Origin of the sequence: Lyngbya aestuarii BL J, from assembly GCF_000478195.2 — a bacterium.
Lineage (GTDB): Bacteria > Cyanobacteriota > Cyanobacteriia > Cyanobacteriales > Microcoleaceae > Capilliphycus > Capilliphycus aestuarii.
The window spans coordinates 1-48,287 of sequence record NZ_AUZM01000048.1 but is presented as its reverse complement, the minus strand read 5'-3'; the positions used below and the strand labels follow the sequence as shown (position 1 = coordinate 48,287).

Annotated in this window: 41 protein-coding genes; 14 read left to right on the top strand and 27 right to left on the bottom strand. The window is 42.0% G+C overall.

All coding sequences use genetic code 11. From position 1 onward, the window contains the following. Window positions 1-156: 156 nt before the first annotated feature. The 7 genes from M595_RS18710 to M595_RS18680 all read right to left on the bottom strand — a co-directional run bounded on the left by M595_RS18710 (window position 157) and on the right by M595_RS18680 (window position 6,734). Window positions 157-663 carry a sterol desaturase family protein gene (locus M595_RS18710; protein WP_023067959.1) on the bottom strand — a complete coding sequence of 169 codons (507 nt, stop codon included), beginning with the start codon at window positions 661-663 and terminating at the stop codon, window positions 157-159. Between the two features lie 94 nt (window positions 664-757). Then, entirely contained in the window at window positions 758-1,120 is a 363-nt protein-coding gene (locus M595_RS18705; protein ID WP_023067919.1) for a TSUP family transporter, read from the bottom strand. Window positions 1,121-1,263: 143 nt separating this feature from the next. Beyond that, a complete protein-coding gene (phnE, locus tag M595_RS18700) occupies window positions 1,264-2,112 on the bottom strand; it encodes a phosphonate ABC transporter, permease protein PhnE (RefSeq protein ID WP_023067925.1) in 849 nt (282 codons plus the stop codon). A 119-nt stretch (window positions 2,113-2,231) separates the two neighbouring features. Next, on the bottom strand, window positions 2,232-3,305 hold the full coding sequence (gene phnD / locus M595_RS18695; RefSeq protein WP_023067928.1) for a phosphonate ABC transporter substrate-binding protein: 1,074 nt from the start codon (window positions 3,303-3,305) through the stop codon (window positions 2,232-2,234). 62 nt (window positions 3,306-3,367) lie between these two features. Then, a complete protein-coding gene (phnC, locus tag M595_RS18690; protein ID WP_023067933.1) occupies window positions 3,368-4,156 on the bottom strand; it encodes a phosphonate ABC transporter ATP-binding protein in 789 nt (262 codons plus the stop codon). A gap of 126 nt (window positions 4,157-4,282) precedes the next feature. Then, a complete protein-coding gene (locus M595_RS18685) occupies window positions 4,283-6,340 on the bottom strand; it encodes a potassium channel family protein (RefSeq protein WP_023067951.1) in 2,058 nt (685 codons plus the stop codon). Between the two features lie 133 nt (window positions 6,341-6,473). Then, entirely contained in the window at window positions 6,474-6,734 is a 261-nt protein-coding gene (locus M595_RS18680) for a DUF1830 domain-containing protein (protein ID WP_023067944.1), read from the bottom strand. 390 nt (window positions 6,735-7,124) lie between these two features. Between M595_RS18680 and M595_RS18675 the strand changes: the two genes are divergently transcribed. Together M595_RS18675 and M595_RS18670 are read left to right on the top strand one after the other, a co-directional pair. After that, window positions 7,125-7,646: a P-loop nucleotide/nucleoside kinase family protein gene (locus M595_RS18675; RefSeq protein ID WP_023067934.1), complete on the top strand. Its 522-nt coding sequence runs from the start codon at window positions 7,125-7,127 to the stop codon at window positions 7,644-7,646. 80 nt (window positions 7,647-7,726) lie between these two features. Further along, on the top strand, window positions 7,727-8,800 hold the full coding sequence (locus M595_RS18670; protein WP_023067954.1) for a CHAD domain-containing protein: 1,074 nt from the start codon (window positions 7,727-7,729) through the stop codon (window positions 8,798-8,800). A 349-nt stretch (window positions 8,801-9,149) separates the two neighbouring features. Here the strand turns inward: M595_RS18670 and dnaN are convergent, their stop codons facing one another. After that, window positions 9,150-10,325 carry a DNA polymerase III subunit beta gene (gene dnaN / locus M595_RS18665; RefSeq protein WP_023067920.1) on the bottom strand — a complete coding sequence of 392 codons (1,176 nt, stop codon included), beginning with the start codon at window positions 10,323-10,325 and terminating at the stop codon, window positions 9,150-9,152. Window positions 10,326-10,774: 449 nt separating this feature from the next. On the opposite strand from dnaN, the gene M595_RS18660 reads away from it, so the two are divergent. Then, entirely contained in the window at window positions 10,775-11,110 is a 336-nt protein-coding gene (locus M595_RS18660) for a (2Fe-2S) ferredoxin domain-containing protein (RefSeq protein ID WP_023067922.1), read from the top strand. Here the strand turns inward: M595_RS18660 and M595_RS18655 are convergent. Beyond that, complete coding sequence (locus tag M595_RS18655; RefSeq protein ID WP_023067960.1) at window positions 11,076-12,017, bottom strand: alpha/beta fold hydrolase; 942 nt, start codon at window positions 12,015-12,017, stop codon at window positions 11,076-11,078. The two genes, M595_RS18660 and M595_RS18655, sit on opposite strands and share 35 nt — an antisense overlap. 709 nt (window positions 12,018-12,726) lie before the next feature. On the opposite strand from M595_RS18655, the gene M595_RS18650 reads away from it, so the two are divergent. Further along, window positions 12,727-13,179, top strand: coding sequence for an ATP-binding protein (locus tag M595_RS18650; RefSeq protein WP_023067942.1), 453 nt, complete (start codon window positions 12,727-12,729; stop codon window positions 13,177-13,179). 188 nt (window positions 13,180-13,367) lie between these two features. On the opposite strand, the gene M595_RS18645 is transcribed toward M595_RS18650, so the two are convergent. Beyond that, on the bottom strand, window positions 13,368-13,694 hold the full coding sequence (locus tag M595_RS18645; protein WP_023067941.1) for a DUF6439 family protein: 327 nt from the start codon (window positions 13,692-13,694) through the stop codon (window positions 13,368-13,370). Window positions 13,695-13,829: 135 nt separating this feature from the next. Here M595_RS18645 and M595_RS18640 point away from each other — a divergent pair, with 135 nt between their 5' ends. Then, entirely contained in the window at window positions 13,830-14,168 is a 339-nt protein-coding gene (locus M595_RS18640) for a sll0565 family protein (RefSeq protein WP_023067958.1), read from the top strand. Between the two features lie 88 nt (window positions 14,169-14,256). Here M595_RS18640 and M595_RS29415 read toward each other — a convergent pair whose 3' ends face one another. Continuing rightward, entirely contained in the window at window positions 14,257-14,397 is a 141-nt protein-coding gene (locus M595_RS29415) for a YlcI/YnfO family protein (RefSeq protein ID WP_023067926.1), read from the bottom strand. Window positions 14,398-14,609: 212 nt separating this feature from the next. Between M595_RS29415 and M595_RS31230 the strand changes: the two genes are divergently transcribed. After that, entirely contained in the window at window positions 14,610-14,777 is a 168-nt protein-coding gene (locus tag M595_RS31230; RefSeq protein WP_161809824.1) for a hypothetical protein, read from the top strand. Between the two features lie 144 nt (window positions 14,778-14,921). Here M595_RS31230 and mtnA read toward each other — a convergent pair whose 3' ends face one another. From mtnA to M595_RS18585, 11 genes are all read right to left on the bottom strand, one after another. Then, window positions 14,922-15,968 (bottom strand): S-methyl-5-thioribose-1-phosphate isomerase, encoded by a 1,047-nt coding sequence (gene mtnA / locus M595_RS18635; protein WP_023067924.1) that lies wholly within the window; start codon window positions 15,966-15,968, stop codon window positions 14,922-14,924. A 34-nt stretch (window positions 15,969-16,002) separates the two neighbouring features. Further along, window positions 16,003-17,262, bottom strand: coding sequence for an NAD(P)/FAD-dependent oxidoreductase (locus M595_RS18630; RefSeq protein WP_023067955.1), 1,260 nt, complete (start codon window positions 17,260-17,262; stop codon window positions 16,003-16,005). Between the two features lie 177 nt (window positions 17,263-17,439). After that, window positions 17,440-17,895, bottom strand: coding sequence for a hypothetical protein (locus M595_RS18625; RefSeq protein ID WP_040484334.1), 456 nt, complete (start codon window positions 17,893-17,895; stop codon window positions 17,440-17,442). Window positions 17,896-18,399: 504 nt separating this feature from the next. Further along, on the bottom strand, window positions 18,400-19,527 hold the full coding sequence (locus tag M595_RS18620) for a redoxin domain-containing protein (protein ID WP_023067956.1): 1,128 nt from the start codon (window positions 19,525-19,527) through the stop codon (window positions 18,400-18,402). Between the two features lie 260 nt (window positions 19,528-19,787). After that, window positions 19,788-21,044 carry a methionine adenosyltransferase gene (gene metK, locus M595_RS18615; RefSeq protein ID WP_023067932.1) on the bottom strand — a complete coding sequence of 419 codons (1,257 nt, stop codon included), beginning with the start codon at window positions 21,042-21,044 and terminating at the stop codon, window positions 19,788-19,790. A gap of 172 nt (window positions 21,045-21,216) precedes the next feature. Next, on the bottom strand, window positions 21,217-21,972 hold the full coding sequence (locus tag M595_RS18610) for an HAD family hydrolase (RefSeq protein WP_023067937.1): 756 nt from the start codon (window positions 21,970-21,972) through the stop codon (window positions 21,217-21,219). A gap of 86 nt (window positions 21,973-22,058) precedes the next feature. Next, the gene (locus tag M595_RS18605; protein WP_023067953.1) at window positions 22,059-23,351 is read right to left on the bottom strand and encodes a 30S ribosomal protein S1; all 1,293 of its coding nucleotides are present in this window, start codon (window positions 23,349-23,351) and stop codon (window positions 22,059-22,061) included. Window positions 23,352-24,032: 681 nt separating this feature from the next. After that, window positions 24,033-24,632: a transcriptional regulator NrdR gene (gene nrdR, locus M595_RS18600; protein WP_023067957.1), complete on the bottom strand. Its 600-nt coding sequence runs from the start codon at window positions 24,630-24,632 to the stop codon at window positions 24,033-24,035. 209 nt (window positions 24,633-24,841) lie between these two features. Beyond that, the gene (locus M595_RS18595) at window positions 24,842-24,937 is read right to left on the bottom strand and encodes a photosystem II reaction center protein T (RefSeq protein ID WP_009787282.1); all 96 of its coding nucleotides are present in this window, start codon (window positions 24,935-24,937) and stop codon (window positions 24,842-24,844) included. A gap of 201 nt (window positions 24,938-25,138) precedes the next feature. Continuing rightward, on the bottom strand, window positions 25,139-26,668 hold the full coding sequence (psbB, locus tag M595_RS18590) for a photosystem II chlorophyll-binding protein CP47 (RefSeq protein WP_040484333.1): 1,530 nt from the start codon (window positions 26,666-26,668) through the stop codon (window positions 25,139-25,141). 596 nt (window positions 26,669-27,264) lie between these two features. Further along, window positions 27,265-27,612 (bottom strand): hypothetical protein, encoded by a 348-nt coding sequence (locus tag M595_RS18585; RefSeq protein ID WP_023067961.1) that lies wholly within the window; start codon window positions 27,610-27,612, stop codon window positions 27,265-27,267. 260 nt (window positions 27,613-27,872) lie between these two features. Between M595_RS18585 and M595_RS18580 the strand changes: the two genes are divergently transcribed. Further along, window positions 27,873-29,033, top strand: a complete 1,161-nt coding sequence (locus tag M595_RS18580; RefSeq protein WP_023067921.1) for an AI-2E family transporter — start codon at window positions 27,873-27,875, stop codon at window positions 29,031-29,033. Continuing rightward, window positions 29,030-30,151 carry a tetratricopeptide repeat protein gene (locus tag M595_RS18575; RefSeq protein ID WP_023067945.1) on the top strand — a complete coding sequence of 374 codons (1,122 nt, stop codon included), beginning with the start codon at window positions 29,030-29,032 and terminating at the stop codon, window positions 30,149-30,151. Before M595_RS18580 ends, M595_RS18575 begins: the two co-directional genes overlap by 4 nt. Before the next feature lie 69 nt (window positions 30,152-30,220). Here the strand turns inward: M595_RS18575 and M595_RS18570 are convergent, their stop codons facing one another. Beyond that, window positions 30,221-30,646 carry a hypothetical protein gene (locus tag M595_RS18570; RefSeq protein WP_023067943.1) on the bottom strand — a complete coding sequence of 142 codons (426 nt, stop codon included), beginning with the start codon at window positions 30,644-30,646 and terminating at the stop codon, window positions 30,221-30,223. 383 nt (window positions 30,647-31,029) lie between these two features. Here M595_RS18570 and M595_RS18565 point away from each other — a divergent pair, with 383 nt between their 5' ends. The 3 genes from M595_RS18565 (at window position 31,030) to M595_RS18555 (ending at window position 33,348) form a co-directional block, all read left to right on the top strand. Next, window positions 31,030-31,659: an esterase/lipase family protein gene (locus tag M595_RS18565; protein WP_023067947.1), complete on the top strand. Its 630-nt coding sequence runs from the start codon at window positions 31,030-31,032 to the stop codon at window positions 31,657-31,659. Between the two features lie 18 nt (window positions 31,660-31,677). Next, window positions 31,678-32,490 (top strand): TIGR00297 family protein, encoded by an 813-nt coding sequence (locus M595_RS18560; protein WP_023067935.1) that lies wholly within the window; start codon window positions 31,678-31,680, stop codon window positions 32,488-32,490. Between the two features lie 96 nt (window positions 32,491-32,586). Beyond that, entirely contained in the window at window positions 32,587-33,348 is a 762-nt protein-coding gene (locus M595_RS18555; RefSeq protein WP_023067950.1) for a peptidylprolyl isomerase, read from the top strand. 80 nt (window positions 33,349-33,428) lie between these two features. Here the strand turns inward: M595_RS18555 and hetR are convergent, their stop codons facing one another. The 3 genes from hetR to M595_RS18540 all read right to left on the bottom strand — a co-directional run bounded on the left by hetR (window position 33,429) and on the right by M595_RS18540 (window position 37,385). Continuing rightward, the gene (gene hetR / locus M595_RS18550; RefSeq protein ID WP_040484332.1) at window positions 33,429-34,331 is read right to left on the bottom strand and encodes a heterocyst differentiation master regulator HetR; all 903 of its coding nucleotides are present in this window, start codon (window positions 34,329-34,331) and stop codon (window positions 33,429-33,431) included. A 431-nt stretch (window positions 34,332-34,762) separates the two neighbouring features. Further along, window positions 34,763-35,011, bottom strand: a complete 249-nt coding sequence (gene patX, locus M595_RS18545; RefSeq protein WP_023067949.1) for a heterocyst-inhibiting protein PatX — start codon at window positions 35,009-35,011, stop codon at window positions 34,763-34,765. Between the two features lie 475 nt (window positions 35,012-35,486). Beyond that, window positions 35,487-37,385, bottom strand: a complete 1,899-nt coding sequence (locus M595_RS18540) for an FAD-dependent oxidoreductase (RefSeq protein WP_023067938.1) — start codon at window positions 37,383-37,385, stop codon at window positions 35,487-35,489. A gap of 151 nt (window positions 37,386-37,536) precedes the next feature. Here M595_RS18540 and M595_RS18535 point away from each other — a divergent pair, with 151 nt between their 5' ends. Together M595_RS18535 and M595_RS18530 are read left to right on the top strand one after the other, a co-directional pair. Then, window positions 37,537-39,117, top strand: a complete 1,581-nt coding sequence (locus M595_RS18535; RefSeq protein ID WP_023067929.1) for an SLBB domain-containing protein — start codon at window positions 37,537-37,539, stop codon at window positions 39,115-39,117. A gap of 303 nt (window positions 39,118-39,420) precedes the next feature. Further along, window positions 39,421-41,697: a GumC family protein gene (locus tag M595_RS18530; RefSeq protein WP_023067931.1), complete on the top strand. Its 2,277-nt coding sequence runs from the start codon at window positions 39,421-39,423 to the stop codon at window positions 41,695-41,697. A gap of 92 nt (window positions 41,698-41,789) precedes the next feature. Here M595_RS18530 and M595_RS18525 read toward each other — a convergent pair whose 3' ends face one another. Continuing rightward, a complete protein-coding gene (locus M595_RS18525) occupies window positions 41,790-46,850 on the bottom strand; it encodes a sacsin N-terminal ATP-binding-like domain-containing protein (protein ID WP_023067936.1) in 5,061 nt (1,686 codons plus the stop codon). 558 nt (window positions 46,851-47,408) lie between these two features. Between M595_RS18525 and M595_RS18520 the strand changes: the two genes are divergently transcribed. Next, window positions 47,409-48,287: aldehyde dehydrogenase family protein (locus tag M595_RS18520; RefSeq protein ID WP_023067946.1), on the top strand; the 879-nt coding region annotated here is incomplete at its 3' end.

Here is a 48,287-nt window from a genome sequence, read left to right as displayed (position 1 = left end):
CGATCAAGATGGTCGGATTATCGAATATGGTATCACACGATTTCGGGGAGATCGCATGGAATTGGTGTTTGAAAACGAGTTGTTAGATACTCTCAATTCCAAGCGATCATCTAAATTATAATTTGAGTTTGAATGAATTTGAATCTGAACTAAACTTTAACTGTATCTGGCTCGGAACATCTTTTTCCATCTCAACAAAACCCTAAACCAAGCTTGAGCCGGTTTGTCATAAAAGGTAAAGATATCACCAAAGGCAACCCTAGAATTGAGATGATGTTCCCAATGTCGTTCGGGGGTTGTAATACAGAAAATTTTACAAATCCATTTAACTCGAGTTGGGGTTTGCCAGTGTTGTAGAGAAACGTGTCTCCACTCCACATGACATTCTGCCAAAATTAATCCTAAAATTGTACCAATCGGTGAGATAATCCAAAATAGAGGAATAAACATTAAGTAAGGAAATGCCCCAAAAAAACCCGTGATCAAAGCGACAGGTTTTTTAGTCAAAATAGCATAGCGAACAAAGCTACGGTTTGGACTATGGTGAACAACAGCATGGAACTTACCAAAAATGTGTTCGGGGACGTGGTAGCAAAACGTTGAAATTAAGTCTCCTAACAGGAGTAGGAGAATAGCAACACAGAATATCTTGATAAAAATCACAATAGACTCCTCGCCATCTACTTGTGACCTTAATCAATTTAGGTTAAACTCTATTAATTCCTGGGTTAAATTTTGTTTAATTTTGGATGGGGATTTATTTCGATAAAATCATCTTAAATCCAACGATCAACATTGCGACACCAAATATACGTTTTAAGTACAACTCGGGAATTAAGCCTGCTAGTTTTCCGCCCAAAAATCCGCCCAGAAAAAATCCAATACAGATTAAAAGCGCGACTTTAATGTTAACATAACCTTCTTGATAATAAGTCCAGGCTGCCAAAAGACCAATTGGAGGGACTAATAAGGCTAGCGTTGTTCCTTGTGCATAATGTTGAGAAAATCCAAAGAAATAAACTAGGGCTGGAGTTAATAAAACCCCTCCTCCAATGCCAATTAACCCACTAATGGTTCCGGTGGCTAGTCCTAGCATCAAAAAAGCAATCATCTGTACCATGTCTAATTCCTAAATTTTAAGTGGATATACTGAACTAGATTTTAACACTTGACTAGAAAGTTACCGACGGTGTTCAGAATAACCCATAAAAGCACTCAGAAAGAATTGAGGATTGCTTGATTATTTACTTGTTCACTTTGAGATTAAATTAGCCAATTTCGGAGTTTTGATGACAGAAAATCTATAGTCGATGTCGCCACAATCAAAATAATTAAAATCGCACACACTTTTTGATACTGAAAGGCTTGGAAACTTTGATAAAGCGAAACCCCAATCCCTCCCGCACCCACAATTCCTAATACCGAAGCCGAACGAACATTCGACTCAAATCGATACAAAATATAGGAAGTCCATAACGGCATTACCTGCGGAACAACACCAAAAATAATCTCTTGAATTTTTTGAGCGCCTGTCGCCCGAATTCCTTCCACTGGCCCGGGATCAATAGATTCTACAACTTCAGAAAATAACTTTCCGAGTGTGCCTGTTGTACTCACAAATAACGCTAAAACTCCCGCAAACGGCCCCAAACCAACCGCTACCACAAAAATTAATGCAAACACGATTTCATTAATCGCTCGCATCGCATCTAATAAACGACGAATGGGCTGTACTATCCAAACTGGACATACATTTTCTGATGCTAATAATGAGAGTGGAATAGCAGCAATTGCAGCCATTAACGTTCCCCAAAGTCCCATCGAAATGGTGATGATAGTATCTTCTAAATAAAATCGCCAGTCTGAAAAATCTGGGGGAAAATAAGAGCGAGTATACTCGACCATATTGCCACTATTTCTAAACAATAAGGGAAAATTGAGTTCGCTCTGCACATAGGCAAAAATGAGCAAACAGATTGCTCCGAGTAGAAATAAAATCCGAGTTTTTGTGACTCTTTTTTGTTCTTGAGATAGGGTTTCTAAAACAGCAGGAGATACCAATAATTCAACAGATGAATAGGAAGATTGGAATTTTTGATAATTATTTTTCATGCTTAAAACCTTTCAAAGATTGAATAGATCCCTCTAAATTTACTTTAAAGATCCCCCTAAATCCCCCGCCCCCGTGACCCCCAACATTGGGGGTGATTGGGGATAAACAATAGATAGAATTAACCTTGTAGTGCTGTTAACTGTTGGTTCAACTCATTGAGTTTTTTCTCTTTTTCGGCTGTATCCATATTTTCATCTTCTTGAACTTCCATAATTTGCTTCCCAATTTCTAATTCTCGAATAGCATTCCAATTTTTATCATCTGCAACAATAAAACTCGACCATTCTAACGGCCCTAATACCGTTTCATCGTTGTAATTGTAGAAGAAATCTTTAATTTTTGTTTTCAACTCCTCTGGTAAGTCTCGACGATAGGCAATCGGATCGCTGGGAATTTCAGGAGAAGTCCAAATCACTTGAATTTTTTCACGTGCGGCTGGGTTAGTTTTTTCTAGACGACTTAGGGATTCACTATTATTTGTCGCTACATCAACTTGATTATTCGCTACGGCTAAAGCTGTGGCTTCGTGACTTCCTGAAAAAACCAGTTTGTTAAATGCTTTTTTTGGATTGACATTGTTTTTGGCAAACACATAATAACTCGGAACTAAGAAACCTGAAGTTGAGTTAGGATCATTAAAAGCAAAAGTCAGATCAGGGGCATTTTTAATCACGTATTGATCGCCATCTTCGTTCACAATTTGTGACGCAATTGGGTTGTCTTTATTGGTGATTAAATAAGCGTAATAACCTTTAGAACCATCAAGGCCGACAGTTTGAGCAAAAGCTTCTGCATTAGCAATTTTCGCCGCTTCAATATAGGATTTTCCACCCAACCAAGCCAGATGAACTTGTCCAAAACGCATTGCTTCAATGACTCCGTTATAAGAAGTTGCATAGAAAGCATTAATCGGGATTCCGAGTTCGTCAGACATAGCCTGAATAAACGGTTCCCAAATGGGTTTTTGGTTGGCTTGAGACTCGGTAGAAATAATCCCAAAATTCAGTTCTTTAAGATCTGATAACGGCTGGGTTTTGGCATTAGTATCAGCAACCGCTTCTGCTTCTGCTGTTTCTGAATTGACTGGAGTTTCAGAAGTAGTCGAATTGGGTGAACAACTCGCGAGGAGTTTTGCTCCGCCGAGCGATAAAATAAACCAAGAAGTAGATTTTAAAAAGTTGCGTCTTTCCATTTGTTCCTTTGAGTGATGTATTGACAATTTTTAGGGCTGAAATCGGAAATTGAGATTTAAACTCATTCTCCATGTCCGCTTAAAACTAATTCTTGAGCCGCACTTCCATAGAGTTGATTGAGTCGGTTTTGATTAAGATCAGATGTTGATCCATCAAAAATAACTTCTCCCTGTTTCAGAGCGACTGCACGAGAAAAATAGCGCTGAACCATCTGCACTTGATGTAAAGAACTAATCACGGTAATTCCGTTTTCTTGGTTCAATTCGCCCAACAATTCCATCACTTTCCGAGCCGATTCGGGGTCTAGCGAAGCAATCGGTTCATCTGCTAAAATAATCCGAGCGCCTTGAACTAAACAGCGAGCGATTGCCACCCGTTGTTGCTGCCCTCCTGATAATAGAGAAGCACGTTTGTAGGCTTGATCCAAAATACCGACTCGTTCTAACGCAGATAAAGCCTGTATTTTTTCAGCTTTAGTAAAATAACGAATGGCTGAACGGGCAAGAGAAATTTGACCTAAATTACCAACGAGGACATTTTCGATTACGGTTAAACGTTTCACGAGATTAAACTGCTGAAAAATACAACCCATGTTGCTTCGCAATTGTCGGATTTTCGAGTGAAATTTTCCCTCAGATTGTAGAGAACAATCAAAAACTTTGACGACACCACTCTCGCCCCGTTCTAAACCGTTGAGATGTCGCAGAAGCGTTGACTTCCCTGAACCCGAAGCCCCAACCAACGCGACCATTTCCCCTGCTTTTACGGTAAAGCTGACCTTTTGCAGAGCCGTTTTACCCTTGAAGGTTTTGGTGAGATCAATCACTTCCACCGCAGTTTCTTTGACCACACTTCTAAATTCCCCCTTTACTTTGACTATTCATAGTTTGGAAGCTTAACATTAACAGAGAAATATCTTTAGATTATTATTGGGTTAAATTTTACAAAAAATTTGCGTCGGTGAATCCATAAGTTATTATAAAATATGAGCAAATACCTGGGATTTTATCAGTTCTTGTACCAAACGATGAGCTTGCTGTTTATACAGTGGAATCGGTAAAGTTGCAGGTAGATGATTCATCAAGTTTCGAGCCAGACTGAGTTTACAGCCCGAAATTCTTACGATCACATTTGCTCCTTCAAAAGCAGCATCGGATGTGCGTGCTTTTTTAATATGAACTTTTGTTGTTTTTGGGACAACATTGATCCCTTGTTCAACGGCTCGTAATCCTTCTGTTGTTGCTAAGACGACCATGCGATCGCCATCTGAAAGTAGAATATCATCAGAAGGAATAAACCGAGGTAATTTGTCTCTTGATTGATGTAAAATCGGTACGACACCATAGCCATAAGCCACTTCTGATAATAGTAACCCATTCAACGTATCTCCCGCTTCAATCTGATATTCTGTCACCAAAATCGTATCATTTCCCAGACGAAATAAATTCAGAATATTTTCACCAAATGCGGCTCCGGCAAAGGCTTCAGCAGCTACTTCATAGGCACACAACGCCTGAGTATGAGGTAATAACTGAGTTAAACTGTCACTGAGACTTTGTTCCATTGTCCGAATCACCACATGACAATGAGGATTAATATTGTGTACCATCAAGCCAATTTCTAAGTTTAAAATCTCGTCATCCGTCACAATCACAACACTTCTTGCCGTCGAGAGATTAACTTTATTGAGAGCATCTGCATAATTACTAATAATTAGAGGAATAGAGGGTAATAAAGTCAAGTCAAATTGGGCATTTTCTGTGACTCCGACAATCGCTTGTTTAAACTCTTGTAAAAAAACCGCTATCCGTTGACCAACTCGACCTAAACCAATGATAATTAGATGGTTACTTTGAGGAATGGGTGGACGTTTTCGAGTGAGTTGAAATCTTGCACTTAAAAGGGCTTGAGTTAACAACGCATACAACACCCCAACGAGAGCAGTTCCGGCTAAAGTTAGCCCCAAAGCAAATAACTGTAACCACCCCGGAATGTCAGTAATGGGTTCAAACTTGCCGAAAATATCTGCATAACCACCCAAGAGCAAAATTGCCACACCATAAAAAGCACTCAAATAAGTGGTTTGAGGGTAATAATAACGAAACAAAAGCGTCCCAATGATCGACAAAACAAAAACCAATACACCACAAAAAAGGGCAACTCGTCGCAGGGGTTGTTGTTCACTTTGTTGCCAATATTGAATGATTTGTTGCTGGAGAGACTGCCACCTTAAATGTCGGAATAAGTCTCGTAAGGTGTGTCTAAAAGAGGGTGTTGTTGTTGGTGTTGTAGTTTGAGAGAATCGAGAAAATGATTGTTCAACCACTTCAACATAGATAATCGTATCACCTGCCGAGGGCTGAATATTGGGTTCCCAGGCGTGAACTTTTAAGGGTTGAGATGAACCTTTAGGAAGATGACAAATTAGACGACGACTGCGACTATTGAGATCTTGTAAACTCGAACGATTACACCAAGAATCACTTGGACTTAGTTGGCGTTGAATGATTTGAATGCGGTAGCCCTCTAAGTTAAAAAATCCCAAAACTTCAGTCCCCAAGGCGGCTAAAGCAAAGGCAAAAGCCGGGAGTTGAGTCGGTTCGTAGGCGACTAAGTTGCCTAACAATTTACTAAGAAGTTGATTCAGATTTTCTTTTGAAGAACGGACAACTAAGCGGGAATGAGGGCTGAGTTTGCGAATAATTAGGGCGGTTTCGGCATTAATGCGTTCGTTGGAAGTGACGATTAATACACAGCGAAATTGTTGAATGTTTGCTTGGTTGAGTAGAGTAGAATCACGGCAGTCTCCGATGATTAAATGCTCTAATAAATTGGGGAAATTGGAGATTTCCCATTGTTCAGAATGTACTAATTCAATAGCGCTGACTCTGACTCCATAGGCTTTGAGTGCGGCGACACAATGTTGTCCCATTCCTCCTAAGCCACAGACTAAAAATTGATCAGACAGAGGTTGATAACTGTTGTCTTGCTGATTTTGAGGTCGCTCTTGAGATTTATATTCAGGAGTTGACATAGATGCAACCCATCAAGAAGTTAATTTACAGGAATCAACAGAGAGAAAATTCATCGGACAGTCTATTCTTCAGATGAGAGGATGAATCCCTTTGAATCTTATCTCAAAATTCGCCTTCTTATTGAACTTGATTTCAGGGAATCTCGTTGACTTTGAGGCTAATACAGGGAATCTCCTTCATTTCAATAGAGTCGCAACAAGCAGTATAATACACTTCCAAGTTTGCTTGGTCTTCCGCTTCAAAAAGTAAATGTTGAAATGGAAAAGCGACACACTCAAAGCAGCCTGTTTTTGAATGGGAAATTCGCAACACTTGCAATTGGGAGGTTTGATTTTTGTAGCTACACAGAATGACGTTGTTAGAGGAGGAGTTTGAGAGGTTTGCAAAATTCATAGCAGATGTTTACACATTTTTGTCTATACAAATTTCAGCACCCAAATTGATTAAACGAGCTTTGGTTCGTGACAGAGTTCTGTCTCAGGCTCTAGGGAAAAGATCGGCAGCCCTAGCTAAGAGTCTACGTCCCTAGCTAAGAGTCTACGTCCTTCTATTCTATCCCTAACTCGATCAAAGCACATCTGCTTGACAATTAAGTTAAGATGTGTTTAAGTAGTAGTTCTGAGATCACCTATTGAGTCAATAAAAAAGCCATATCAGTAAACAACCGACAGTATTCCTAGTTACTCAATGAAATAGGCGTTGACTTTTTTAATTTGTTGTAAAACGGGTAACAGATTAAACTTTTTTGATCTTCCAATTGGAAATAAGTCATAGGTCATCGATATGAATCAAAAACCAACATTGCACTTCTTTTGTGGCAAAATGGCGAGTGGAAAATCTACTTTAGCTCAAACTCTTGCTCAAGAAAATAATGCAGTATTGATTTCAGAAGATATTTGGTTATCTAAGCTTTATTCAGAAGAAATCAATGAGTTTTCTGATTATCTCAAATACTCATCCCGATTGAAAACAATCCTATCGCCCCATCTTCAACATCTTCTCTTACAAGGAGTCTCAATTGTTCTTGATTTTCCGGGAAATACTCCATCACAACGGAATTGGTTTCGTTCGATATTTGAGTCAGTAGGAGTCAATCATCTCCTTCACTATATTATTGCATCCAATGAACTTTGTAAACAGCAACTTAAAATAAGAAGTAAAGATCAGCCAGAAGGTTCTGCATTTACAACTGACGAGGAATTTGAAGCGATTACCCAATATTTTCAACCTCCAACACCAGAAGAAGGATTTAAAATCGAGATCTACCAAAAGGATGAAATGGTAAATTTTGTAGACAATAACTAAGCCAACAATTATTCGGTTAAACAAGATAGCGAATACAAATAAAGTTTTGTAAAACAATCCTAAATAGAGTTGTTATAATAATGAGAGTAGAACTGAATCATTTACTCGAAATGATTCGATTTCAAGAGGTAAAAATGACCACAACCACTGTACAGAAAGTTAAAACATTAGGAGACTGGGCTGCACTAGGAATTCAGCAACATTTAGAGAAAGTTCTCAAGCACGAACCCGAAGTTTTAGCAGACAAAGATCCCGAAGAACTTCATCAAATGCGGGTCGGTATGCGGCGTTTACGTTCTGCAATTACAGGATTTGCCCCTGTGTTGGAATTACCCGAAGCAGCAGAAAATAAACAAATTGGAAAAGTCTCTCGCTGTTTAGGACAATTGCGAGATTTAGATGTTTTACTCGAAGCACTTCATCAGCGTTACTATCCAAACTTACCCTCTAAAGAGCAAAAAATACTCAAGCAGGTTGTCTCAGAGTTAGACAAACAACGTCAGCAAACATTCAAGCAGACGAAAAAGACAATTGAAGGCAAGAAATACAAGCAATTAAAACAGGTATTACAACAATGGTTAGACTTGCCAAGTTATACAAAAATTGAACAATTACCCATTGAGGAAGTTTTACCAGATTTATTATTACCCGAAGTCAGCAAACTTTTTTTGCATCCGGGTTGGCAAGTTGGAATAGAACACCTTCAAACCGAATCAAATCCGACGAATGAATCCACTCAAAATGGATCAAATCCGTTTTCTTCAGCCACAGTAGAACTGATTTTACAAGCCGAAGGAGAGAAACTTCATAATCTCCGCAAACAAGTCAAGCGAGTTCGCTATCAGATGAACTTGTTTAGTGATTTTTACGGCGCGACTTATTCCGCTTATTTGCAAGACATGAAAGACATTCAAGAATATTTGGGTGATATTCAAGATAGCGAAGTGTTAGAAACTGTAATGAAGGATGTTTTGAAGTCTGATATTGAGTCCGTCTTGCCAACTTTTGCGGGTGTACTTACAGAAAGTCGTTATCAGGCGTGGCAAAAATGGCAACTGTTTCAACGTCGATATTTGAATAGTGAACTGCGTCTAAATTTCCGTTCAACCCTTCTGCATCCCGTCATAGACTCAAATTCCCATGCCAAAGAATAAACCCTCAAAATTAGTCACAACAATAGGCTAACTCGTTACTCCCTCATCTGGTTTAGGTGAGGGATTGTTTGAGATTTTACTTGATTACTTCATAGCAATCTTTTCTTGTCTTTTAAACGTTGAGAAATCTATAGATTAAAAAAGTTTTGTAAGTGATGCGATCGCGGATTTTGAAGTCGGTCAAGATTGGTTAGTCTTAGAGGATAACTTGAGTTTTGATCGCCTCACTTTAACTTCAGAAAATGGAGACACTATCATTCAATTCGGTAATGAACGTTTAGCAATCCTTCAAGGAATCCCTGTTAACCAAGTTCGGGTAGAGGATTTTATTTCTCTCTAGATTTTTTCTCTAATTTCTCAACTGAACAGGCATCACTAAATAAGTCATTTTTACACCTCCCAAAGGATTTAAAATCACCGGACTGGTCGCCGCATTCAGTTGAATTTGGATTTCAGAAGTATTGAGAACTTTTAACCCTTCCATCAAATATTTCACATTAAATGCGAGTTCTTTGGGTTCATCTCCTGAGACTTGAGCCGATAAAGATTCGAGTGCATTTCCCACATCAGCCGCTTCTACAGACAGAGAAATTTTCTGTTGATCGTTATCAATCGTGCATTTAACAATATCATTTTTTTGACTCGCTAAGACTGCAATTCGCTCTAACGCACCCAAAAAATTTCGGCGATCTACATTAATTTGATTGAGAAATTGATTAGGAATAAGCTGTTGATAAGCCGGATAAGAACCTTCTAATTTCCGACTATTTAAGCGTTGATTCCCGATTTCAAATATCACTTGACTTTCATCAAATCTCAGCTTAACCATAAGTTTTGATTCCTCTTTTCCGGGAGAGGCGGCTGCAATCATTCGTTCAACTTCTCGTAATGCCCGAGCCGGAATTGTGACTTCAAAATCCTCAATTTTTGACGTTGAAATATTTTCTGACCCGTCATCACCGTTTAAGGATTCAGCCTTGACAACCGCCAAACGATGACCATCTGTTGAGGCAAATTCTAAGTTTTCAGACTGAATTCTTAAATGTACTCCCGTTAAAACTTGTTTGGTTTCATCTGGACTGGTAGCGAATAAAGTTCCTTTTAATCCTTCAATTAAAGCATCAGCCGGAATAGAAATCGATTCTCCATCTTCAATCAAGGGAAGTGCGGGATATTCCTCGGCACCCATTCCTCGAACTTGATACCGTCCTGAACTCGAAGTTAAGGTAATAATAGATTCTCCGGCATCGTCATCGAGAGCAATCGGACTATTCGGTAAACGAGAGACAATATCATTGAGTAATTTTGCAGGTAGCGTGAACCTTCCCCCAACTTCTACTTCTGCACTCATCGAAGTATATATTCCTAAGCTTAAATCAAAAGCAGTTAAGCTCAGTTGTTGGGTTTCGGCAGTGGCTTCGAGTAGAATATTAGATAAAATGGGATGGGTTGGACGAGAGGGAATCGCTCTAGAAATCAAGGATAAATTAGAACTTAGTTTTTCTTGTTCAACGATGAATCGCATGGATTAACCTGGGTAAAGATTGAGTGTTTCGATAAAAATTAGCAATCGAGATCTGGCGTTATCACCCCGAAATGTTATTCACAGAATGAATACACCGAGTTCTATATTTTATCGTTTTGTTTGCAATTTGATTCACTCGAATACTAATCCTGTGGAAAACTTGTGGAAAACCCGTTCAACCTCTACCCCTTGAGCGCCATAACTAAAGCCCTTTGAACCTTTTCCACAGACTTCGAGGAAATTATCCACAGTTTTTTCCACAAAAGCTGAGGAAAAACCCAAAATCGAACTTTGACAATTGCTTTACCAGATGTGGGAGGGGTCATCGGTACACCGCATCTGAATTGGTGCCGAATGCAGGCACCGCTGGCGATGACTCGATTCCTGAGTCAAAAAATCCCATCCGTCATAATGGAATAAGACATAAAGATCCACGATTTTCCTTGACTATGCCAGAAACTCAAGTAGACAACTCAGGTTCAAATCCATCTGAACTGACTCCTCGCTGTGTGAGGGTTTGTCAAAATCAAACCTGTCTGAAACAGGGTTCCCAAAAAGTGTTACAAGCATTTCAAGATGCACAGATCTCTGAAGTGATCATTGAGGCTAGCGGTTGCATGGGTCAATGTAGTGTTGGCCCGACCGTTAAGGTGACTCCCGATGAAACCTGGTACTATCGAGTTCAGCCCCAAGATGTTGCGATTATTGTTGAACAACACCTCAAAGGCGGTCAACCCGTCGAAGAAAAGCTCAACCCGAGGATTCATCCTCGTTTTTATTATTAGTATTACTAATTTCGCACTCAGATATCACCCACGCTTTAATCAGTTCGTTGACTTGTTCAGGAACTTCATCATGGGGACAGTGACCCGCTTCGAGAAAGTGTTCGGTGAGTTGGGGATAATATTGGCGAAACTTAGCACTGCGATCGCGACAGTTTATCCACGGATCACCTTCTCCCCACAGCAATAGCAATGGACAACAGAGTAGACTGAGTAAAGCATCTACTTTTTCTCCTGATCGGGTTTTAAATACCGACGCAAACACTTGCGCTGCACCCGGAGAGCAAGAAGGACGATAAATTTCTTCAACCAGTTGCTCGGTGACAGTATCAGGGTTTAAATAAACTTTTTTCAGGGTTTTGCGAATGGTTGAGCGTCGTCTTGTCCATTGAAAAACGACATAGCTAGCCAAGTTTTGTTGGAATAGCCATCGTACACTTCCCGAAGCGGTTTTTTTCCAAGCCGGAGCAGGTGGAGCGGGTTCAGTGTCGGTAAATGGCCCAGCACTATTGAGTAAAATCAAACCCCGGGCGGAGTTGGGACGTTGGGCGGCGACACACAAAGCAGCATATCCACCCAGAGAGTTACCCGCTAGAATAACAGGCTGACCAATGGTTTCGGTAATAAAATCATCCAGTTGATCCCGCCAGAGATCGCTGCTATATTCCCAGTTGGGCTTGGCTGAACGTCCGAAGCCGAGTAGGTCAATTGCCCAAACCTCAAAGTTTTCACTCAAACCGATGAGATTTTTGCGCCAATGATCGGTTGAGGCTCCAAATCCATGAATGAGTAACAATGGGGGGCGCTCCGGTTGAGGCGAACCTGCCCGCACGTAATAAATTAACTGTTCTCGCCACTTCCAATAAGTACCCGAGATTGGATGGGGATCAGCGGTTACAGTTGTTTGCATAGTATTAATGGATCTAAACTCAGGTTGATTATTATTTTTCAATTTTAGAATGCTTGGGTCTGACCTGGAGTGATATTCAATCGTACAGTCTTTTTTGAACGGAGGCGATGGAGCCTGAAATCCTGATTGGACAAGGGATGAAAAGGATTAGGGAGACTCGGGATTAATCGGAAAATTTTCCAGAGATGTGTTTTTTGGTGAGTGTTTTGATAATCTTAAAGTAAGGAGAAAATTTTAACAATTGGACTTTCTAACTAAACTGAGTTGGGAAAGTCGTTTCTCAAAGCATATTTGCTCACATAATGGGGGTTTTACAGTTGGAAGTTGCTGGCATACCATCTGAACCGCAGAGAAATGATAGAATTACAAGTAGAGGAAAAATTTTCCCTTTAGCTTGACTAAACGGGAATCAAGATCGCAAAATACGGGTATAAACTATCCCCAATTAGTTTATCCGTTAAGGTCAAAGTTTAATTGATTCAGTATGTACAACTAGCCTTGAGGCCATGTAACTCTATTTTCAGATTCGTGGCAAGGGTATGTTTGTTAATGTACCCTCTAAGAAGCCGTCTCATTATCTCATCCTCTGTCAGGGAAAACTGTGAATTGAAGACCAGCTTCAAGTCTGATCCGCCCGTCGGAAAGGAAGTTTACTACTGATGCAGGGTGTGAAATTGATCATCCACCATGACGCCAGGGAGTTTTCCGAGTGATTGCCATATCATCGCGTCCGGTTAAACGCAACTGGGTCACAGTTAGCTTTGCTTCTACGCTCTACCTGTGTCCCATTTTAGACTTGCTTTTAGCAGAGATTCCTGATTGCTGGCAAGCGGAACTGCGCTTAGGCCTTCAGGAGGCTCTGGTCAATGCAGCCAAACATGGCAACAAGCTAGACCCCAGTAAAACAATTGTTGTCCGTTTCTCGATCGTCAAAAATCAATTTTGGTGGATTATCTCTGATCAAGGATCAGGGTTTCGACCTCCTTGTCCTTGTCGAAATCCTCTGTTAGATGAACATCAAACAGGACATGAGTCCGAATTACCTGTCGATGATCACGAGTGTGGACGAGGCTTGTATATCTTGCACCAGATTTTTGATCGAGTCGCATGGAACTCCCAAGGAACTGAATTAACTATTTGTAAGGAAATTGTCAGTTCTTAATCGACAAGTTAGACATAAGACAATAGTAGAGGGAAAGACTGAAAGCAGTTAGAAACACTGCTTTTCCAGTTGATCCTAGTCAATTATAGCGGGAGGGGCGTCAAACTCAGCCTCAATTTTTGGGTAAGATTCTGCCTCGACTGTCGAATCTGCTTCTCACTATGATAACAGCAATTATTTCAATCTATTCAAGATTGTTTTTTAGATGAATTGACACCATGAGTCGGACAAGGAGGAGCGGAGATCGAACGATCCAGCCAACCGATTGCCTGATTCAGGCGAGGGATCACTTCTTGGGGTTGCTTTTTGAGTAGAAAAACAAGAGCAGCAATGATTTGTTCGCTAGCACGAGCTTGGCGATTAGATTTGAGTTGATGCCAATCTTGATCGTTGATTGCCAGACGTTCGGCTAAAGCTTGAGCGAGTTCTTCGGTTGTATACTCATCAAAGCAGCCTGTCTGAGAACTATTGGCAGCCTCATCATTGTGAGTTGATTTGGGGATCGAGTTAACCATAAACGACCTTTTATCAGATTGCGATTGGGGTAAGTTGCATCTTTGCATTTATAATTATGCCAAGAAACTGTACCCATAAACCGATCCCGATTATACTGAATCAGTCTCACGAAACATAATCCGGTTAAAACACAGATGACATCGGAAGATCAGGAGTTTGAGCAAGCTTTATCTCAGATTGAGCGATCGCTTTTAGAAATCAAACAGCGTTATGCTCAAGTCAAACGAGATCAACGCCGTCAGGCTGAACTGAAAAACCGCATTGATGAAGTGATCCCCGAATTGCGTCAAACCCGATCCCGTCAATTGCGAGAAGAATTACGTCAAATAGAAGCTGAGTTGGAAACCATTGAACTGAACCTCGAAAGTCGCTTGTTTACTTGGGGAAGTCTCAGAGAACCCTTTTGGCAAGCGGTTCGCTTTGGAGGATTGGGGATCATCATCGGATGGATACTTAAATCTTTAGTTGGATAAGTCCAACTTAATGTCGCAGGGGGTCTCCCGTTATACGAATGTTAACGGCAGGGGAATTGTGACCAACAAATAACTGCGAAGCATCCGTTTAATCAGGGTTTTTCGGTAAACGCTTGATGTAGTCTCGAATAATCTCAGCAACAGAATAGCTTTTACTTTTAGCATAATCATTAATTCGGTTGTACTCTTCGTGATTTACACGAACTACTATCCGTTTGTCTCTTGTCATTGTGTGCCTCTATGTGCTACTCCTGATTGTATCAGGAGTAGCGGTAATACGCACCTGATAGCACCATGAAAACAACATAGAGTATGGGGTTCAATTCAGAAGTTCTAGTTAGCCCGTCAAAAGGTAAAACTCTTAAGGGAGCGTGCAGGAGTACAGAATTGTTCAGTACAAAAAAGCGGTGGGTCTCATCGCTTCTGCCTGTAGAGGGTTAAGTGGTTGCACTCCCTTTGAAACAGGAAGCCCTATCCGTAAGGTTGGGAAGCCCTCGGTATAGCGACAGCTTACCGACGGGAGAACGTCACCACATTCAACAGGATTTCACAGAGAGTCTACATCGCTTAGAACAAAATTATCATTTAGAGCGGCGTTCTATTTGGTAGCACCAATTGAAAATTCCATCAACCCAAGGAGGCGATCGCAATGAACAGAATTACTCATACTACAAACTGAGTTGGATAAAATCTTCCTATTCCCCTCACTAGAAACCCGGTCACTTGTGAGAAACCGGGTTTTTATACCCACAATTACTTTAACGTTCTTAATTCCCCAGGTTTAACTGCTCCCTTTTCGGTAATAATGGCAGCAATTAATTCTGCTGGTGTCACATCAAAAGCGGGGTTATAAAACTCAACTCCCGTCGGACATAAACGAGTATTACCCACTTCATAGAGTTCGCTAACATCTCGTTCTTCAATCGGGATTTCCGTCCCCGTTTCTAGTTTAAAATCAACTGTAGAGAGAGGAGCCGCAACAAAAAAAGGAATATTGTGAGCTTTGGCAACTAACGCTAAACTATAAGTGCCAATTTTATTGGCAGTATCACCATTTGCTGTAATCCGATCTGCCCCGACAATTACAGCATGAATTAAACCTTGCTTCATGCAATGCGCCGCCATATTATCCGCAATTAAAGTGACTGGAATATTGTCTTGAACACATTCCCAAGTTGTCAATTTTGCCCCCTGTAAACGCGGACGAGTTTCATCAGCATAGACTCGTTCTAAGCGTCCTTCTCGCCAAGCCGAACGAATCACCCCTAATGCGGTTCCATAGCCTCCAGTCGCCAATGCTCCGGCGTTACAGTGAGTCAAAATATTGAGTTTTTGAGGAGAAGTTGGTAAAACATTTAATCCTGTATCTCCAATCAGTTTACAGGTTTCGATATCCTCAGCATGAATCGCTTTTGCCCTTTCTAATAACGCTTGTTGTACCTGTTCAACTGATCCGTTTGTTTCTTGAGCTGTTTTCAGCATTTGATCAATTGCCCAAAACAAATTAACTGCCGTTGGACGAGTGCGACGCAATACATCTGCCACTGCTTCTAACTGAGTAAAAAATTCCTGACGATCTACGCTCTGAATGTCTCGCGCACCGAGATATATTCCATAAGCTGCGGCAATTCCAATCGCGGGCGCACCCCGAACAATCATCGTTTTAATCGCACGAGCCATATCTTCATAGCGACTAATTTCAATCCGAGTATACTCTTTCGGGAGACGGGTTTGATCAATCAGCAGAACATGATCATCTTGCCAAATGATCGGATAAACTTGAGTGAGGCTAGAAGTCATAGGAAGTTAGGGATAGAAATCCAGAATTTTTCTTTTAGTCTACACCTTTGAGGATATTTATGTTAGTGAAGCTAGAGCGAACCTGTCCTATTAAATTGCGAATCTTAGCTGATAGCTTGTACCGTAGATAGGGTAATATCCTACGATAGATCGGGTTGAAATTATATTCAAAAAGAACCTGTAAAATTTCCTCTGTACTCAATTGGTTTAAATAAGAAACTCCCCGATCTATTAACTTATCACTGTATTCTAAGTATTTACTGATTCCCATTCTTTCCGACCAATCCCAAGTTTTTTTATAGGTCTTGTGCATTTCCTGCTGATAAGAACTAAAATCAACTTGTTGTCCAGCTAGATAAGCTTCAATAAACCGAGAAGCAATTTCTGCACTTTCTATTCCATGTCTAATTCCTTCTCCTCCTAACATATTTACCGTCGAAACTGCATCTCCAATCGCGATCACATTATTTCGATAATAGGTGTCTTGAAGACCGCTACAATATTTTAAGACTCCACCATGAACATCAATAATTTTATAGGAAATTCCTTGTAAATAATCATTTATAATCAGTTCAATGTAAGTTCGTAGAGAGCTGGTTTTCTCGACAATTTTATGAGGACGATTCAATCGGGCAGAACCGATTTTTAAACGATTGGGTTCCATCGGAAAAATCCAAGAATATCCTTTAGGCATCCATTTATGACCTAAGAAAAAAGTTAATTTTTGAGCATATTTTTGATAGTCTGAGCTACCAACTTCGATTAAATATTCTGTTCCCGTTCCGGTGAGATAGGGAAGATTTTGTTGCTTAGATGGACACATCACCGCTCGGATTTGACCCGTGGCATCTACCAAAACTTGAGTTGATACTTTAACAGTTTCACTGTTCCCATAAGGTTTGAACTCAACAATCGTTTTTCCGTTTTCTTGATCAGATTGAATATAGCGATGTCCCATCCAGACTTCACTACCTTGTCGTTGAACTTCTTGTGCTAAAAATTCTCGCAGTTTGGCAAAATTCAACACAACACCCCGAGGGCGATCGCATTCCCAAGTCTGATGAATATTAGTGGTGATGATCACAATTTTTTGCCACAAACTACCGACGACATCAGAAGGAAGATTATACCGTTTTAAAGTTTCTATCGGAATTGCACCACTAGAGAAGTCATTTTGTGCGAAGGTTTGATGCTGTTCAGCGAGTAAGACCTTTTTTCCCGACTTGGCAAGCTGTCTCGCACAGTGACCACCAGATGGCCCGGCTCCCACAACAACAACATCAAAATGTCTCATTTTTCCAATCGTAATGATAGCTGCTATTATAGTTTAGCTGATGTGTCGCATTTTATTGTCTAAACCAACGGTGTGACGCTCAAAACAGGCTATGTGCTTATCACTGGAGTAGATGCTGTTGTTCGTTAGAATAACAGAAGTAATTTTCTGTTAATAATTGTTATCAAAAGCCACAATTTAATCGACATTAGAGGAATTGCAGCTGACAATATTTACCTTTTGAAGACAAGTAATAGGTGGTTTCGTTGAAACAATCGGAATAAATTCTCCTTCGAGTACAAAATCATCAGCGTTGAGAACGACACCTAAAATGGCTTGGGTTGATTTTAATTTAATCACAGCATCATCTAAAAATCCATCTTCATCAAAATCAATCAGTTCCATATAGTCGAGTTCTTCTTCGGTTAGTCCGCCCGTGAGTCCGATTTTATCTGCATCTGTAAACCAATCAAAGCTCGTAATGACCTGTGCTTGATAAACATTATTAGTTGCTGCATGAGCTTCTAAAACAAACACATCCGTATTCCCATTACTACTCAAGATTTCAGCTTGAACAGACATTGGAGTGACTAAAGTTGCAATGCAAGGCAGCACAGTTGCTAGCAGTAATGTGCTTAATTGTGTTACGATCATTTATTGAAGATTCATCTCTATAGTTTCTCTCTACGGAGGTGTAGACTGACTATCTGAAAGCTACGTGCTAATCCTTCGACCTAGACACAATCTTAATGCAAAGATCAGTTTTAGGTTAGGATGCTACAATCATTAGCTGATCGGGAATTATCCCCTGTTTAAGCTCCCCCAGATCAGCGTATTTTGATAGACAATTTATGAATTGGTTCTGATTTTATCAGAAAAACTTGTAAAAACTAAAAGTATTAAATCAATCCCTGTATTCAAAACGCCAATGAGTAAATCAACCTGTCTATCCTCTAATTTTTATTGATGGATAGATAAGTTTACAGGGATTGTTTCAAATTAATAACTGAGTCACAGATTACTCCGCCCTCCGGGTACTCTGCGCGCGTGGGCTTCGCCCAACGGCAGTTGCGTGACTTTCGGGTTCCCCGAAGGGGGTCTGTCCGCTGCTGTGACCGTTGGTCGAGATCTTGCTGAAAAATCCTTGAATATTTACGCTTAAACTCGAATCACTTTTTCGTAATTATTTTGTACTCGCTCCTCGTATTTTTGACGGGCTTCGGCATCTTGATCGCTGTAAAAAAACGCCAGCAAAGCAAAACGACGACCTGCGGTTACATCCGTCGCTTCGTGCATTAAAGAGCAAGAAAAAATAATTGCACTCCCCGTATCGGGTTTATAAAGATGAGGACTATGTTCTGAAAATCTTAAAAATCCGCCTTCATATTCTTCCACATTCAAGTTAATCGTCATGGCAAAGCGACGGTGAGCAGTTCCCGGTGTGGTATTATCTCGATGAGGACGAAAATATCCACCGTCTTTGGCATCATAACAGGCTATTTTGTAGGATTCTCGACGGTTGACTTCAAATTGAAAAGCCTGTTTAATTTCTGGAAAAACTCGTTGCTGCATCAGAGAATCAATATAATTGATCAAAGACTTATCTTCGATAAAATGATCGCGACGGAGTTTATGGCTGGGGTCAAGATATCCTATTGTTTTCTCTCCATCTTGTTTCATAAAACCCGATTCTGAGTTGCCGCGAGTTTCCCAAATTTCCATCAGGTAGCGACAAAATTTGAGATCGAGAACGTTAGGAATGAGCAACACAGGGGCTTGCATTTGAATCGCTCGGGGTTCTTCTCGACGGATTAGAATTGGAATATCTGCTAATAGTTTGTTAATCGCTTCTTCCAGGTGAGCGAGTGGATAAATCTTTAAAATTCGTAAGTTAGAATCGAGTAAAAAAGCCGTCCGATGATAGGAGACACTAGAGGGGTCATTCTCATCTAAAGAACAAACTCCATACTTGATACTAACTCCCAAGTTAGTATCGCAGAGTAAAGTAAAGGGAAGATGATGATCTTGAGAAAATTTTAGGCGGGATTCTGGGAGATTTGAACTAATAGAAAAAACCCGCACATCCGATTGATTGAAAATCGGCATTAAATCTCGAAAGCGACAGGAAATTTCTTGACAAGCGGGAATTTCATCCTGAGCATAAAAGAAAAGAATAATCGGTTTTCCGGCATTGCTACGCAGGAAGAAATTGGCTTGATTTTGAGTCGGTAAGCAAAACCAAGGAGCAGGATCACCAACCCGAAGTAATGGGGTTTGAGGTTTCATTTGTCTGATTTTCGATTTATCGATTTGATGACTAAAAATGGCTTAAAAAAGTTCCTCAAATCCTCCCGGCTTTTGCTTTGATCTAACACTCAAAAATAAAAGCCCTTCTGTACAGAAGAGCTAGTCGTTAAAAATGTTTTAAATTCTACCAGACAACTCAAAGAGGGAGAAATCCGATCTAAAAAATTAAGCCAGATTTCAGGTTTGATTGTCTACCAATCAGATTTTTATCACTCTTAAAATAGAGGAGATAACGACAATTAACCAACCGCAGACACAGGTAAAAGAGCGTCTTTTAACATCTGAACTTTATCCGTTCTTTCCCAGGGTAAACCCAGGTCAGTCCGTCCAAAATGACCGTAAGCGGCAACTTCTTGGAAGAAATGTCCACCCCGTTTAGAGGGTAAATTCTGTAAGTCAAAAGCTTGAATCATTCCCGCCGGACGCAGTTCAAAGTTCTTCTCAATAACTTCAATCAGCTTGTCTTCGTCTACTTTGCCCGTACCAAAGGTTTCGACGAACAGACTCACCGGACGAGCAACACCAATCGCATAACTTACCTGAACTTCGCATTTATCGGCTAATCCCGCCGCCACAATATTTTTAGCAATATAGCGGCAAGCATAAGCAGCGGTACGGTCTACTTTAGTGGGGTCTTTACCGGAAAAAGCGCCGCCCCCATGACGAGCATAACCGCCGTAGGTATCAACGATAATTTTCCGCCCGGTCAAGCCAGAATCCCCTTGAGGACCTCCGATCACAAATTTACCTGTGGGGTTCACTAAAAAGCGTGTCTTGGCATCAGGCTTAACGCTAATATCCTCAAATACCGGTTCTACCACTTCCGACCACAAATCTTGCTTGATTCGGGCTTGAATGGCAACGGGGTCAGAAATACCTGCAATCGTAGCAGTGTGTTGAGTGGAAACTAAGATTGTGTCAATTCCCACAGGACGACCATCTTCGTAGATGACGCTGACTTGGGTTTTACCGTCAGGACGCAGATAGGGAAGGGTGCCATTCTTGCGAACTGCCGTCAATTGACGAGAAATACGGTGAGCTAAACTGATGGGCAAAGGCATCAGTTCGGGCGTTTCGTTACAAGCGTAGCCGAACATCAAGCCCTGATCTCCGGCGCCGATGGCATCTAACTGTTCCTCGCTCAGATGTTCTCGCGTCTCCTGAGCCATATCCACCCCTTGGGCGATATCAACGGATTGTTCATCTAGAGCAACTAGAACAGAACAGCTATCGGCCGAAAAACCGTTCTCGGCATGAGTATAGCCAATTTGAGCAATTTTTTTGCGGGCGATATCAATATAGTTGACTTGGGCTTTAGAAGTGATTTCGCCTGTAATTAAGACTAAACCTGTATTAACAACGACTTCAGCCGCAACTCGGCTTTTTGGATCTTGAGCAAGTAAAGCATCCAAGATAGCATCCGAAATTTGATCGCAAATTTTATCGGGATGCCCTTCAGTAACGGATTCAGATGAAAAAAGGTAACGACGAGACAAAGGGAGTTCCTCCTTATTATAGAGCTTGGTTGATTGTGAAGTTTTTGATTGAACTCGCAATTCAAGCTACCCTGACTTACTAGAGTCATTCACAAACCTGTGCATGGGTCTGTTACTCTACCAGAAGCAAACAGGGCAAGGATTTAACCACATCCTTACTCTGACTTCTCAGCTAGCGGGAATCGTCCGTAGTTTGGAGAACTTGGATTTCGTCGAGCTGTGTAATCATAACATCTGCCCGGTACAAATTAATAGCTTTTTGGGATTTCCAGTTTATACCAATACAACCGGCTGCTCCTGCCTGTTTCGCCATATCCATATCCACTGCCGCATCTCCAACCATCAGAGTATTAGAAGCGAGTACATCTAAATCTTTACAGGCTTGCAAATATAAAGCCGGATCAGGCTTACTCAAACCTTGATCTACACCGATTTTAACTTGAATATAGTCTGCGAGTTGATAGCGTTTGACAAATGCTTCGACTTCTCGTTGGGGAGCCGCCGAAAGAATTGCTAATTTCAATCCAACTTTGGCCAGAGACTCCAACACCTCTAAGCTCCCAGGATACAGGGGTGACGGAGGTGCATCTTTCATATACTGGTCAGCTTCATCAAAAGCTTGACGCGCAATTTCCAATGATTCTAACCATCCCCGTCCTGTCTCCGCTACATAGGAAGCCGCAGCAATTTCATTTTCTCGCCGACTACCCACTGCCATTAGCCCAGCCGGATCGATTTGATCACCATCAACACCAAACGCCATTAACAGCGGATCTCCAATACCTGGAATCTTCGCATCAATTAAACGCGATCGCTTCTGGGCCAGATTTCTCAAAAAGTTTTCAGAATTTTCTAACGTGCCGTCCTTATCAAAAATAACAGCCTTAATTTTCTCAAAGGTAACGCCCTGAACCTCAATTTTAACCAAGCAAAACTCTCCCTAAAACGTGAGTCTGATTGCTCAACAGGCATAAAAAAGAGGGACATTCCCTCTTCCCTAAAACCTGAGCGTCTCTAAGATTCAGCAACAGCGGAAGCTTCTTCTTCTTCTTCTTTTTCGGGTTCAGCCTCGAGTTCAGCTTCAGGTTCAGCCTCGAGTTCAGCTTCAGGTTCAGCCTCGAGTTCAGCTTCAGGTTCAGCCTCGGGTTCAGCCTCGGGTTCAGCCTCGAGTTCAGCTTCAGGTTCAGCCTCAGGTTCAGCCTCGAGTTCAGCTTCAGGTTCAGCCTCAGGTTCAGCCTCGAGTTCAGCCTCGGGTTCAGCCTCGGGTTCAGCTTCTTTCACCTCTGCTGTCGTCGTTTCCCCAACTTCGGTGTCTGCGACTACTTCCTCGACCTCATCATTTTCGGTTGCGGACGGAATATCTGCTTCCTCGACCTCTGCTTCGCCTGTAGGAGCATCGGTTCCTTGCTGTTCAGCTAGCATTTTCTCCCGGAATTTAGCCGCCATCTCCTCAGCTTTTTCATATACTAGCTCAGGATTTTTCACCATTGCTCCCGGTTCGGGTTCAAGCTGCTTGGTTGAGAGTGAAATTCGACCCCGATCTGCATCCAGATCGATAATCATTACTTTCACCTCATCATTAACATTAAAGACACTATGAGGTGTATCAATGTGATCATGAGAAATCTCGGAGATGTGCAGCAAGCCACTTACGCCTCCAATATCAATAAAGGCACCGTAGGGCTTGATTCCGCGTACTGTTCCGATCACAACTTCTCCGACTTCGAGTCGGTTCATCTTCCGCTCAACTAAAGCACGACGATGACTCAATACCAGTCGATTTCGGTCTTCGTCTACTTCTAAGAATTTCAGAGGGAGTTCTTCTGAGACTAATTCCTCTTTGGGCTTACGGGTACTAATATGGGAGCCGGGAATAAAACCCCGTAATCCTTCAATTCTGACTAAAGCACCACCTCGGTTGGTTGCAAAGACTTGGGATCTAACCGTTGCATCTTCTGCTTGCAGTTGACGAACTCGTTCCCAGGCTCGCATATACTCAATCCGACGAATCGACAGGGTAAGCTGCCCATCTTCGTTTTCGTCGGTCAGAATGAAAAATTCACGGGTTTCGTTGGACTGTAATACTTCGTCCGGACTCTCCACCCGGTTAATTGACATTTCCTGGAGGGGAATATAAGCTGCGGTCTTAGCACCAATATCAATCAGAGCGCCTCTAGGTTCTAAACTAAACACTGTCCCGGCAACCACATCTCCCGGACTAAAATGATAGTCATACTGATCGAGTAGGGCGGCAAAATCTTCGTGGGTAAAGCCCACATCTCTCTGATTGGTTTTCTGATTGATCATGCGAGTTGTTTCCTAGATTTTCTCTCCTTAGTAGTTTTTGACACAACTTAGAGCCTTTCTTCCATTTGCTTGATCTTTAGATTCAGATTAGGCATTGGAAGATCCCAAGTTTTGAGGTGACGTTCAACCTCACTCTAATTGCTTTGACCTGCGCCTCTTTTGAAGTGAGGGCAGGACAAAAAGTTGGGTCTAACTAAGCTTAGATCCATTATAGAACTATAGCTAATCAACTCTAACGAATTTTCCTACTCTTGACTGGAGATTGCCAAAAAGTAAGGAATAAGCAGTCTTGTAACTGTAACTCTACGGTTATGTCGATTAGTCTTAGTTGACCTCCTCACCGTCTGTTAGGACGATGATTCCTACCAGGCTTTTCGCCTCTCGGTGGGTTGACACTTCGCAGGATGCTGCTACCGATTACGGTAGTCTTACAAGTCCTCCACGTCCGTTTAGAGTCTCCGGTAGCCCTTCGGCGACTGATATATTATCTTGGCAGAAGCCGAGATTTTTTTACAGTTCATCACCCGAAAGGGCGAAGCTTTTATCCCGCTTATTTTTGGTCAGAGCATTACTATTATGCCACACCGACAGAGTTTTGTGTTAAGAGATTGAACCTCTCAAACCCAATCTCGGGTTGCAGTCCGTTTGGAGAGACAATATGGATAGTTTCTTCCTCGAAAATCAAGGAAAAATAGCCTCTTGCTGGCGAGGTGGATTTTGATCAACTTCCTCGTCTGATGAGGATGAACGACTTAACGAACTCAACTGAGAAGATCCGGGTTGTAACGACTGAGACTCCTCTGAGTCTTGAGTTGAATCACGATGAGTCTGGTAACTTTTAAGGTGATCTAAGGTCTCGACAAAATCTCGAATTCCTTGAAACTTTCGATAAACGGATGCAAAACGGACATAAGCCACTTCACTCACCGATTGTAGCTGTTCTAGAACCAATTCTCCAATTTCCTGACTCGAAACTTCTCGGACAGCCCGTTGTTGGAGTTCAGCTTCAATATCATCAATCACTGTCTCTAAAGCGCCTGTTTCAATCCCGGTCTTTTCACAAGCGCGAATCAAACCTCGTAACAACTTGGAACGATCAAACGACTCTCTCTTACCATCTCGCTTAATGACGGTAATTGGAACATATTCTATTCGTTCATAGGTCGTGAAGCGATGCTTACAATTCAAACATTCTCGCCGCCTGCGAATACTTTTACCCGACTCTGCGGAGCGAGACTCTAAAACCCGACTACTGGTGTGTTGGCAAACAGGACATTGCATAACTATCGATCTTCAAGTGGGGACTTCCTTAAACGGGTCACTCCCTGGAACTTGAGTGAAGAGAACAGAATTTTTTGGAGAAAAACCTGATTACAGACTTCAAAAGGTAAAAGAATTTTCCCTCGCCCCATGAAGTCTGTTTATATTTGATTTGATCGGTGCTATGTTATGGAGAATTTGGCGAATCTCCAACAAAAAAACTTGATTGTCTATTTTCCAATCCGAGGAGGTTCCCGGAAGGCGATCGCAAAAAATAGCACTCCAATCCCCAAAGCCAAAACTAAGATATATGCAACGCTTTCCATATCGTCAACGTTTCCTTATATTTATATCAATTACCAGTTTACCAGTTGATCTTCAAAACTGTCGAAAGAATGGACTTTTATTGGGTTAAATGCCAGATGAGAGCTAAGACTAGACGATCAATTTAATCTTCTAGCTTAACTCTCAACCTCTAAAATCAACTCAAATCTGGGGTTAATCAAATTCAAGTTCAGAATGTGACTTTAAACCGTCTTATTGGTACGAGTTGTTTTGTCACCCAATTTCTGGAACAGTCCCCATTCCACTTGCTCTTCGAGATCCGCTTCAATTCCCGCAAATACATCTCGGAAAATGGTACGAGAACCGTGCCAAATATGTCCAAAGAAGAATAGCAGAGCGAAACAGGCGTGAGCAAAGGTGAACCAGCCTCTTGTACTGGTACGGAATACCCCGTCAGAATTCAAGGTTTCTCGGTCAAACTCAAAGGGCTGACCTTGTTGAGTTAAACGAGCATATTTCTTGACTGTGGGAGCATCGCTGTAAGTCTGACCATCTAACAACCCGCCATAGAAGGAAGCCGTGATGCCAGCTTGCTCAAAGCTATAACGAGATTCTGCCCGACGGAAGGGAATATCCGCTCGGATCACACCGTCAGAGTCCTGTAAGACTACCGGGAAGGTTTCAAAGAAGTTGGGAAGACGACGAACTGACAAGTCGCGACCTTCACTATCTTTGAATACGGGATGACCTAACCAAGCTTGGGCGATACCATCACCGTCATTCATCGGGCCTACACGGAATAAACCGCCTTTAGCCGGACTGTTACCGACATAATCATAAAATGCCAGTTTTTCAGGAATTTTAGACCAGGCTTCTGATAAGCTATCGCCAGATGCGACACTCGCCTGAACTCGCCGCTCAATTTCTTGCTGGAAGTAGCCTTGATCCCACTGATAACGAGTGGGGCCAAATAGCTCAATCGGAGTTGCCGCAGAACCATACCACATTGTTCCGGCAACCACAAAGGCCGCAAAAAATACAGCCGCAATACTGCTTGACAGTACGGTTTCGATGTTCCCCATCCGTAGAGCTTTGTAAAGCCGTTGGGGAGGCCGCACAGACAAGTGGAATAAACCCGCAATAATGCCGACAATACCCGCCGCAATGTGGTGAGCAACAATCCCCCCGGAATTAAAGGGGTTAAAGCCTTCTGGCCCCCACGAGGGCGCGACGGGTTGAATACTACCAGTCAAGCCATAGGGATCTGAAACCCACATTCCGGGGCCGAATAGTCCCGTTAAGTGAAAGGCTCCGAAGCCAAAGCATAAAAGACCAGACAAGAATAGATGAATCCCAAACATTTTGGGTAAATCTAAAGCCGGTTCGCCCGTGCGGGGATCGGTAAAGAGTTCAAGATCCCAAAAAACCCAGTGCCAAACCGCAGCTAAGAACAGCAAGCCGGACAAAATGATATGAGCCGCAGCAACCCCTTCAAAAGACCAAATGCCAGGATTGCCTGCTGCCTCGCCTGTAACACTCCAACCCCCCCAAGATTCGGTAACACCCAAGCGAGCCATGAATGGCATGACAAACATTCCCTGACGCCACATCGGATTTAAAACGGGGTCAGAGGGATCAAAAATTGCGAGTTCGTAGAGGGCCATTGAACCCGCCCAACCTGCTACGAGAGCAGTGTGCATTAAATGTACAGAAATCAGCCGTCCTGGATCATTCAGAACTACTGTATGTACCCGATACCAGGGTAGTCCCATTGACTACGCTCCTCCTAGATTTGTAAGGTATACTTTTTTTAACTTTGCAATGAATACCCGCTTTCTTATCTTAAAGTTGACAATTTGTCAAGCTTTATTTAAGTTAAGAGAGTTTGACGGGTGATCTGCATTCATGAAACTGATGGGAAGTACCTGACCCCAATACACAAGATGCACGGGACAGGTTTCGTGTCTGAATTTGCTGTTGCCTTTCAGGTTATCGGTTATCGGTTACAGGTGACAGTAAATACAATTGGCTAGGTATCTTCTGTCCCCCATTTCCGGTTTCCAATTCCCTAACTTAGTCTTACACAGCATCTCTAGTTGATGACTCAACTTTGATCTCCTAAGCTGGAGAACCCACGCAGCAGTCCGCCTTCCGCAGACCGAAAAAAAATTCTCTGATTTTACGCCTCAAACCAGTTTGGACTTTTGGAACAGTGACTCGTTTGATTGCCTATTTTAAAGAAGTGTATCGATAGTTAGAACCAATTGCAAGTCTATTGACAAAACTCACCGACGAACCCTGTGTAAAAAGCTCACAAAAAACGACCCACTTCACTTGCTGATCTGGCTTTATCCCCGAGGCTTTCCGTTCAATATTCACCGTCTGGAGAGATCAAAGCCGTCTCGATTCTTTGACATTGAGCTGAAGCCTTACACAAACGATCCAACACTTGATCAGCCGTAATCAGCCGAGTCAGAATGACTTGACCAATACTACGACCTGAGTGATGATGATCACCGAGATCGGATGGCTTGACTTCTAGCATCAAAACCCCATCTTCTACCCGATGCAACCACATTTTTTCATTCTTGTCACACAAACAGAGATTCAGTCTCAGGATTTCCGGTGAGCGACGGTGAGCTGCTTCATCCCACAGACCACCAACACCCCAAACACGACCCACAGTCCATCCATCCGTTAAAAAGAAATATTTCATGGACGTTCTGGCGCCAACTCATTCTAGAACTCAACTTTAAGATAGCGCGAAATTCAAGCGGCAATAGATTTGATAATAATAGTTTTGGATTTGGATCAATGCGGCGAAATCTTCTGTCAATCCAATCAATTTGTCTAAGCCCCATCTTAACTCAGCCAATATCGCTCAATTCTTACAACTAGACGCGATAATGAGAAGAATTCTAGAAGTAGTATTATACTAGCCCTTCGGTCTATCCGGCTAACAGGAGACATCTCTCAATGAAACTCGCCGATTGGATTGGTTTTTTTTGTCTGATTCTAGCTCTGCTCATCCTGTGGCAATTTCGACAGATTGTGTTGCTCATTTTTACAGCCGTCATTTTAGCGATCGCCCTTAACAGTTTAGTTCGAGGGTTACAACGCTTTCGACTAAACCGCAGTCTTGCCGTGATCATTGCCCTCAGTTTAGTGGTGTTGTTTGGAACACTCTTTTTCAGTCTGGTTATGCCCCCTTTCCTCACTCAATTTCAGCAATTAATTGAGTTAGCTCCCCGAGGATTCAATCAATTTATTCGTTGGGTAGATAACCTATTAGAAAATCCTCCTCTCTGGTTCCCCCAACAGTTGGAGTTTCGGGTTCCCACCATTCCTGAAATTGCTCAACAAGTGGGTCCTCTGGCTCAAAACGTCTTAGGTAACTTTTTTGCCTTCTTTTCCAACTCCCTCACCACTCTGCTCCAACTGCTGCTGGTGATTGTATTAACCCTAATGTTTCTCAGCAATCCCGTCGCCTATCGCACAGTCTTTGTCCGTTTATTTCCCTCCTTTTATAGACGACGAGCAGATGAAATTCTCAGCGGATGTGAAACGGTTTTATTGCAGTGGATGGCGGGAATCGTGATCAACTCTATTTTTATTGCAAGTCTCAGTGCAATTGGTTTACTCATTCTGGGTATTCCCTTCGTCTTTGCTCATGCGTTGCTAGCCGGAGTGTTTAACTTTATTCCTAATCTTGGGCCGGCTGCTAGTGTTGTTTTTCCCGTATCAGTTGCCCTTTTAGATACACCCTGGAAAGCCTTAACAGTCATTATTCTCTATATTTTCATTCAAAATTTAGAAAGCTACTGGTTTAGCCCGATGATTATGCAGAAACAGGTGTCTCTACTGCCAGCAGCCACATTAACCGCTCAAATTTTCTTTGCTCGCTTTTTTGGTTTTTTAGGATTAGTATTAGCCCTGCCTTTAGCAGTCGTTTCCAAAGTTTGGATTGAAGAAGCCATAATGAAAGATATCCTCGATCAATGGCAAAGTCAGCGGACAACAGCAACATCTTTTATAGATACGTCCCCCGAACCTGTGACCGATTTTGAACCTGACCCTCAACTTTTCCCCCATGATAGCCTTTCTCCTCTTGAAAATGAATCGGATTTTTCCCAATGAAAGAGATCGAACAAGTCGCCGCCGCCTTAGAAAACCAAGACTATCGCACTGCGGCTAAACTCCTAAAAAAACTGCAAAAAGAATCACCCCAAAATCCTTGGGTGCAGTTGTATATTGGTCGTTGGTATGAAGCCACTGATCAGCTAAAATCAGCCGAAAAAATCTATCGACAATTGCTTCAGAATGCGACTCATCCTAAAGTCATAGATCAAGCTCGAAAAGGTTTACAACGCCTCGAAGCTATCGAACAAAACCGAAGACAAGCCGCAATTCTAGCAGCCAAAACAGACCCCCGTAATACAGAAGCCGGAGTTTTAATTCTCGAACCGATTAATCCTGAACAAAAACAAGCCGCAGCCCAACATTTAGCTAAACTCTTGAAGACAGATACTTATAGCGCTCGGATGCAATTACAGAGTCGAGGTTGGCGACTTTATCGCACAGGTGAAATGGCGGAGTTACAGGTTTATGGTCAAGAGATGCAAAATGCGGGAATTCCAGTATTTTGGGTAAGTTTATCTGACCTTCAAAAAATTCATATATTTCGAGTTCTCTATTTTCAGTCAATCTCACCTCAACCTGTCGTTGTTTGTCAAAATGAGAATAATCAATTAGGGTCACTGACGTTTGACTGGAGTGAGGTTACACAACGAGTAGAAGGTTTACTTCCCCTATTTATGGAAGCGATGGACTATGACCCCCGACGTCGCCGCACAGACCGATTTCGCCATAAAGAAATGACTCAGGACTATGCTCAAGTATATGATTTACATTTGGGTGTTCGCCAGTCAATTCTACGCTTTTGTGACCAAACTTATGACTTTCAGCAAGGAATTTCTTTAAATCCGGCGACAACATCGGATGTTCTTAAAAAACATTCTTATCTTGTAGAAAATACCACTCGTCTCAATTGGAATCGTCTACTGGAAAAATTTAATCACAGTTTAGCTAATGTTCGGCTCTGGTCTGATTTTACACCCTTTGCAGAAACAGCGATTGATTATACTCAACTTCTCGGCCGTTTAAAATCTCATGTTGATATTGATCGCAAATCTGAAACGCCTTGGGACCCTGCATTTCATCTCTATAGTGGTCTGGTTTTTCTCAAAGTTATATAGAAATAGCGGACAATACTTTAATCATTGTCATCCGCTACTTCCTGAATATTCAACTGTTAATCAATGTCACTAACGAGATCCAACTTGACGCGCCATATCTTTAAACATATTCATGCTTGGACCTGGACGACGACGGCTAGAGGAGGCTGATTTCATTAAGTTATCGGGCGCAAAAGTCATTCCTGTGGGAGTGCTTTGAAGACCATTATTAAAAGAAGGAAGTTCTTTCGGCTTGACGGAAATCGCCTCAACTGTCGCTTTAGCCTGTTCTTTAGCATCCGGAGTTGCAGGCTTTGCTTTAGCTTTAGTGGTTGTCTTTTTGCTGGTTTTTGCGGAGGGAGTAGGTTCCTCTTTTTTCGCTTTCGCTTCTACAGGAGCAGGTTTAGCTTCTTCTTTTTGAGCGGGTTTGCTGGGAGCTGACTGGGTTTCTTTGGAATCATCAAGCTCTAAAAAATAATCAGACTTTTTATTAAAACCCAAAATTTTACCTATCATTGCTTTCCCTCTATTTTTTTTAAAAGAAATATTTATACGTTAGATTAGAGGAAAACTGAAAGATTTGTCTATATTTATTTACAATAATTTACAATTATCAGAGTTATAGAGTACACTAATCAACGAAGTAAGTCACAGATTACTCCGCCCTCCGGGTTCGGCAGTTGCGTGACTTTCGGGGAACCCGCCCAACGCACTGCTCTCACCGTAAAACGACGGAGACGGCACGGACCGTTGGTAAAAATACTGATTAAATTATTGCAATTCTTGAATAGGACTCTCAGAATAGGGACAGCCGTCACTTGACAAACTGGACTATCACTGATCAAGCGACTCGGCAATGTTCGTTTACAGTGTCGAATAAATTCATTTGTTGGGTTCCTATGAACAGCAGCCACCGTAATCCTGTTATTCTAATTCATGGTATATTTGATACCACGGCGATTTTCCGAAAAATGTCAGCCTATCTCACTCAACAAGGATGGGAAGTGCATTGCTTTAACCTCATTCCCAATTATGGGTTTTTGGGACTAGACCGACTCGCCGCACAAATTACAGACTATGTAGATCGAACCTTTCCGCCAGACCAACCCATAGACTTGGTGGGTTTTAGTATGGGAGGTTTAGTCAGTCGCTACTACGTCCAACGCTTAGGCGGAATTAAACGGGTACAACGTCTCATTACCATTTCCTCTCCCCATAACGGTACTTGGACTGCGTATTTTTATGTGACACCCGGTACCCTACAAATGCGGCCTACCAGTAAATTTTTAAAAGATTTAAACCAAGATATCGACCTACTCGATCAGATTAATTTTACTTCATTGTGGACGCCTTTGGATGTGATGATTGTACCTGCGAGTAGCTCTCAACTTCCAGTCGGTCAAGAGGTTCAACTGAATGTGTTGTTTCATAGTTGGATGGTGCAAGATTCTCAATGTTTAAACAAAATCGCAGAAACGTTATCGGCTCCGGTAAAAACATCAAGACACATCACCGATAATAAAATGTGATGAACTCCAAATTTTAAGATGCAAAATTTAAACTTGAACTGGAATGATTTGTTATTCGGATCAAATCCTTGGATCATCGCGATCGGTTTGAATACAATTTTACTCAGTCTCGTGGCGATCGCCCCAAAAAAATTACTGACGACTGCCGGAATCATTCATGCTGGGATATTAGGTATATTAATTTGGGGTTGTTTAGGTTGGCAAGGTTATTTAGTGGTCGCATTTTACTTTATTATTGGTTCTGGGGTGACTCGAATCGGCATGGCAGAAAAAGAAGCAGCCGGAATTGCTGAAAAACGCAGTGGTGCCAGAGGGCCTGAAAATGTTTGGGGTTCAGCGCTGACAGCGGCGTTGTGTGCGTTGGGAATTTTGCTGGTGCGGTTGCTGTCTGCTGAAAGTGCCATTAATAGCCAGATTATCTCTTTGTTGCTGTTGGGTTATGTGGCGAGTTTTAGCACAAAGCTTTCCGATACCTGTGCCAGTGAAGTGGGAAAAGCCTATGGTCAACGCACCTTTTTGATTACGACGTTACAGCCTGTTGCTAGAGGAACAGAAGGAGCAGTCAGTTTAGAAGGAACAATTGCCGGAGTGGTGGCTTCGATTTTGATGGCTTTGGTGGGTTTGGGAGTCGGTTTAATAGACGCTATCGGTATTATTTGGTGTGTGATCGCTGCTTTGATTGCAACGAATCTAGAAAGTGTGATTGGGGCAACTTTGCAGGCGGAGGTTCACTGGTTAACCAACGAGGTGGTAAATTTTATTAATACATTTATCGGTGCAATTGTGGCGATAGGATTGGCCCTGGTGTGGAATTATAGTCAAACATTGTGAATGACTGAAGCCTTGTTGAGACGGAGTTATTCGGGTTAGCATAGACTAGCTTGCTTGTTGTGTACAGTTGTTTTTTTGTTGAGGAAGTGACTCGGTATGGCTCAACCTTTTTTAACGGTTAATGATGAACCCATTACGTTGGGACAGTCTTTAAGGTATTTGCAATCTTCGGGAAAGTTACAATCTTTTATCGGGGAAATGCTGCGTCAGTATATTCTTGATAAGGAACTCGAAGCACAAGAAAATCTCAATATTAATTCCGCGTCTGTTGAACAAGCGGTAATTAATTTCCGACTCGAACGGAATCTCAGTGATCCCCAAGCGTTTCAGGAATGGCTGGAGCGCAATCAAATGAGTTATGATTCTTTTCATCAACAAGTGGAAGCGGGATTTAAACGAGAAACACTAAAACTCTCGATTGTGCAACCGCAACTCGAAGCTTATTTTCAGGAACGAAAATCATTTTTAGATACGATTATTCTGTCTCGGATTGTCGTTGCTGATTACGAACTCGCAGAAACATTACATCGTCGTCTTCAAGAAGAAGAAGCTCGTTTTGAGCAACTAGCACGGGAATATTCACTGACTCCTGAACGGAATGTCAATGGGATGATGGGAGCGGTGAGTTTGGGGTCTTTACCCGAAAATCTCAAGCCGATAATGACGGGAGCGGCTCTCGGACAAATTGTTGGCCCTGTAGAGATTGAAGGGCGTTGGTGTATATTTCGCGTTGAGCAATTAATCGAAGCTTCGTTTGAAGATTCCAAATTGAAGCAAAAATTACAAAATGAATTGTTTGAACGTTGGATTAATGAAAAGCTGAAAAGCTTAACCGTCAAAATGCAAATTGCTGATTAAAAAGAGTTGTTAGTGCTAATTGCTAATGGCTAAATTTGAAAGATAAATTAGCGATTAGCGATTAGCAGAATATTTACAGTTTATTCGTCTTCTTTGGGGCCAAAAACAAACTGCAAAACCATCGGTTCTCCACCCGTTTGATGATAGCGATCTGCCCACTGTCTGAGGATTTCATCTAACTCCTCTAAAGCCTGATCAACTCGATCGCTCGGAATATCAAGTTCTTCTAAAGCCCGCATAACTTTGGGTTGACGTTCCGCCCAATCTCTCATTAAGCGGAAATATCGAGCAGTATCTTCGACCATGACATAGGTGCGTTCTTCTTGATCTTCTGGGGAATAGGATGCACGGGTGAGCGCATAGAAAGGCATTCCCCAAGGAGAATCAACTTTTGTCACCGTACCCGAATAAATCAAACGACGCTTGATATGTTCGGCTAAAGCTTCACTCAAAGCCATCCGCCGACTCGGATCTAAATCCTCTTGAGAGCGTCTGTGAAGAAACTCAATTAACTCCATAAATTGAAAAGAGTTAATCAGTTGAGCATCCGGTAACAGTTTAGGAAGTTTGCTTTCGATCACGCGCTTTTCTTCTGGAGTCAGACTATTACCCGGAATTCGCGGTTTTCCCGGTTGCCAGGAGTATTGTTCGAGCCAAACATAAGGAAACTGGATTAAGTAGCGAGGTTCTTGAGACCCCAACATTTTCAACAGTTTTCCTTCTGTTACTGCTTGTCGAACTTCTTCGACAATCACCTTAACGCGCTTCGGTTCAATATGGTGCAGGTGTCCTGTCATCCGCAGATTTTGATCCTGTTCCATATAAGTCATGTAGATCGCACATTTTGCTGCGGTAGCCGCCGCATCTAGAAAAGCCCCATGCCGATGTCCACTCGTCCGCATGGCACTAAAAGCCAAATATAACATGATCTGATCCATTGAGCTGGGGCTAAGAGTTTTGATCAGATCGGTATCTTTTCTCATGATTTTCCTTGAAATAGCCTAACTTGGAGGCATGGTATCATCCTCCGTTAACGGTCGCTTAGGTGTGAACTTGCTCAATCTTAACCTGAAGCAAGTCCCCTAATCACATCGCTTATACCAGTCCCTCGCCCCTGATGTAGATGAGGCATGGGTGCGATCGTGAAGTTTCATCCGAATCACGTACCATAGCACCCTCTGTTGTCAGTCAATTAGGACTGCTTTTGGTATATTATACCCTTAATAATGAATTGCGTTAATTAGTTTCTATAATATAGACAAAAACCCTAAAAATGCAAGACTGCTAACATCCCAACAGAAAAAAGGTCGGATAAATAGCAGTCTGATCAATTGAATTCAGTTTAGGGTTGTTCAAGATAACATACTATGATGTTTTTAACTCTCTCTTTAAAATCAGCTGATCTTGAACGTATTTAACGGCCACTTCCCCGATGAAGAAAAATGAAGTTATCTCCGGAGTTAGCAGTTGGGTTCTCTACAAAGCGTCGTCCACTACCGCGAGAGGGATCAGAACTTCCGTGATTCTTTAATTGTGCTGACATCATATATTTTTGGTTTTCTAATTCTAAAAAGGCTGTTGATTGATGATTGGCGGCTTGAACTTGACTGGTGATCCCCAAGAAGAAAAGGCTAGCGAGGGCAAAAATTGTTGTAGGTTTCATGGGAAATGTCCGTAATTAACCTGTCCATTTCTTGATACCAACCTAAGTTGATCAGATCAGGATAAGATGAAAATTTTTCTACAAAAATTGCTCTCGCGTTACAATTTCAATGGATCTTTCAGTGTTTTTACGGAGACTTCACCCAACAATCAGGAAATTTTCTACAATTTAGATAGAGATTCGATTCTGTAATCACTATCAACCCAAAACTCTCACGATGCAGGAGTCAGATTTCTATCTGTCACACTCCGCGCTCGTCTGTATTTGTGAATTTCGTTATATTGGGATGAGAATAGGTTAGAACAAAAATCTTTTTATTCTATTTTGATTCAGGGTTGGAACGCAGAGGATTACCTGAACTCTATATCTGATAATTATTAATCAGGAAGGCTTACGAATTTCCGCAACTGTCCCCCCTAATAGGTGCAAATAATTGTTTGAATAAAAACCAGATTTTTAGGAGCGATCAAATCACTTACGACTGCTCAATAACTTCGACAATAAACCAATAACCAGAATGATTTATTCGTCCTTTAACTGAAACTTGAGAACCATTAATACACTGTTTTAACTGTCGATCAATCTCCGCATCAAGCGTTACTAATGTCCAGGTTTTAGCAGCTAGTTGTTGTGGAAAAGTTAGGGTTAAAGTATAGTTTTGTTCTTGAGTGCGATGAAAAACCCCTTTAAAACAACTTCTAGATTCTTCCACTTCAGGCGTTGACAACTGCTCATAACTTTTAGGGTTTAAATCAACTGGATTTGAGGATTGACTCTTGAGAGTCTGTAAAGACAAATGAGAATAAATTTGCTGGCTTGAAAACTCTAAATCACAATAACCATGAGTCGGATAAGCTTCTGGATATTCAAGATAATAACACTGCTTATCTACCCAATCCGGACGATTCGGGAGTAAATTAAACAAAGGAATAATTGCCGCAGGTGCAACCGGATCATGCAATAATTCTTGTTGGAGTCGATGAACCGATAAATCTCTCGGTTGACAACGATATGCAATACACAAAGCCGCCGCCATTCCCGCCGCTTGTCCGATTCCTAAAACTACGGGTTGCAAACGAGTCGCACCATTGGCAATATGAGACACGGAGATATTTTTCTCGCAGACCAATAATCCCTCAGTTTTGACAGGAATTAACGCCCGATAGGGAATAGTAAATGGTGTTCCTGTCCAGCGTCCCCCCCATCGCAAATATTTCAGTTTGACTGGAAAAATATCTTGAGTGTAATGATGATCATTGGGATAATTGCCAATGGCGATCGCATCACATTCGCCTGTTGTATCATTAATAGGGAGAGGAGCAACATTCCCACCCGGCATCGGCAAAATATCCTGTTCCCGAATTATTGTTAACCCTTGCAAACGTCGGCTTTCACGATAATATAAATGCAGGGCGAAGGATGTATCGAGAGGATCTTGAGGCTGAATGTGAGTAGTCGGTTGTGGAGACGGAAAGAGTCCTGATGCCAAACCATAGCGGCGTCCGAGTTGCTTCTGAATAAACCGGACAAAACTTTGAGTATGCCATCGGCTTTCTTGAAAAAATTCTTGCTGTTGGGCGGGAGATTGAATTAAACGATTTAATCCTTCTCCGTAGTCATTCCCCCGACAAGGCCAATTAATCATCATTAGCCCACCCGGAAGCCGACCATAATTGAGAAATTGTTCGGCACCGTAACCTTCCCAAGCCCCCACGAATTGTTCAGGATTGTCGATAGTCGGGGCGGGAATTTCAGGAGAAACGGCATTTTCCCCAAAATCCCGTAAAATCGCTACCCAAGTGGGGGCTTGTACCGGACAAGATTTTGTTAGAGAATTGGCAATAATAGGCGCACTGGGTTCTTCCCATTCGGTTTGCAATTCCCAACCCCAACGATAGGGAACTTCCGCCAGTGCTAGTAAATCCCCCAGTTCAGTGGCATCTACAGTAATTTCAGCATAAACCGTGAACTCCGAAAATCGCACCCCGATAATTTTGTCATCTTGTTTGAGCACCTCTTGGGGTTTATAGCCAGAAATCCAGTGCAAATTGGGTTGTTGTGATACCCAGTCGGCAAAAATTTCAGCCCCGACTCTGGGATTAAACGTAAAAAAACTGACCCAACCCCAATCGAGTCCTTCAGGTTGTCGGCGTTTTAATTCTTGTAAAAATGCGCCCCACAACCCGGTTTGAAAGGCAAGCAATTCGTTGCCATCCGGTGCTGATACGCCCGCTGAGGTGAGCATTCCCCCCAACCAGGTAAATTCACTGACTAAAATAGTATTAGCACCTCGACGGGCCGCTTGTAGCGCAGCAGCAACACCACCAGTTCCCCCACCAACAACTAAAACATCGGTATTTAATCGGTCGGTCATGGTTGGTTTTGGGGTTGGGGGCAACGACAACAGATTAGCTGATCATGATTAGCCGATTGAGACTTTTTGGCAATGAGTTGGAGAGCAGCTTATATTGGAAACGCGGGGTAGCAAAAACGTTTTAAGGCGAGCAGTCGAACATTAAATCGAGATGAAAACCTTGAGCTATTATCAACACCTGTTTAGAAAAACGAGTCTTTGTTCTGTCGCGCTGATGGGAATTTCTGTTCCCCTGATGATTGGAGGTTTGGGGATTCGGGGCGCAAAGGCTCAGTTTCTCCCCCCTAAACCGATTCCGGTTCCAACTCCTACGATTAATTCAGCTCCAATTAATACTGCACCAACACCCATTTCTGAGGGCTATATTCTGGGTGTAGGTGATCGCGTACAAATTGATATTTTTAATGTTCCTGAGTATAGCGGCCCCAACGGTCAACATCAAGTTTCGGTGGATGGTTCGCTGAATTTGCCTTTGGTGGGGAGTGTGGCGGTGCAAGGGTTAACCACCGAACAAGCCACAGAAGCGATTAAACAACGTTACGCAGAATACTTGCAACGACCGATTATTTCCCTAACCTTGCTTTCGGCCCGTCCGATGCAAATTGCGATTGCTGGAGAAGTTCAGAGTCCTGGTGCTTACACCTTTTCTGGAGTCGCTGGCGGTAATGCAATGCCTGGCGCTACACCCAGTTCCGGGGGTTTACAACTGCCTCGGGTGACACAACTGTTGCAAATGGCCGGAGGAGTGACATCGCTTGCGGATATTCGCCAAGTGAAAATTCGCCGCAAACAGCCCGGTTCTGCCATTGAACAAATTATTAGTGTGGATTTGTGGGAACTGCTGCAAGCGGGAGATTTACGTCAGGATATTAGTTTGCGAGATGGGGACACGGTTTATATTCCCACGGTAACAGACATGAATCGCATCGAAGCCCGTCAGATGGCGGTGGCGAATTTTGCTAGTTCGAGTTCTCAACCGATTAGTGTGGCCGTGGTCGGGGAGGTCAATCGTCCGGGAACTCATTCGTTAGCGACTTCGCAAAGTGTACCCTTACCTGACCCTGAAAATCCTCAACAATTGATGGAGTCTTCCAGTTCCGAAGGGATGGGGGTGTTTACGGTGACGAGGGCGATTAAAACCGCAGGTGGAATTACGGCGATGGCGGATATTCGCAGTATCGAAGTTCGTCGCTTCAGTCGGACGGGAACTGAACAAGTGCTTTCTGTGGATTTGTGGTCGCTGTTGCAAGAGGGGGATTTGACTCAGGATATTGTCCTCCAACAAGGGGATACGATTGTGGTTCCGACTGCAACAGCATCAACTTTTAACCAGTCGGATGATGTAGCAATGGCGAGTTTTTCTCCTGATACGGTTAAAATCAGTGTAGTGGGAGAGGTGATGAGGCCAGGGCCGATTCAGGCGACACCGAATACTTCTCTTAATCAAGCGATTATGGCGGCCGGAGGGGTTAATCAGTCCAGAGCGAATCGAAAGACGGTTGAATTAATTCGGATTAACTCCAATGGAACGGTGACTCAAAAGACGATTACGGTTGATCTTTCTCAGGAGGTCAATGATCAGAATAATCCGATTTTGCGTCATAATGATGTTATTGTGATTGGACGTTCTGGCAGTGCTGCCTTTCAAGATGGGGTCGGTGGGGTATTAGGAAAGTTAGGCCCCTTTAATGGAGTTTTTGGAGTCCTGAGATTTGTCGGAATTTTAGATTAGAAGCTTTAATTTTGGGGGTGTGAGGAGCGCACTTGTCCCATTTTTGACTGTCAATTTAAGGGAAGTTGTTTTTTGGGATTATCCTGAGAAATGAGGTGATGTTTTTAGGGAAAAGTTTTTGATAAAAAAAATAATTCTAAAGACTTGAAGCTGTATCTTTCTCAGGATATGATTGAAATAAAGCTTTAAACTTACAGTCAAAAAATCAGCTTGGATTTTTATTTTTATCGATTTCAGTTTTGTTAGTCGTCCTTTTGGATAAACTTCAATTAAAACGCTTAGTCAACAACCGCTCAAACTACAATGAATACTGGAAAAAATAGTCAAGTCTCTGTCTTTCATCCTCAAAACAAAGCTCAAAATTTGGCCGCTGCTTACCCTTTAGAACAAGGTGCGTTTGGGTATCAACCCGAGTTTTATTCTCCCTCTCAGTCTCAACCCAAAAATAAATTCTGGAAAGGAATTTGGCGGCGAGCAATTTTAATCTTAGGAATTACGGCGGCGACGACTTCGGGCGCTTACCTCTGGACTAACCATCAAACCCCAGAATATCGCGGTTCATTTCAACTGTTTATTCCTTCAGATTCAGATAGCGAAACGGGTGAAACTTTCTTGGAAGAATCCAAACCCGAACTCAGTTATGCGTCTCAAGTTAAACTGTTGCAAAGTCCAAAATTAATGTCGGGAATTATTGAAACAATTAAAACCCGATATCCCGAAATCAACTACAGTGCATTATTTAATCAGAAAACAGGTCAAACAGCATTAGAACCTGATAAATTGTCAATCACTCCTATTCCTGACACTCGCATTTTAGAAGTCAGTTATCGGGATACTGAACCCCAAAAAGTGCAGTTTATTCTTGAAAATATTGCCAAAAGCTATCTTGATTCTAGTCGAACAGAAGAACGATTTGACCCCAACCAAGAGCAATTGAAGCTGATTAACAATCAACTCAATCCCCTCCAATCTCGGGTAGAAGCCATTAAAAAAGAACTGCTCAACTTACAAAATCAGTACACCTTTATTACTCCTGAGATTAAAACCAAACAACTCACCGAACAAATCAGCCAACTCGAAGTCGAAAAACTAGAAACGAGAGCGCAACTGGAGCAGCAAAAAGCTAGTTATTTAATGATGCAACAACAGCTAGGACTACAACCGGAACAGGCGATGTTAGCCTCGGCGTTGTCTCAATCTCCTCGCTATCAAGCGTTGTTACAAAAACTGCTAGAACTCGAAACCAATATTGCGATAGAATCGGCTCGTTTTACCAGTAAAGCCCCCCAAATTCAAGCCTTACTCGACCAACGTCAGAGAATTTTACCCTTATTAAGTGAAGAAGCTGAACGGGTTCTCGGACAAGATTTGTCGAGTATTGACCCCCAAATTTTGTCTTTTCAAGACTCGATTCGCATGGGTTTAATTCAACAATTGGTGACAACAGCAAACCAAATTTCAATGTTGGAAATTCGCACCCAAGTTTTGGATAAAGCGGCTCAACAATTAAATGAATCTGCTCAAGGTTTTCCAGCGGTCATGCGACGTTATTCTGATTTAGAACAAGAATTAGAAGTCGCAACCAGTCGTTTAAATGATTTATCTCTGCGGCGTCAAGAACTTCAGTTAAAAGTTGCCCCGCCACCGCCTCCGGCTTGGGAATTGATTGCTGAACCTTCTATTCCTCGCAACCAACAGGGTGAACTAATTAGCGTTTATCCCATTGTGCCTTTAAATTTGGCGCTGGGTGGACTGGCGGGTATTGTTTTGGGGGTTGCCGCCGCACAGTTAGTTGAACGTTTAGATAATGTTTTCCACAACACCAACGAAGTTACAGACCGAGTACCCTTTCCTTTGTTGGGTGTAATTCCGGCGAGTAATGAAGCGTTGATGCTTCCTGCGGCGACCATGCCTCGGGTAGCGGTTTCGACGACTCGAACCTATGAACCCAGTTGTACCCCGTTTCAAGAGGCGTTTCGTTCTCTGAGTGCGAATATTCGGTGTTTGAACCCAGAAAGTCCGGTGCGTTCCTGTGTGATTAGTTCCGCGACTCCAGCCGATGGTAAGTCAACTGTCGCGATGAACCTGGCGATGGGTGCCGCAGCGATGGGACAACGGGTGTTGTTAGTCGATGCAGATTTACGTCAACCCAAAGTGCATCGGATTTTGCAACTCTCCAATGATTTGGGGTTGAGTGATGTCTTAATTCAAAACCTAGAAATTCAAGATGTTGTTCAGCAAACTCTCAGCGATGAGAATTTGTTTGTCTTAACTGCGGGTAAACCCATTGCAGACCCCACCCGGTTATTGTCTTCGGCGTCAATGCAGGCGTTGATGGGTCAGTTAACAGAGGTGTTTGACTTGGTTATTTACGACACGGCGCCGTTGTTAGGGTTGGCGGATGCAAACCTGTTGGCACCCAATACAAACGGGTTAATGATGGTGGTTGGTGTTGGGAAGACAGACCGGGCGGCGGTTGATTTAGCGCTGCGAGAACTACAAATGGCGGGGGGTCCGGTGTTGGGAATGGTTGCCAACGGAGATAAGCAAGAACGTAAATATTACGCGGCTTATTATTAAGTTCTAAAAACGGTTATTGGGACGGATAAACTCACCACAAAGGCACAAAGGCACCAAGATGTTATTTCTTAGTGTCTCTGTGTCTTCGGGGTTTATTTGAGCTTTTTAACTGTGGGATAACTGCTGTTAGCAATTAAATTCCAGTTTAAAATCAGGTCATTAGAATCAACTGCAAGTTCAACCCCATGATTCAATTCTGCTTTTTGTAGCGTTTGCCAAACGTCACGAATTTGAATCTTCTCAACAGCAGTATTGGGGTTGTCTGCGGAAAAAGAAATAATGAGAAGTTCAGCCGTGGGGGTTTGTTTGAGAAAAGACCATTCTTTTTCTTGCAGAGATAGAGTTATCGAACTCGAAGTAACAGCTTTAACAACAACTTGAACTTCAGGTAAATTCTCCCCGCGACAACACCAATCAAAGACTTCAGAATTACTCACTATTATATTATCATAGCCAAGCTGTTGATACAAGGTTTTGGCTAATTCTTTTGGAGAGGTTATCTCTAAATTGGCTGCTTCTGAGAATTCAGAAGTCGATAAACTGCAAATTCTCAATTCATCCAAAAGCGGGTGTATTTGAGTCGGTTCGGTATCAATTAAATTTGCCAGGGGAAGTAAGTTTTCCAAGCCAAACTCGCCGAAATGATGATTCAAGCTTTCTGTTAAATAAGATAGCATAATCTGGCGATTCGGATGACCGAGAATGTAAAAGGTATTTTGTTGGGAATCAAAATAATCTGTTCCCGGTACCGCTTCGGCAATTTGTAATTCATTGGGTAAAAATAAGTTAACGCTAATTTGACTTGCGGGTTGAACTTGAACTCGGGTTAAAAAGTTGCTATCACAGATAAACTCTATCTCCTGTTCGTGAATAAATAACCGCTTTAATCCTTCTAAAAATTGGGTTGAATTGAGGGTAAATTGCCACTGTTGACACCACTGTAAACTTTGAGAATTTGCAGGATTAATTGTTGTATTCACATTAACGGGTTGTTCGCCAATATCTCGCAGCAAAGAAAGACTTCCGCTTCGTTTGGCTAATTTGGGATAAATTTGAGGGTGAAGAATGCGTTTGGGTTCAATATAGTCTTTTCGCCAAGGTGCATCGGGAATTAAAATTTTTGTTGCTTCACGCAAGGTATTTGCTGCTGTTAACAACAAAATATTATCAACGGCTTTTTCCTCTAAATCTAGCTGTAATTCTAACCGCTTTAACACCTGAATTACAGAGTTAATATCTTCTGGGTTTAGAGAATTATCGTGGTATTCTTCCCCGAGTTCTTCGATAAAATCCTGGTAATCTTCTACGGTTGGAGATTGACGCTGACCCAAAAGTTGATAAACTTCTCCAATTTGATGAGAAAAAGAAATGGTAATTCGACGTTTCCCAAAAAATGAAACGGTTTCAGTAAAAACGTCATAGGGTTTCCAGAAGGTTTGACTGGACTCATCCCACAAACAGCAACGCCATTCAAAACGTTCTCGAATTTTCTGGCGTTGTTCGTCTGTTATCTGGCGGTTATCAACAAAATTATTGTAAATATATTGATAAATTGAACGGACAGAGTTAAGAAAAATTTCGGTTTTTTCGGTTGTGGGTTCGTCGAGATTTTCCCAAGTTAGAATAACCGCTTCAAAATGGTTGAGAACTTCTGCGGATGAAAGGGGAACAAATCCCAGTTTTTGCAGAATATTTTGGGGAATTTGTTGGTTTGAGACTTGAAAAACAGGCTTTTGACTGCTGACTAAATAAACTTCATCAATCCAACAGACTTCATTTGTTTTATACAGTCGATTTTCAGGAGACATTGTAGCCGCATAATGTTGTAGAAATTCGGGATTTTGTTCAACCGCTAACCACGCTTTTTCTCGCAAGGCTTCCGCTAGAGTTTTACTTCCATTATTAACTCGACAATCGAGAATATTGCGATTATTCACAATGTATGAGAAAATGTCTAATAAAGCATCTCGAACTTCATCGACTTCTGAACGGCTAGCAGTCTGAATAAGCTGTTCAATACAGGCAAATATATCCTCAGCATTGGGACTATCCTGCATTCCCAGTTGGGAGAAAAACTTCAGCCAATTTTCGAGTCCTTCCGAATAAAAATCGATATCGGGAAATACCGCTTGATTTCCTAAAATTGTTTTGACAATTTCCCGATCCGGATGGTAAATTATATTAGGCGATCGCAATCGTCCATCGTTACACCGAACTAAACGGGCTTTTTTGATTTTATCTTGCAGTTGATAAAAGTCATTAGGATTTTCTTGCAACTCCGATTTAACGCTGTTTAAATTATCTCGAACCCAAGCCAAAGCCATCAACTGTTCTTCGTCGGAAAGGTAGGGATATTCTCGCAGCAAACAGTCTTGAATAAAGGTAATTTTATCCAAAACGGGAACTTTCAAAAGTTGGAAGAATGTCAGCCATTTTGTTTTAACGTTTCCCAACTTCAAAAGTTTGAGTTCACCGCCAATTTCCGGGGGTTGATAGCCATTTTTGGGAAGATAAACGGGTTCGTCGGTTAAGTTGACAACCTCATCCGCAACGGTGAGATAAATGGGAAGTTGACGCAACTTTTCCAAACGTTCATCATCATATTTGTTGTCACCCGTCAGCCATTTTTTATCCGCCAAAAAGTCCAGCAATACTTCACAATGTTCGGGGTGATAGGGAGAAAGTCCCGGTTTATAATAACAGTGAATGCTATCCGCCACATCCAAACCTGTTAAAAACCAAATCAGTTGATTAGGCTGTTTTTTTGCAAAATCTACAATAGCTTTTTGCAGCTTTGGCGATGCGTTAACGATTTTTACGCCAAAATATTGTAAGGATTCTAACGTTTGCTGACTGATATTTCCCGAAATTGAGTTATCGTAAATTAGCGGTGTTGTCACCCAAACTCCCCGATAGAGTTTTCCATCTGTTGCGGGAACGAGGGAAATTGTTTTCAGTTTTTCTTGAACTTTATCAGCATCCATAGAAGGGAAGTAATGTGTAAAATACTGATAAACTTTCGTTAGCCATTCTGCGTTAGGAAGTTCAGTATTATCAGAATCCCAAGCTAAACAATCAGCATCTTGATTGTCGAAAATTAGAGTTAATTTACTCGCAACTTCTAAAGGAGTCATTTCCGAAACACCTTTGTAGTTTGTTGAGACTATTCCCGATAAATTCGGATGAAGAAACCATTCGGGATAACTTGCAAAAATTTCTCGAACTAAGTTTATCTGAGTCTTGTCAATATAAAGACGAGCGTTGTCAACATAAACCGTTCCAGTTGAATTATATCCAAACACTTCTAACTTGTTATTCGCCAAAACCGCCAACGGTAAACCTCGTAAATCTCGATGATTATCATTCAGACAATATTGGAGTAAATGGTAAATCCAATCTAACCGCTTTAAACAGGGTTTGGGAGCATCTTTCAACTCCACAGTAAATCCATAGTTTTGTATCAAATGCTGTCGTAAGTCTGCGGGTAAAAACGGTTTTATCTGGCAATTAAAAGCTTGAAATTGTGAAATAATTGCTTGGGGTAATTGCGGTTCAGTAATATCAATTTTCTCAACTCGTAGCGGTTCCAATAAATGTGTATACCAATTAACCGTCAAAGTTTTAATTGTATTCGGACAAACCCAACGGGTGCTTGAAATTACCTTAATATTGTCTTGGATTTCAAGTTCTGTATGTTCAACCGCAGAACGAACGACGGGTTTACAATAAAGAAGCTGAATGATAAACTGATTTAGATGTTCTAATGCTTTGCTGGTGGTAATTTTTTGAATCGGCCAAAGCTGATAATATTCTTGAGGATTATACTGTCCTAAATCTTCGACCAAATCTGCAATTAAATTTGCACAAGCGTGGGAAACAACGTGGCGAACTAACAACTGATTCCAAATCGCTCGCGGACGGTCTTTTCCCGTTTGTCCGAGGTCGCTGCTGAGGTTGTCTCGGGAACTATTTAAGTTAAAAAATCCGTTGATATGTATCGGAAACTCCGTCTCTAAAGGAAGCGGTAAAAAACAATAAACTCGCCCCCGAATGGGTTGTGCTTTTTCCCCCTGACAGGAGGTAGAAATTCGCGCCGCAGCCCCCGCCCAAGGTAACACTTTCTCCCGACTTTCATACATGGCGGTGATGACGTTTGCGAGTTCTTCGCCTTCATCAATTCTAATCACTTGAGCAACCCGCCAAATTGATGTTATGGTTTGGGTTAAACTAACCGTTTCGATTTCGTGGCGATAGGAAATAGCGGCTAAATATTCTTGATGGCGACAGCGTTCAATTAGGTGATTAAAATCCTCGGGAATTGCATTGAGAATGGTTTGACGTGCTTCTTGAACCGTTTGATAATTTTTGGTCGTGATTCTTAAAATTTCCTCCCGTGTTCCATCACTATCAACCTGAATTTCATAAACATGAATAGACTGAACCGACTTGAGAAACAACAACAATTCTTCGCCGCAGGCGATTAATTCCTCCAACAGTTCTCTAACATTTGACTCGGTAAACGCTTGCTTGCGAATTTCACTTTCTTTCGCTTGTTCTTCGGTTCTTAGCGGTAAACGAAATAACGTTCCTTGAAAATCTTCGCTATTTTTGGAAAGTCCTCCGGCTTCGTAAACTTTTAGAAAATCGGGATAATTTTCCCACCATCCCGCAGCGAAAAAGTGCCATTCTCGCCCTGGTTCCTGTTTGGAAGTTCCCGGAATAGCATTTCCATGAGGGTCAAAAAAGATCAGGCGATTTCGAGAGATAAAACTCGGATAGTCGGTAACGTGATAAACGGCGTTAAACCCCACACCAAACCGCCCCGTTTTTTGTAAATCTTGTGCTTTTTCGCTCTGTCCCAAACTACGAATACTGTTAAAATCTCGCTCGGTAAATGTGCTATTATTATAAATAAGCATAGCAGGCCCTAACAGTTTAACCATCCGTTCGTCAGGAAGGTTAGAAGCTAAATGTGTACGCCAGTCTAATGTAATTTCAACTTGAGTAGCCCCCGCATCATCTGCATTTTGAATCAGTTCTTTAATAATCCCAACGCCTTCGGGATAGTCTCGAATAATTCCCCGTAAACGAGCAATTAAAGGTTCAAACTGATAAAATGAGGTTCCGGTGAGCAATTCATCATTCATCGCCATGCTGTTTTCTTCCTGAAATATTCTAAATTTTTCAGTTATTCTTTATTAAACTTATACTAAAAATAACCAAATAACAATAGTAGAAACACGAAATAACAAACTAACTTTTGTTGAAATATAAAGCGAAACTACGTGATTTTATGAATGTAGTTAGTCTATCAAATAATCAAGTTAAAATATCATTACTCATTGATTAATTCATCAGTCTGATGCACTCCACAAACTAGGCTTCAATCTTTAAATTGTCATTCGGGGTGATTTTACCCGGAGACGAACTGAACCAACATTACAGCCTGACTGTCACCAATCGCTTGACATCTAGGTATTTCTCTGGCTGAGAAAAAAGATTAAGTATAAACTCGCATCATTGTCCCGAAATTTTAAACATTTCCCAAAGAACTATAAAAAGATCTAAAAAAATGTATCAATTTATGTAGACGGATCAACCCGAGAGAGGTTAAATAATAGTTATGGGTAGTTCAGAGTTAGGATAAAGAAGAAGGGAACAGGTTTAGAAACCGACCCGAACTTTTATCTTAAAAAAAACTAAAATTTATTATGGGGATTGCTACAATAAATCCGGCAACCGGGGAATTGCTCAAAGCATTTGAACCGTTAACGGATGCTGAAATCGAAAACAGTCTCAGCCTCGCCCAGAAAGCCTTTGAACAGTATCGGCGCCTGCCCTACGAACAAAAAGCCAACTGGATGCAGAATGCAGCCAACATTCTCGAACAAGATGCCGAGAAATTCGCTAAATTGATGACGCTGGAAATGGGGAAAACCCTCAAATCAGCGATCGCCGAAGCCAAAAAATGTGCTGTTGTGTGTCGCTACTACGCGGAAAACGCGCCTCAATTTCTGGCCAATGTTCCGGCAGAAAGCGGTGCCAGTGAAAGCTACGTCCGCTATGAACCATTGGGGATTATTTTAGCGGTGATGCCGTGGAATTTTCCGTTTTGGCAAGTTTTTAGATTTGCAGCCCCTGCACTGATGGCGGGAAACGTCGGCTTGCTGAAACACGCTTCCAATGTCCCCCAATGTGCGTTAGCGATCGCAGACATCTTTACTCAAGCGGGTTTTCCCGAAGGCGTCTTTCAAACCCTGTTGATCGGATCAGGTCAAGTCGCGCAAGTGATCAGTGATGATCGGGTGAAAGCAGGCACGCTTACCGGAAGTGAACCAGCGGGGATGAGTTTCGCTTCCCTAGCCGGAAAACACATTAAAAAAACTGTATTAGAATTGGGGGGTAGTGATCCGTTTGTCGTTCTCGAAAGTGCAGACTTAGAAGCGGCAGTTGAAACGGCAGTTACCGCTCGGTTGTTAAACAATGGTCAGTCCTGCATTGCCGCAAAACGGTTTATCTTAGCCTCCGCGATCGCCGATGAATTTGAACAGCGTTTGGTCGAAAAATTCCAAGCCTTAAAAGTTGGTGAT

Excerpts from the sequence above, each read along its gene's own strand:
- M595_RS18705 (WP_023067919.1), bottom strand. The coding sequence starts at position 1,120 with ATGGTACAGATGATTGCTTTTTTGATGCTAGGACTAGCCACCGGAACC.
- phnE (WP_023067925.1), bottom strand. The coding sequence starts at position 2,112 with ATGAAAAATAATTATCAAAAATTCCAATCTTCCTATTCATCTGTTGAA.
- phnD (WP_023067928.1), bottom strand. The coding sequence starts at position 3,305 with ATGGAAAGACGCAACTTTTTAAAATCTACTTCTTGGTTTATTTTATCG.
- M595_RS18685 (WP_023067951.1), bottom strand. The coding sequence starts at position 6,340 with ATGTCAACTCCTGAATATAAATCTCAAGAGCGACCTCAAAATCAGCAA.
- M595_RS18680 (WP_023067944.1), bottom strand. The coding sequence starts at position 6,734 with ATGAATTTTGCAAACCTCTCAAACTCCTCCTCTAACAACGTCATTCTG.
- M595_RS18675 (WP_023067934.1), top strand. The coding sequence starts at position 7,125 with ATGAATCAAAAACCAACATTGCACTTCTTTTGTGGCAAAATGGCGAGT.
- M595_RS18670 (WP_023067954.1), top strand. The coding sequence starts at position 7,727 with ATGAGAGTAGAACTGAATCATTTACTCGAAATGATTCGATTTCAAGAG.
- dnaN (WP_023067920.1), bottom strand. The coding sequence starts at position 10,325 with ATGCGATTCATCGTTGAACAAGAAAAACTAAGTTCTAATTTATCCTTG.
- M595_RS18660 (WP_023067922.1), top strand. The coding sequence starts at position 10,775 with ATGCCAGAAACTCAAGTAGACAACTCAGGTTCAAATCCATCTGAACTG.
- M595_RS18655 (WP_023067960.1), bottom strand. The coding sequence starts at position 12,017 with ATGCAAACAACTGTAACCGCTGATCCCCATCCAATCTCGGGTACTTAT.
- M595_RS18645 (WP_023067941.1), bottom strand. The coding sequence starts at position 13,694 with ATGGTTAACTCGATCCCCAAATCAACTCACAATGATGAGGCTGCCAAT.
- M595_RS18640 (WP_023067958.1), top strand. The coding sequence starts at position 13,830 with ATGACATCGGAAGATCAGGAGTTTGAGCAAGCTTTATCTCAGATTGAG.
- M595_RS29415 (WP_023067926.1), bottom strand. The coding sequence starts at position 14,397 with ATGACAAGAGACAAACGGATAGTAGTTCGTGTAAATCACGAAGAGTAC.
- mtnA (WP_023067924.1), bottom strand. The coding sequence starts at position 15,968 with ATGACTTCTAGCCTCACTCAAGTTTATCCGATCATTTGGCAAGATGAT.
- M595_RS18630 (WP_023067955.1), bottom strand. The coding sequence starts at position 17,262 with ATGAGACATTTTGATGTTGTTGTTGTGGGAGCCGGGCCATCTGGTGGT.
- M595_RS18625 (WP_040484334.1), bottom strand. The coding sequence starts at position 17,895 with ATGATCGTAACACAATTAAGCACATTACTGCTAGCAACTGTGCTGCCT.
- M595_RS18620 (WP_023067956.1), bottom strand. The coding sequence starts at position 19,527 with ATGAAACCTCAAACCCCATTACTTCGGGTTGGTGATCCTGCTCCTTGG.
- M595_RS18605 (WP_023067953.1), bottom strand. The coding sequence starts at position 23,351 with ATGATCAATCAGAAAACCAATCAGAGAGATGTGGGCTTTACCCACGAA.
- nrdR (WP_023067957.1), bottom strand. The coding sequence starts at position 24,632 with ATGCAATGTCCTGTTTGCCAACACACCAGTAGTCGGGTTTTAGAGTCT.
- M595_RS18595 (WP_009787282.1), bottom strand. The coding sequence starts at position 24,937 with ATGGAAAGCGTTGCATATATCTTAGTTTTGGCTTTGGGGATTGGAGTG.
- psbB (WP_040484333.1), bottom strand. The coding sequence starts at position 26,668 with ATGGGACTACCCTGGTATCGGGTACATACAGTAGTTCTGAATGATCCA.
- M595_RS18585 (WP_023067961.1), bottom strand. The coding sequence starts at position 27,612 with ATGAAATATTTCTTTTTAACGGATGGATGGACTGTGGGTCGTGTTTGG.
- M595_RS18580 (WP_023067921.1), top strand. The coding sequence starts at position 27,873 with ATGAAACTCGCCGATTGGATTGGTTTTTTTTGTCTGATTCTAGCTCTG.
- M595_RS18575 (WP_023067945.1), top strand. The coding sequence starts at position 29,030 with ATGAAAGAGATCGAACAAGTCGCCGCCGCCTTAGAAAACCAAGACTAT.
- M595_RS18570 (WP_023067943.1), bottom strand. The coding sequence starts at position 30,646 with ATGATAGGTAAAATTTTGGGTTTTAATAAAAAGTCTGATTATTTTTTA.
- M595_RS18565 (WP_023067947.1), top strand. The coding sequence starts at position 31,030 with ATGAACAGCAGCCACCGTAATCCTGTTATTCTAATTCATGGTATATTT.
- M595_RS18560 (WP_023067935.1), top strand. The coding sequence starts at position 31,678 with ATGCAAAATTTAAACTTGAACTGGAATGATTTGTTATTCGGATCAAAT.
- M595_RS18555 (WP_023067950.1), top strand. The coding sequence starts at position 32,587 with ATGGCTCAACCTTTTTTAACGGTTAATGATGAACCCATTACGTTGGGA.
- hetR (WP_040484332.1), bottom strand. The coding sequence starts at position 34,331 with ATGAGAAAAGATACCGATCTGATCAAAACTCTTAGCCCCAGCTCAATG.
- patX (WP_023067949.1), bottom strand. The coding sequence starts at position 35,011 with ATGAAACCTACAACAATTTTTGCCCTCGCTAGCCTTTTCTTCTTGGGG.
- M595_RS18540 (WP_023067938.1), bottom strand. The coding sequence starts at position 37,385 with ATGACCGACCGATTAAATACCGATGTTTTAGTTGTTGGTGGGGGAACT.
- M595_RS18535 (WP_023067929.1), top strand. The coding sequence starts at position 37,537 with ATGAAAACCTTGAGCTATTATCAACACCTGTTTAGAAAAACGAGTCTT.
- M595_RS18530 (WP_023067931.1), top strand. The coding sequence starts at position 39,421 with ATGAATACTGGAAAAAATAGTCAAGTCTCTGTCTTTCATCCTCAAAAC.
- M595_RS18525 (WP_023067936.1), bottom strand. The coding sequence starts at position 46,850 with ATGGCGATGAATGATGAATTGCTCACCGGAACCTCATTTTATCAGTTT.